Origin of the sequence: Parasphingorhabdus sp., from assembly GCF_039982415.1 — a bacterium.
Taxonomy (GTDB): domain Bacteria; phylum Pseudomonadota; class Alphaproteobacteria; order Sphingomonadales; family Sphingomonadaceae; genus Parasphingorhabdus.
On the sequence record NZ_JBDWYL010000007.1, the window covers coordinates 517578 to 573509 of the forward strand.

Consider the following 55932-nt stretch of genomic DNA (forward strand, 5'->3'; position numbering starts at 1 on the left):
GTAAGCGCTGCGATAATGGGATCGAGATTTGCTTCAATCGCTTCCGCCCACTGGAGCAAAATTGCGCCCCGTTGTTCCGCCGTCTTCACCGCCCAATTGGTCTGAGCAGATCGTAATTTCTCGGCCTCCCGAGCAACAGCATCGCTGGCCAAGGGGGCTATTTCATAGTCAGCTTTACCGCTGCGTGGGTTACGGATTTTCATGCTTGCGTCTTCCAGCTGTCAACAATCGCATCACAGCGCGCAAAACCAATATTCTCTGTTGCCGCAAAATGAGCGATGAGTTTTTCAAAGCGGTCAATCCGATACGGCAGGCCCATAATATAGGGCGTGAGATGCATGGGTAAGAGCCGTCCGCCAAATTGATGAGCCTCGGTCAGAAGCCACTGGGCAGCATCTTGCATCTGTTGAGCATAGCTGTCCGCGGACTGTTGCTGCACATTGATAATCTGTCGGTCGGACAATTCGTGATTAATCGGCAAATTGGTAAGCGCGCCGGCAGCGGTTTGAAAGGCATAAGGCAATTCGTCATTCACCCAGTCGCACATATATTCAACCCCGATATCGGCCAGCAATTTTGCCGTGTTGAAACTTTGTGATCGGGCAATGGACATCCATCCTCGCGGCCGAGTCCCTGTCACAGTTTCCAAAATATGGAGGGACTTTTCGATCAGGGACTTTTCATCGCCTTCGTCCATGCCCGACGCAATCGTGGCGTTCATATCCGTACTGTGGGCGATAATCTCATGGCCGCCAGATTGAATGTCTGAAATCAATTCCGGATACCGTTCCGCCAGAATGCTGTTGGTCGCGATCGACACCGTTGCGCCGACTTTCTCAAACGCTCCGAGCAGACGATATATGCCGATGCGGGTGCCGTATTCGCGAGCGGTATAGTGGCGATAATCCGGATAAGCGGTCTGCATATGACCGGGCGCTCGAAACGGATAGTCACTCGGGATCATGGGAAAATATTCCAAACTAATCACCGGACAGATTAGAAGCTTTTTATCCCCTGGCCATTGAACCGGTTTCCGATCAAACAAGCTGCTATAGGGATAATAATCATGGTCCATACCTCGGCCACGTTTCGGATATTCAAGATAGCTAGCATCAAGACTCATGTGCTCGTTCCTGTCTGCTGACGAAAACGGTCTACAATATCTCCAGCCTTGGTGATCCATGCGCGACCATCTGCTGCGATATGTTCAAGCACCGCTTCAAATGGACCGATCCGGTGAGGCTGGCCGATTAAATAGCTGTGCAAAGGAATGCACATGACTGTCCCGGATTTTGCACCTTCTTCAGCCAGCCGGTCATATTGCCGGATCAAAGTATCGGCATATTCGCGTGGACTCATATTGTAGATGAAAAAGCCGTAATGGTCATTCACTTCTAGGCTATAGGGAACGGCGGTTAACTGCCCGGACTGTACCTTTACAGCCGTGGGCTGGTCATCATGGTAGAGATCACAAGTATAGTCCAGGCCATATTCCGCGAGAAGATCCAAGGTCCGAGGTGTGTGGGTTAAGGCAGGCGCCAGCCAGCCTCTTATCCGTTGGCCGGTAGCGCGTTCCACCGTGGCAATGGAATCTTCGATAATGGCACGTTCTTGCGCTTCATCCATGCCATAGGAGTAACGTGTGTTATAAATACCGTGGCTGAAAAACTCCCAACCTCGCGCATTGGCATCATCGACTACTTCCGGGATATGATCGCAAAGTGCGACGGAGAGACTGACCGAACCGGGAAAGCCATATTTGGTCATCATCTCGGCCATACGCCAATGCGAAACGCGATTGGCATGGTCGCGGTGGCTATAGCCCACAACATCGGGATGCGGCTTGGGCCAGCTTTGCCGGTGCGGGTTGATGGCGGGATCCAGCTCATAATATTCCAAATTGGGAGCGACCCAAACCGCGCAAGTCTTACCATCCGGCCATTGGATTTTTGGCCGGGTTCGATAAGGGGCATAGTCATAGAGGCCAGGATCGGATTTTTGGAGTTCCGACACTAGCGCGCCTCCAGCCAATCGATCACGGTTTGCACCGGTTCAACATCTGCATATTTAATCTGCAAGTCAGTTAAATTAGCGAAATGATAGCTCTCATGCTTGTCCGCACAGGTTTCAATCGGGACAATTGTCCGATAGCCATAGCTCAACGCATCAACCGCGGTAGCGCGCACACAACCCGATGTCGAACCGCCAGTAATCACTACAGTGTCGACTTTGTGCCAAGTCAAATAGCTCGCCAGTTGCGTTTCGAAAAAGGCACTGGGCATGCGCTTGGTATAATCCAAGTCATTGGCATCGACGTCGCAGCGCGGATCCAGCTTATGACGTTCGCTGCCATATTTGATATTTTGAAGCGAGTCTTCCGTATCGGTTCGGGTCCCCCACACTCCTGCATCAGCAGCATCTTCCTTATAGGCAACACGGCTCCAGATAACCGGCATTTCCTTAGATCGCGCCAAGGCGGAAATTTGGTTGATATAGTCAATTTGCTTGGGATCGGTCTCATAAGCCGTCTTGAACATGTCTGTGCGCGTATAGGCTTGTTGCACGTCGACATTCACAATGGCCAATCGTTCGCCAAAGCCAAATTTTTTTCGCGCTGGATTGCTAATCAGGTCTTGAAATATTTCACGAGCTGTGCGGCCATCTTCGACCATCTTGGTACCAATTAATGCCATTAGGTTTTTCTCTCCGGATTCGATAAAAAGACAATAATCTGCAAAAAAGACTTGTCGAGACAAATTTGTCCGGACAAATAAAGGAATATATGATTACGCGACACTTTATCGATGTTTCCAGTGGCGGCAACTCACGCCGTGTCCATTACCGCAGGATGGGCAAAGGCCCTCCTTTGCTTATGGTGCATCAAAGTCCGCGCAGTTCCAAAGAATATGAAGAATTGATGCGCAAATGGTCCAACCATTTTACCTGTATCGCCCCGGACACGCCGGGTTTTGGGCAATCTGACCCGCTTCCCGGTGAACCAGAAATTTCCGATTTTGGGGACGCAGTTATTACCTTTCTGGATGCGCTAGGCATTGCGCAATGTGCCGCTTACGGGTTTCATTCGGGCGGAATAATTTTGGTGACGGCCGTCAAACGGCACCCGAATCGAATCACCAGTCTTGCAGTGGGTGGCTATGCAATCTGGTCAGCGGCCGAGATGCAATTGTTCAGTGATCGTTATTTGCCTGCGTTCCACCCCTCCGATTATGGCGAGCATCTGACTTGGCTATGGAATCGTATTCTCGAGCAAAATTGGTTTTTTCCGTGGTTCGCGGCCGACAATGCCCATCGCTTGTCCTTGTCCAATGACGATCCAGCGCGCGTTGATGCCGTCGTGCGTGATATGCTTGATGCAGGCAATGCCTATCAAGCGGGCTATGGTGCCGTGTTAAGAGCGCCGCGTGACATTCCCGATAGAGATGCGATCGTACCGCCCTGCTTGATCAGCGCCTATGATGGAGATCCACTCCAAGAGCATATTGATCGGTTGCAAGAAATGCCGCCCTCTTGGACCGCCGAAAAAGTCGCTACGCCCGGTGATCATGAACGGGTGAGCCTGACTCATCTGTTGGCGACGCAAACACCGATGACTAACGATTTTCCGAAAGCGCCGGACGAAGGCTTTCTTCCGGTTCAGACCGATCAATTTGACGGCTTGATCCATTGGCGCGGAGAACAGGGTGCCAGTAGGCTTGTCCTTCATCCTCCCGCGAAAGCTGCTTTGGCCACGCCATCGCAAGGGCATATTGCAATAGATTTACCGGGTCACGGCTTGTCAGACAATTGGCTAGATCGCATCCCCGATCAATGGGAAGCTTGGGAAGCTGTCATTGCCAGCGTTGCCGCCACTCTCGGCACCGATGAGACGATTTACCCCACCCTGCCCGCTGGTGATCCGGACCGGCTATATCCTGATCTCAGTCCGGACCGGTTCGGTGTCTATCTCACCACAGCCTGGCAAATTGTGCGCGCGCGACACATGTTTGATCCTTGGTACATGGTGAACCACGATAATGCCGTCGCCTTTGAAGAGCAGAAACTCCTCCCTGATCATCTGGCTGCGGAACATCTTGCCCTTATTAACGGCTATAGTGCCAAAGAATATCACACTGCCCTTCACACTCGATAAAAGGAAAATCACATGGGAATTAAAGAAGATATGCCACTATTGGCGCGTCACGAGGGCGTTTGGGATGGCACCTACACCTATTTCAATGCACAAGATGAAAAAATTGACCAACATAAATCGCGGCTTCTGTGCCGGATACCGGAAAGTGGAGATATTCCCTATCATCAAACCAACCATTATCTTTGGGAGGACGGCAAAACCGATATTCGCGAGTTTCCAGCCGCCTATCATGACAAACGCATATGGTGGGACAATGAACTGATCAAAGGATGGGCGGCGGAAGTTCCGCTAGACGAATATAACCGGACCATGATGTTGTATTGGCAGCGCCAAGGTGATCCTTCGCTCTATTTATATGAACAGATCCAAATTTCTGATGATGGCCAAAGCCGATGCCGCACCTGGCACTGGATACGCAATGGTCAATTGGAAACACGGACAGCCATTCAGGAGAGTTTCGTGACCAAAGACTGGCGCAGTGTTGATGCCGAAATGGAGGCCGTTTCTGCCTGAGCCCATCAGTCTTTTTGATCGGCTTTGGGACAGCCACGTCGTCACCGCCCTGCCGGGTGGTGGCGCATTGGTTGCCATTGACCGTGTTTTTCTGCACGAACGCACCGGGGCATCGGCCTTAAACGCCTTGGCAGAGGCCGAACGGAAAGTGCTTGATCCAGCGCGCGTCTTCGCAGTGACTGACCACATAGTCGATACGCGTCCTGGGCGAACGGATCATAGCTTAATGCCTGGCGGACAGGCGTTTATCACCGAAACCCGTGCCGCCGCGCGCGCTGCCGGCATAAGACTATTTGATGTTAATGACCCCGATCAAGGCATAGTGCATGTCATATCTCCAGAATTGGGCATTATCTTACCCGGCTGCACATTGATCGCACCGGACAGCCATACCTGTACTCAAGGCGCTTTTGGCGCCTTAGCATGGGGTGTTGGTTCGTCAGAGGCCGAACATGCCATGGCAACCGGCACATTGCGGTTGAACAAACCCAAATCCATGCGGGTGACATTTTCCGGAGCATTGGCAAAAGGGGTAACACCCAAAGACATGATCATGAGCTTGATTGCCCGCCACGGTGCCGCAGGCGGCAAAGGCCATGCGATTGAATTTGCCGGAGATGCTGTAACCGCGCTGGACATGGAGGGGCGCATGACCTTGTGCAACATGGCGACGGAATTTTCTGCCATGTCTGGGTTTATCGCTCCCGATGATAAAAGTTTCACCTATCTCAAAGGCCGCAGATTTGCGCCATCAGGCGCGCTCTGGGATCTAGCTATAGCGAATTGGTCACGCTTGCAGAGCGATGCGGACGCTGTTTTTGACACCGATATCATCATAGACGCGGCGGCAATTAGGCCGATGATTAGCTGGGGTACCAGTCCTGAAAATAGCATCGCAATTGATGGTACAATCCCCGAGCATGCCAGCAAAAGGCCGCTCGAATATATGGAATTGCAGTCGGGGCAAAATCTCATCGGAACACCAATTGATGCCGCCTTTATCGGGAGTTGCACCAATAGCCGATTGTCGGATCTCCGCCGCGCCAGCGCGTTGTTAAAGGGGAAGAAAATAGCCGATCATGTCAAAGCTATTTGTGTTCCCGGGTCGTCGCGGATCAAACGCGAAGCCGAGGCTGAGGGTATCGATGCGCTTTTCCGCGACGCTGGCTTTGAATGGCGAGAAAGCGGCTGTTCGATGTGCTTTTACGCTGGTGGCGAGAGCTTTGCAGCCGGGTCCCGTGTGATATCAACCACCAATCGCAACTTTGAAAGCCGCCAAGGTCCCGCGGTCAAAACCCATATTGCCAGTCCAGAAACCGTTGTGGCGAGCGCTTTGGCAGGGCGCATTGCGGACATGAGGGAATTGGTTTAATGGCACAGCCCCTGCAGATACTCACCTCGCTGCCCATGCCGCTGATCATCGACAATGTCGATACCGATCAGATCATCCCCTCTCGGGAAATGAAGAGCACGGGCAAGACCGGCCTTGCCGATGGCTTGTTCGCAGGATGGCGCTACTCAGAAATTGGCGGCCGCACGCCCAATCGTGATTTCATTCTGAACGATCCACATTATGCCAATAGCAAGATAATATTGGGCGGCGCTAATTTTGGCTGTGGCTCAAGCAGAGAACATGCTGTTTGGGCTATTGCTGAATATGGTTTTCGGGCTGTTATTGCGCCCAGTTTCGCTCCTATTTTCGCTGGCAATTGCATTCGAAATGGAGTCTTGCCTGCGGTATTAGACGCCGACAATATTGCAACCATTAGATCTTCTCAAAACCCGGTCACCATTGATCTGCGCGCCCAGACTATCGCCATCGGCCCGGATCAAAATTGGTCTTTTCCATTAGAAGATGAAGCTAAAGCCATGTTGCTTGAGGGCCTTGATGCCATCGATTTAAGCTTGAAAATGGCCGATCAGATCACGCACTGGCAAAAAGCGGATCACGCTGATCGCCCGTGGATTTATTTAGGAGCCAACCCATGACAACTTCCGTAACGATCAGCGAAGTCGGACCGCGTGACGGCCTTCAAAGCGTAGATGAGGTGATGCCAACTGAAGCGAAGAAAGCTTGGATCAAAGCAGAAGCAGAAGCAGGTGTTAGTGAAATTGAAGTGGGCAGTTTTGTGCCCCCTACCCTGCTACCACAAATGGCAGATACGGCGGAAATCGTTGCCTTTGCCAAAGGATTGCCCGACCTTGATGTCGTCGCTCTCATCCCCAATTTAAAGGGCGCAGAACGCGCAATCGCAGCGGGTGTCGATAAAATGTCGATCCCTTTTTCCATGTCCGAAACGCATAGCATCAACAATGTCCGTAAGGATCATGCGGCGATGCTGAAAGAAATCAGAGCCATAGCTGATCTGGTGGCGGCACAGCCAGAAGATCGGCGACCTCATTTTGAAGTGGGCTTGTCTACCGCCTTTGGCTGCACGATTGAAGGGCCCGTCAGCGAGGATCAGGTAGCGCGCTTGGCAGAAGCTGCAATGGCAGCCGGCGTTGCCGAAGTCGGGCTGTCCGATACCACCGGATATGCCAACCCCGCACAGGTCTCGCGGATGGTTCGTCAGATAAAAGATCGTATCGGAGCCGACAAACTGAATACGCTGCACCTGCACAATACGCGCGGTCTAGGGCTTGCTAATGTAATGGCTGGACTGAACGAAGGCATTACGACCTTTGACGCGTCTTTGGGCGGTTTGGGAGGATGCCCTTTTGCACCCGGCGCTTCAGGCAATATTGTGACGGAGGATCTGGTTTTCATGTTGGAGGCCATGGGAATTAGTACCGGCATTAATCTCGACAAGCTTCTCGCCGTACGAGAAATTATCGTACAGGCATTGCCGGGCGAACCGCTTTATGGATTTACGCCGGATGCTGGTCTTCCCCTGGGATTTGAGAAAGCAGCAGCATGATGAGTCAAGATAAGTCCTCAACGCCGCTGGCCGGAATGAAAGTTATCGAGTTTACACACATGGTCATGGGACCGACAGTCGGTGCAATTTTGGCATCACTGGGTGCCGAGGTTACCCGTGTGGAGCCCATTGGCGGTGACCGCACCCGCAATTTGGTTGGCTCGGGATCAGGCTATTTCCCAATGTATAACCGCCATAAGAAAAGCATTTCTCTAAATTTAAAAGATCCGGAGGGCTTGAACATTGCGCAGCAGTTGGTTGCTAGTGCCGATATTTTGATTGAGAATTACCGTCCCGGTGCGATGGACCGGCTTGGACTGGATTACGATCGGCTTTCGAAGACCAATGAACGGCTGATTTATGCATCGGAAAAAGGCTTTCTTCCCGGCCCGTACGAAAATCGCACAGCATTGGATGAAGTCGCGCAAATGATGGGCGGGTTGGCTTATATGACCGGACCTCCCGGACAACCGCTGCGGGCTGGATCAAGCGTGATAGACGTGACCGGAGGGATGTTTGGCGTTATCGCGATTTTGGCCGCGGTCGAAGAACGCCATCGCACCGGCAAAGGCCAAAAAGTGCAAAGCTCCCTTTTCGAAACAACCGTCTATCTAATCGGACAGCATATGGCGCAAATGGCTGTCACAGGCAAAGCCGCCGATCCCATGCCTGCCCGCATATCCGCGTGGGCAATTTATGACGTCTTTCAGACCAAAGACGAACCGGTTTTCATTGGCGTCGTGACGGATGCTTTGTGGGAAAAATTCTGCAAATTATTTGCACTGGATGATCTGTGGGCTGACACGAGCATCCGCGAAAATAACAACCGTGTGGCTGCCCGGGACAGGATCATGCCGGAAATACGAGAGTTGATTGCGGGTTTCAGCCGCAATCAGCTTATCGCCAAGTTGGAAGGCACGGGCTTGCCATTCGCCCCCATTGCTCGCCCACAGGACATGTTTGATGATCCCCATCTTAATACCAGCGGCGGATTGGAAAAGGTGACCTTGCCCGATGGCAGGGAAACCAAATTGCCGGGATTGCCGATTGAGATGGATGGTAGTCGTCCGTCAGCGCCAGCCAAATTGTCCACCATTGGCGAGCATAGTGACAATATACTGGCGGACTTGGGATTTAGCGCCATAGAAATTGAAGCGTTGCGAGCGTCCGGAGCGGTAGACTAAACGGCCCAAAAGTAACAGTGGCCGATTATTGATCCTCTCCCTTATCGTCTTTTCCTGTTGAGGGAGAGCGATTGCAATGGAAACCGATGTATTGATTATTGGCGCCGGTGCCGCGGGCTTAACTGCAGCTTTGGCGGCGCACGAGGCAGGTGGGCGCGTCACAATCATTGAGAAACAAGCAAAGTTGGGCGGGACCGCAGCGATTTCGGGTGGCATTGTCTGGATTCCCGGCAATCGGCAAATGCAAGCGCAAGGTTTGGACGATAGTATCGACGATGCATTGGCTTATTTCCGGTCCCTGGATCATGGTGATATTGACGAGAATACATTGGCGGCATTTGTGAAAGAAAGTCCGAATGCTCTGGCCTTCTTGGAAGATATGGATGCCGCGCGATTGAGCATGTTGGAAGGCTATCCGGACTATTATCTCGACCGTCCGGGTGCAAAACCCGATGGCGGCCGAGCGTTGGACAATGAACTTTTCGACTTTTCCGTGCTTGGAGATTGGGCTGACACGATTTTATCTCATGGGCCTGCGCCCCGAATGATGTTGCGCGAAACGCCATTGGGCGGTGGCTCTGGGCAAATTGATCCTGTCGAAATGGCGCGCCGGGAAAGCGGCGATCTGCGCGGATGGGGGCAAGCGCTTATCGGCCGTTTGCTCAAGGCGTGTCTTGATCGAGACATGGAACCTCTACTCAATGTCAGTGGCTATCGTCTGACAATTGAAGATGGGCGCGTCAGTGGCGCAACCATTGAACAAGATGGGAAGAAATCGACCATCCAAGCCAATCAGGCGGTAATCTTGGCCACTGGCGGCTTTGAATGGAATGAAGAACTGAAGCATACTTTTCTGCGCGGCCCGCTAGAAGCGCCAGCATCACCACCGGGAAACCAAGGGGACGGATTGAAAATGGCGATGGCTGCAGGTGGCAGTCTAGGCAATATGACCAGTGCCTGGTGGGTTCCGACGGTTTCAATACCGGGTGTGGAATGGGAAGGCGGCGAACAACGCGCCATGCCAGTGCTAATCGAACGCACATTACCCCATACGCTGATGGTCAATGGCGCCGGTAAACGGTTCTGCAATGAAGCCAATAATTACTCCGCTTTGGCCGGCGCCTTTCATCAATTTGATCCGGCGACATATGCCTATCCCAATTTGCCGGCTTATCTGCTGTTCGATCAGCAATATATTTCACGCTATCCGCTGGCTTCGGTCATGCCCGGAGATCCTATCCCGGACTGGATTTACAAAGGTGACGATCTATCCAGTCTCGCAACGGCTTTGAAAATAGACGGCGCGCAGCTTGAAGAAACCGTCGCTCGGTTCAACACCCATGCGATAAAAGGCCATGATCCCGATTTCGGACGCGGCGAAAATAGCTATGACCGGTTCTATGGAGACCGCTCGCGTGATGGATCTGCAGCGACATTGGGACCAGTGACCAATGGTCCATTTTATGCAGTGGAAATTAAGATGGGTGCGCTGGGCACAAATGGCGGGGCAAAGACCAACGCCTCAGCGCAAATATTGGATCTCGATGGAGAAGCGATTCCAGGGTTGTTTGCTGCTGGCAATGTCATCAGCTGCCCCACAGGCGGGGTTTACGCGGGTGCTGGCGGCACCCTCGGTCCGGCTCTCACCTTCGGTTACATTGCTGGGCGCGCAGCGGTCCGCCGCCACAACAGCTAAGCAATATCAGCAGTTAGAAGAGGATAAGATCATCAAAATATTGACCATTGGCGCAACCGGCGATCAAGGCCATCCGTTACTCGAGCAGCTCATCGATGCCGACATGCATCCGGTTGCTGCCCTGCGCAATACGTCCGCGCTCGCCAACACGCCTTTTGCCGATGTCGAAACCGTTTTCGCTGATCTTTATGATCCCGAGTCAATGATAGTCGCTGCGCAAGATATGGATGCAATCGCTATGCATCTGCCATTTGTTTTTGATCTGGAGAAAGCTACTCAATTGGGTCGCAATATCGCTGCTGCCGCTAAAGAAAGTTCGGTCCAGCAAATCGTCTTTAACACCAGTTGCTACGTCGCGGATCAGGACAATGGCAATCCTGCTCATGACGGCCGCCGCGCAATCGAACAGGCGATTATCGACAGCGGTGTGCGCTACGCTATTTTTGAAACCAAAGTGTTCATGGACAATATGATCCGCAGCTGGAACAAGCCATCCATCGTCAATAGTGCCATTTTTGCCTATCCCGCCAAACCAGATCTTCAAATATCGTGGATTTGCCTCGATGATGTCGCCGCTTTCATGGTTGAAGCTCTTCAAAATGAGAATCTTCCCAATGGACGATATGCTGTGGGCGGACCGCAAGCCTTAGTGGGTGATGAAGTGGCGGCTATCCTTAGCGAAGTTGCCAAAAAACCGATCCGCTTTAAGAGCATGACACCGGATGAATTTGCGTCAGCAATGAGTTTATTGGTAACCGGATCCGCCACTGTTGAACCCAAGTCCATCTATAGCGGCATGGCCAGTTTCTACAGCTTTTACAACGAACAGCCGGTCTCTCCGCTTATTGCTGATACTGTTGAAATGGCAAAATATTTCAAAACCCAGCCAACACCGCTCGCAACATGGGCAGCGCGGCAGGATTGGACGGACCCTACCGATCCAGCACTTGCCGTGAGAATGGCTGGCATGCAGTCTAATTCATAAGAAGCAGCAATCTCTTAAAGATACTTCACCGCTCCTGGTTCAACCGAGTGCGGTTGATACACAACCCCGCACTCGATTGAGCCCCCTGTTTCGGCTTTAGAATTTATAACCCACTTCTACCCCGAAGCGACGCCGGCCACCGGGTGAGATAAACGAACCACCAAATTCTACTGCTGGAATAACCTCGTTGAGATATTTCCGATTCAGCATGTTATCGGCAAAAGCGGTGATTTTCCAACTATCACCTTCCAAACCGATGCGCATATCGAGCACGCCAAAGGCTTCTCTTTCGGTAGGCGTGAGATCGGCATCACCGACAAAGGCTGGCAAAGCCAAGGCTGAGCCTGGCAGCAACCCGCTGAACAATGTCGGGCCAATATCATCTTGCACCGTATGGAAGAATGTTGGCCCGGTAATCCGATAATCCGCGCGCATCACGAGATCAAAATCATTGGCAATCGGGGCCACAATCTGCGTGCCCAGATTAATCGTATAGTCGGATGTTGATGGCGATTTGTTACCAACAGTTCCCGGCCGCGAACTATTCGCTTTGATCTCGCTTTCGGTCACATTGAAGGAGCCGAAAATATCCCAGCCGTCGATAATTTCGACATTAGCGTTAAATTCCGCTCCGTAAATTTCCACCTCATCGATATTGGAAACGATCCGAAGCAGACCAAAGGCACCGACAAAAAACTCGAAAAACTGCACATCGTCGGCATCGGTATAATAGCCCGCCAAATCAAAAGTCACTCGGCCATCGAGCAAGCTGCCTTTTATCCCAGCTTCAAAAGCACTCGATGTTTCTTTGTCAAAAACATCTTCGATCAAAATGTTCGTTCCTAGGAATTGATTGAAATTTTGATCGATAACCGCCGCGGATCCTTGGTTGTTAAAACCACCAGATTTGAAACCAATACCCCAGTTCGCGTAAAGATTGACTTCGTCCGTTAAACCATAGCGCAGCGAAATTTTGGGTTGCAGTTGCTTAAATGTCTGGGATTGATCGCCAATGGCACCAAAGGCCTGACCGGGATTAATGGGCCCGCCGGTAAACGGATCGGTCGCAGTGGGCACCAGATTGCGAACGCTACGATCTTCAATATCATAGCGCAGCGCCACGCCAACGTTGAAGCGGTCAGACGGTTCCCAATCGACGGAACCAAAAGCGGCATAAACGTCGGTATTGAAATTATCAAAATAGAGCTGCGTTGTAGGATTGGCGCTATTGGCATCATTGAATAGTTCGCGAATAACACCTTGTCCGAGATCAGCGCCAAGGCTGACGCCAACTTCGCGATCAATATTCAGATAATAAGCGCCCAATTGCCAGTTAATAGGGCCATCATTATCTGATGCCAGCCGGACTTCGGCACTGATATCCGTCTGATTCCTGATTTGATATTGTGTTCCGTCACAGGTGGTTGGGCTATAGGGCCCGAAGGTTGATCCGTTGACGGGATCAAAAATAAACGGTGTTGGCTGCGCGCCAATAAAGCCGGGAGAATTTACCGGGAATCCGGTCAGAGCCGCCGTGGTTGCAAAACAACTGTTCGATGCCGCCACGGATGCTGGTGTTGCGCCAGGAAAAGTAAAGCGCGCAAAATCTGCAGAGGTTCCATCCGCCGTCAACTCCTGATCGACATCGCTATACAAAACCCAAGCTGTCAAAATGGTTGAATCAAATTGATGTTCGATTTTCGCAGATGCTTCAAATGTTTGCTGATCATTAGTTGGGCGGATATTGCCATAAAAGTCAAACGGATGGTCATTCACACCTTCAAAAAAGTCGGGATTAACGCCGGCAAAATTGGGCAAGTGGAATGATGCGTTAAAGTTGATCGATGCACCGGAAAGATCCGCATAGCGTGCTTTGATATCGAGCTCCGTATCATCGCCCAATTGGGTAACAAATCGGCCATCGATGGACCATGTCTCCTGATCATCCACGATGGCTGCATTATTCTGGAAAGAATTGCGAAAAAAACCATCGCTGGTCGTGTAGCTGCCAGACAATACGAGACCCGAACTGTCACCAACTGGCACAGAAACATAGGCTGACGCTTTATATGTATTGTCTTCAGCCGCGCTGGCTTCGAAACCACCTTCGAGAAAATCTCCGGGCTTCAAAGTCTGAATCACAATTGCACCAGCGGCAGCATTGCGGCCATAAAGCGCGCCTTGCGGGCCTTTCAAAACTTCAATTTGACGTAATGTGCCTTGCTTTTGATTGAGCTGCGCCGTGTTGGTCTTCAAAATGCCATCGACCACCAAAGCAACAGAGCTTTCTGCATCGCGCGTGCCGTTAATGCCGCGAATATTGATCTGCGTATCACCCGCTTCGGCAGTGCCCGTAATAATCGTTACACCAGCTGTCAGCTGGACAAACTCATCGGCCCGCTCAATGCCTGTTTTTTCGATTGCATCTGCCCCGAAAACGGTAACTGAGGCGGGAACTTCCGTCAGCAATTCATCCTGCCGACGCGCGGTGACAATGATGACATTGCTATCTTCCGCCGCTTCTGCGTCTTGATCAGCGGTGGTTTGCGCGAAAGCAGGGTTAATGCCCACCAATGCGGCCAATCCGGCCGAGAGTGAAAGAGCTGTTTTGATACGACGCATATTAAATACCTTCCCTGAATGGAATATTCTGCAGGTCTTTTGACCCATCATTTTCGCGTTAAACGAGGACATTTTCTCCGCTCATGTAGACATAGACTTCCTGGAATTTGCCATCGCGCATCCGCCAGAAATTGGTGTTGTTCAGTAATGTCACTTCGCCATTGGCATCGGTGAGTTCAGCAACGAAACTGGCAGCGATCCGGCCATTGACTTCATCCACCGTACAATTAAAATCCCGGTGAACAATTGTCTCATAGGCTCCGAAAAAATCTTCGAACATCCGCTGGATCTCGGCTTTTCCACTGTGGCGGGTAAAGCTGGTTTGCACACAAAATAACGCTTCGTCATGAAAGCATGCGAGGGTTGCATCCATATTCTTGGCATCAACATTGCCAAAATAAGTTTTGGTGGCAAATTCGATCAATGCGGCGCGGGAAAGCCCAGGTTCATATTGCATCAGGCTTCTCCTTCTTTAAGCAGATTGTCGCCGCTCATATAGACGAAAACATGCTGAAACAGCCGATCCTTGCAATAGAACCGATTGCAATTTTCATAGCGCAGTTGCTCACCACCATTGGGCGTGATCAATACCGTGAATTGGGAGCAAACCGCATTGGTTTGCGGGTCCGCCACATGGACAAAATTACCGTGCCAGATGGATTCGAAGTCAGCGAAAAGCTTCTCAAACATCGAGCGGATCGCATCACGGCCTTGGTGGATTGTATTGGAGGTGGCCTCATGCAAAATCGCATCAGGCGCGAAACAATTGAGTACCTGCGCCATATTCTTATTGTCGACACCGTCAAAATAACGCTTCGTGACAATATCAATGTAAAAGGGATACGGCAGCGGCGTCTGCCCTGCCATGCCGGGGGTCCAGTCTGCCATTAATACCATCCTTTTCTGATATCGTCATCTTTCGGCACTTCTGGTGCCGGGAAGGCCTTTTTGCTGTGCGTCAGGCCTAGCTCGATCAAAGTTTCGAGAAATTTATATGCCACTTGTCCCGGGTTAAGCACTGGGATGGGAAGATTATCATCTAGAAATTGAGCAGACTGGTGCATTGTGGTTGATCCCAAGACAATTACATCGGCGCCATCTTCTTCCATTGCAGCCGTCGCTTCGGCCTTCAACTTGTCAAATATCACTTCTTCCTTGCCGGCCAGCAGCTCGGTAACATCGGGACGGGTATCAATAGATCGCAACGATGCGACTCGATCCCACCATCCATATTCGGTCAGTGTCTTTTCATAGAGTGGGAACCATTCCGGCCACATGGTCAAAACGGTAAACTTCTTTCCCAGCATCATCGCTGCCGCGAAGGCCGCTTCTCCGGGACCGATCACAGGAATGGTCAATCGCGATCGGAGCGCGCGCATTCCGCTATCGCTCACCGTGTCTATCAAAACCCCAGCATAGCCTTCCTCTTCGGCTTTGATTCCGGCCTGAAACACTGTCCAGTCCATTAACATCGTGTCATGATAGCTGTCGCCGAGCGCCGCCCCCCAGGGAACGGCCACAAATTCCGGTGCAAAGCCATCGCGCACAAATGTGGAGGGCAATTGTTCGGCACGCGCCGCCACACCGGCCTCGTCCATAGGAATAGGAACAATTACTTTGATGCGTTTGACTTGTGTCATATCGGTTGACAAAACTCCCTGAACCATTCTTATTGTATACAAAATCAACCCGTCAAGCAGAAACTGTTCACCCTATGACTAAGACTAGCCTGAACCTGACCAGATTGCAGTCCGCGCCATGATGCCGGCATCCGAAACCGCCTATCAAAAGATTCGCGCCTTCATCTTGCAGGGGGATGCCGTCCCTGGCATGCAATTGACGGAAGAAAAGCTTGCGGAAATATCCGGTGTTTCCCGAACGCCGGTCAGAGACGCGGTCCGCCGACTCGAGAATGAAATGCTTGTGATACGGAGCGCTTCAAAACGCTTATCTGTCGCTGATTGGTCTGCTGGAGAAGTGGATGAAATGTTTACGCTGCGGGCCATGCTCGAAGCCCATGCCGCCGCGCGAGCAGCCCAACGGATTGATAGCAAGGCGTTAGGCGCACTCCGCGCGCAAAATGACAAACTAAAGATCGCGATCGGCAAGTCTCCGCCAGATATTGCTGCTTTCTTACAGGCCAATCGGCAATTTCATGAGTTGATTTTGAAATGCGCCCAATCCCCCCGACTAAGCAAAATCATGCCGGCCTTAGTCGAACAACCCGTCGTGCGGCGAACCGCGCATCAATATTCTCAGACTCAGTTAAATCAGTCCGCCGTCGATCATGATGAGCTGATTGCCGCCTTTGCGGCTAAAGATGTGGCCTGGGCGCGATCAGTTATGACCAGTCATATCCGGCGTGCGTTTCACAGCTTCAGCGAGAGCGCAGTGCCTGAAACGGAAAATTAGATGATGCCGCGTTCAGTGAGATCAGCAATTTGTCCGCTGTCCATACCTAGGATTTCGCCGTAAACCATTTCGTTATGCGCTCCAAGATCCGGCCCGATGGACTCTATTTTTCCGGGCGTCTTCGACAGTTTCGGTGCAACATTTTGCATGACAAAATTATCATGTTGGGGGTGTTCCATCGACACTAACGCATCGCGCGCAGCAAAATGAGGATCTGCGAGCATTTCCGGTGCGCGATATATATTGCCCGCTGGAACTCCGTTTTCTTCGCAAAGATCAAGCACTTGTTGGCTATTTAAAGTGCGCGTCCATATATTGATCAGCGCGTCCAACTCGGATTGATTTTCGCCACGCGCGACATGCGTCGCATAGCGCGGATCATCGCCCAATTCTGGTTGCCCCATCATCGCCGCCATTCGTTTCCAGACACTGTCCTGATTGCCGCCAATCAGCACGCTACCATCCTTGGTTTCATAGACATTGGATGGAGCAATTTTCGGTAATATCGAGCCGGTGCGCTCTCGAATATGTCCGGCGACTGTATATTCTGCGACGGTCGATTCCATATTGGCCAGGACCGCCTCATATATAGCCGAATCGACGACCTGGCCCTTGCCGGTGGCATGCCGATGATGCAACGCCATCATCGCGCCAATACAAGCGTAAGTTGCAGCAAGCGAATCGCCAATGGACAGACCTGCACGGCTAGGCGGACGATCAGGCTCGCCAGCAATATAGCGCATGCCGCCCATTGCTTCTCCAATGGATCCGTAGCCCGCGCGCGAGGCATAGGGACCGGATTGACCATAGCCGGATACACGAATCATAATCAGGGCTTCATTCAGTTCACTGAGCTGTTCGTAGCCCAAACCCCATTTTTCCATCGTTCCCGGCCGAAAATTTTCCAGAAGAAAATCGCTTTTCATTGCGAGCTTCTTGACAATTTCTTGCCCTTCCTTCTCCCGCAGATTGAGCGTAATGGATTTTTTATTGCGCCCCACGACCGAGAACCAAAGCGGAATTCCCTGCCCCCAACTGCGCATCGCATCACCGATTTTGGGTGGTTCGATCTTGATAACTTCTGCACCGTGATCGCCCATGAGCTGGCCGCAAAACGGGCCCGCGATAAGTTGCCCCATTTCAATCAGTCTGAGCCCGTCTAGTGCCCCTTGCGCCATTAAAAAACCTCCTGCATGATGCTTTTGCTATACAAAGCAGATTATGGATTGTATACAATTTCTATGGCGCAAGAAAACCCCTTTTCCATTGATATCGTAGAAGTCGGTCCGCGCGACGGGCTGCAAAACGAACCAGATATTATTTCGACCACCGACAAGTTGGCATTAATCAACCGCATGATCGATGCGGGCATAAATCGGATGGAGGTGGCCAGTTTTGTGCATCCAAAACGTGTTCCGCAAATGGCCGATGCCGAAGCAGTGATTGCTGGACTGCCAGACCGTGATGATGTTTCATATATTGGGCTTTGCTTGAACAAGCGGGGCGTATTGCGCGGATTAGCCACGAAAGAAGGCGGCAAACGCGGCATAGATGAAGCCGGTTGTGTCGTCGTTGCCAGCGATACATTTGGAGAGAAGAACCAAGGCCAGACGATCGAACAGGGTATAAGAGAAAATCGTGAAATGATTCGCTTTGCCAAGGGTGAAGGTCTCAAAGCACAAGTCACTATATCGGCTGCTTTTGGCTGTCCTTTCGAAGGCCATGTCCCACCCGAAACCGTCCTCAAGATTGCCAGCGAAATGGCGGAAGAGGAGCCCCTGGAAATCGCCCTCGCGGACACAATAGGTGTTGGCGTTCCCGGCCAGGTCGAAGATTTATTCGGCCGCCTCAAAGAAATATTGCCCGATCACATTACAATGCGCGCGCATTTTCACGATACGCGCAATACCGGTATCGCCAATGCTTGGGCCGCTGTCCGTTCTGGTGTCTCAACGCTTGATGCCAGCTTGGGCGGATTGGGCGGCTGCCCTTTTGCGCCCAATGCTACGGGCAATATTGCAACGGAGGACCTTATCAACCTGCTTGATCGGTCAGCGGTTAATCACGGGGTTGATCTGGCCAAGGCTATTGCCGCCAATCAATGGTTTGAAACAATTTTGAAACGCCCCCTGCCATCGCTGGTCGCGCGGGCTGAGGCTTAATGGATAACGATAAGAGAGATTGATTTATGGGGTTTCGGCTAGGCGTTGATGTCGGGGGGACTTTTACCGATTTACTGCTGTTCAATGAGGATAGTGGACAATTTTGGCGGACAAAAACGCCATCGACACCCCATGATAGTTCTGAAGGCATTCTCAATGGCGTAAACGCGATTTGCGCAGACGCGCAGGTACAAGCCAGCGAGATTGACTATTTTCTGCATGGCACGACGGTTGCGACCAATGCGGTGCTGGAAGGCAAAGGCGCGAAAGTAGGTCTGATCACCACAGAAGGCTATCGCGACATCATGCAAATTGCGCGCAGCTTTGTCCCGGGCGGCTTGGCGGCATGGATTATTTGGCCCAAGCCGCAGCCTTTGGCCGCTCTAGAAAATACTGTCACCGTAAGCGAGCGGATGGATGCCAATGGAGAAGAGGTACGGCCATTGGATGAAGCGACCGTGACAACCGCCATCGCCCATCTCAAAAAACAGGGTGTGGAAGCCGTCACAGTGTCATTGATGAATGCCTATACTAATGGCGCCCATGAAAGTCGGATTGGCGAGATGATCACCACCGAAATGCCTGATATTCCTTATTCGTTAAGCCACGAAGTGCTCCCCGAAATGCAGGAATATGAACGCACATTGACCACCGTCGCCAATGCAGCTGTGCGTCCAGTGGTCGGTCACTATGTTTCCAATTTACGCGCGAAGCTAGCAGATGCAGGGATGGCTGGCCGCTTTTCATTGCTGCGTTCTGACGGCGGGCTCATGTCATCCCAAAAAGCGGAAGAGCATCCGGTTAATATTCTAATGTCCGGGCCTGCAGGCGGCGTGACCGGAGCAGTATGGGTTGCCAAAAATGCCGGTCTGAAAAACATTCTCACTTTGGATGTCGGCGGAACGTCGACCGATGTCGCATTGATTGAGAATCTCGAACCACGGCGCGTTCGCACCACCGAGGTTGGTCACTTGTCGGTTCGAGCCTCGTCATTGGATGTCAAAACTGTGGGCGCGGGCGGTGGTTCCATCGCTTATGTCCCAGAGTTAACCGGCGCCCTGCGTGTCGGTCCACAATCGGCAGGCGCGGTGCCAGGACCGGTTGCCTATGGCAAAGGCGGGGAAGAGCCGACCGTAACAGACGCTAATGTTGTGTTGGGTTATTTGCCTGAAAATCTGTTGGGCGGGTCGTTCCAGCTCGACCGCGAAGGCGCGAAAAAATCTGTGCAGACCATCGCAGATGCGCTCGGGATTGATCTGATGGCGGCAGCGCGCGGCATCATCGACATTGTAAACGAAAATATGTTTGGTGCATTGCGGATGATCTCGGTTCAGCAAGGCTATGATCCGCGTCATTTCGCACTGATGGGCTTTGGCGGTGCGGGTCCACTGCATGTCAACGCCGTCGCCAAATTGATGGGAAGCTGGCCCGCAGTTTCTCCGGTGTCGCCCGGTGTTTTATGTGCTTTAGGCGATGCAACAACACGTATGCGAACCGAAACAGCCCGTTCCTTTTCCCGACTTGCCGATAATACCGAAGCCACAGAGCTTATCGCGATCTTGAAGGAAATGGCCGATCAGACCCGTGCTGAATTGCTGTCTGATGGTGTCGCCGAAAAAGACATCACTAGCGAATTTGAAGTGGATGTCCGCTATGCGGGACAGGCATTTGAAGTGCCACTGACGATCACCCCCGAAGTGCTCGAAAAAGATGGCATTGAAGGCATATTGGCACGATTTGATGAAGAACATCATCGCTTGTTCACTTTCAATATGGATACGCCGCATGAGATTGTGAACTTACGGGCTGTTGCCCTCGGTCAATCACTCGATTTGCCAGCCGCTGAATTGCCTAAAGGCAATGGCGATCCAATAGACGCGAAAATCCGGGATCATAAATTATGGATGGATGGCGCGGAGCAAGATGGCGCCATTTATGATCGCGCCAAGTTAAAGCAGGGGGATAAAATTTCGGGCCCTGCCATTGTTGTAGAGATGGATTCCACAACTCTGATCGAAACAGGCTGCATTGGCGAAGTCGATGCTGTCGGCAATATCCTGATCAATCTGGCAGAGGGGAACTAAGATGCCCGCAACAATTATTGAAACAAACGCAACGCCATTTGACAAAATCGATATTGATCCGGTCACATTGGATATTATTGAAAACGCCTTGCGTAACGCGCGTATTGAAATGGATGCCACGTTGGTGCGCACCGCCATGTCACCGGGCATACGCGAACAGGGAGATGCCTTTCCATTGATCGCGGATCATACCGGCAAAATGATAGTGGGCCAATTTGGTAGCTTTATCGACGGATTTTTGCGCCAATATGATGGCACTTTGGAAGATGGAGACATGATCTTCCTCTCCGATCCTTATAGCTGTGAAGGGGCGGTTAGTCACAATAATGACTGGTTGATCCTATTGCCCATTTTCAAGGATGGACGTCTGATTGCTTATACCGCTATGTTCGGTCATCAATCTGATATTGGCGGAAAAGTCGTCGGCTCGATGCCGATTGATGCCAAATCTATCTTTGAAGAGGGTGTCCGCATTCCGCCGGTCAAAATCTGGAAAAAAGGCGAATATAACGAAGACCTGATGAAATTGGTCATGCATCAGACCAGAAAGCCCGATTGGTGTCAGGCTGATCTCAACGCGATTATTGCCTCTTGTCGGGTTGCAGCCCGACGCGTGATCGAAATGGCAGAGCGCTTTGGTGACGACGTCTATGTATCGGCAACCCAGGAATTGTTAGCGCGCAATCACCGGGCGATGAAAACATTGATCGGAGAAGCCATAGGCGAAGAACCGGTCAGCTTCGAAGATTATATTTGCGATGACGGTATTGGTGCTGGCCCATATAAAATCAAATGCACCATGCGCAGGGAAGGCGAAAAAGTCATTCTCGATTTCGCAGGCACTGATCCGCAAAGCGGCGCCTCGATCAACTTTTTCTTGAATGAGAATATGTTCAAAATGTTTTTTGGCATTTACATGATCATGGTCTTTGACCCGCAAATTTTATTCAATGACGGCTTTTACGATTTGATTGAGGTCAAGATCCCTGAAGGGTCATTGTTGAAACCCAAATTCCCCGCCGCTTTGTCAGGTCGCACCCATGCCTTAGGGCGGATATTCGATATTCTCGGCGGATTGCTGGGTCAAAAAACGCCAGAATTTCTTAATGCCGCTGGCTTTTCTTCATCACCGCATCTCTTCTATTCAGGCAATGACAAAAACGGCGATTGGTTTCAGCTCTTTCAAATTGGCTTTGGCGGCATTCCTGGCCGGCCAATGGGCGATGGACCGGATGGGCATTCGCTCTGGCCCGGATTTACCAATGTGCCGAACGAGTTTCTCGAACGCTATTTCCCGCTGCGGATTGAACGCTATGAGACAGCCCCGGATAGTGGCGGTGCAGGGCTGCACCGCGGTGGCAATGGGATTTACCTGACTTATCGCTTTATGGCGGCAGGCACGGTCTCGATCCATGATGACCGCTGGTTCGTTCCGCCTTGGGGTGTGAATGGAGGTGAACCGGGCAAACGGGCTCGGAAGATTCTGGAAAAAGCAGATGGCACCAAGACGATTGTCGCCAACAAAGTTGAAGAAGTTGCCGTGGAAGAGGGTGATCAATTACACTTCATCACCTGGGGCGGTGGCGGATGGGGCAACCCGCTGGACCGCGATCCCGAGCTGGTGGCCTTGGAAATCCGCCAAGGGCTGGTCACAATTGACGGCGCTCGCGAATATGGCGTGGTGATCGCAGACAGTGGCGAAGTTGACACAAGCGCCACCGCAAGCTTGCGCGCTGATATGGCCAACCAGATTATCGAGACCGACAGTCCGTTTAACTTCGGACCCGATATCGAAACGCTGCGCGCCAACTGTCTGGAGGAAACCGGCTTGCCTGCGCCGGCACAGCCAGGACATGCTGCAGCCTAGCCACCCCTCCTTCTGTTAGTGGACTTCCCCCTTGCCGGCGATCATTACGGCGGCAAAAGAGGGCTTCGCTGATGAGTATTTTGGACAGTTTCAAATTGGACGGTGACGTTGCTGTTGTTACCGGCGCGGGCAAAGGCATTGGCCGGGCCATCGCCCTAGGCCTAGCAGAAGCCGGCGCGGATGTGGCGCTGGCCGCCCGTACGGCAGGTGACCTGGAAGCCGTCGCGGAAGAGATTCGCGCTTTGGGCCGCCGCGCCATTACCGTCGCCACTGATGTTACCAATATGGCGGCGCTTGAACAGCTCGCAGAGCGCACCGTCGCAGAATTGGGCAAGCTGACCATCTGGGTAAGCAATGCAGGCGGCTTGCCAGATGGCACGCCACGCTATTTGACCAAAACGCCGGAAGCCAACTGGGATGCGCAAATTGACCTCAATCTCAAAAGTGTCTGGATGGGCGCCGTGGTTGCGGCCAAACATATGAAGGATGATGGCGGTGTGATCATCAATACTTCATCGCGCGCCTCCTTTGGCGGCCAGATTAAAAACGGCCCCTATGGGGCTTCCAAAGCGGCGGTGAACAGCTTGACCAGCACCTTATCTCTAGAACTGGCGCCGAACATCCGTGTCAACGCGGTAGCACCCGGTCCGATACCGACCGAGAATTTCGACGAATCCATGGGCATAGAATCGGAAGAAGATCGGGAGAAGCTGCTCAAGCATATCGGCATCCCGTTGCAACGCTATGGCACGGAAGACGATATCGCCGCAGCCGTCATCTATATGGCCTCACCGGCCGCCAGCTGGGTGACCGGTCAATGCCTGTTTGTGACCGGAGGGCGCTAAACGAAAGATTGCAGGCATCATCCAAACTGGGCTAGCATCGATCAAACAACAGATTGCGGCGCGCTTGAACAATATATTTCCGATATTCCAGTTTCTGAAAGACAAAACCGCAGCCGGTTTGGGCTGCGCGCTGGTGACATTGACGGCAGTCACTGGAGCCTCCACCCGCAATCCCGGCGCACATATGGCGGTGGCGACGGATGGCAGTGCAGCCGGTTCCTTTTCTGGAGGCTGCATCGAAACAGCGGTCATCGCGGAAGCGATGGATTGCATCAAGGCTGCTGCCCCCCGCGTGGTCCGCTTTGGTGCTGGATCGCCTTATCTCGACATTCGCTTGCCTTGCGGCGGCGGCATTGACTTGCTGTTCACCCCTTTGGCTGATGCGTGCATCGCTGAAAATCTGTACCAGGCGGTTACCGAAAGACAGGCTTTCACGATCAGTATGAACCGCGAAACGGGCGCGATAAGCAGCACGCCAGCCGTACAAGATCAGGCGGTTATCAGCGCTGGATCATGGGTATATGCCAATCATGTGCCCCCTGCGAAAATCGTGATCCTCGGCCATGGCGCCGTGGTGGAGAATCTCGCTCATCTTACTGCATCCTATGGGCTCAGCTGCGAAATATTGACGCCGGACCCCGATATAGTCGCGCGCGTTACCCAACGGGGCGCAACAGCAAATTTGCTGAAAACGCCGGCCGCAACCCCTCTTTACCAAGCCGACCCATGGACCGCCTGTGTCTTCTATTTTCATGACCATGACTGGGAAGCAGAATTGATGAAACAGGCCGTGGCATCACCGGCCTTTTACATTGGCGCAATGGGCAGTTTCAAAACCCACGACACCCGCAAGGCCTTGCTCCGTAATCTTGGCGTCCGTGAGGAAAACATCAAGCGCATGAAGGCACCTATTGGTATCATTCCGTCGACGCGCGATCCGGCGACACTGGCATTGTCCACGCTAACGGAAATTATCGAATCCTATCACAGCCAGTTTAGCCGCACCCACGGCGCCATCGCGCTATAGCGACTGGCCGTCATCCACGACCATATCGGATCCGGTCACCGCTTTCGATGCATCGGATGAAAAATAGAGCATCATCGCATCCAACGAATCCATTTCTTGAAGCCGTCGACGATGAAAGCCAGCAATTTGCCTTTGGCCTCCTTCGGTCTGATACCAATCACCTTGAATTTCTGTTGCAATATAACCGGGATGGATCGTGTTGACATTCACGCCTTGGCGCACCCATTCACGAGCCAAATTTCGGCCCAAATGGGTGACCGCTGCCTTGCTGGCCGAATAAGCGCTGTCGCCCTCTCCGGTCAGCCGCGAGGTGATCGACCCAATTATGGTGATCCGTCCATTTTCTTTCGTGCGACTATCGCTTGCAATAAGGCGCTTTGCCCCTTCCCGAGCGACCAGATATACGCCGGTGAAATTTGTACCGATCAGCGTTTCCACCCGTTTCAGATCCACATCAGTCGACCGACCCGCCGCGCTGACTCCCGCATTGGCGACAATGGAATCCACAACGCCAAATTGGGCTTCTGCGGCATCATAAGCGGCGACAACTGATGCTTCATCCGTAACGTCGAGAGCCACCGCCAGCGCCTTGCCGCCAGCGGCCTCTATCTCGTCAGCCACCGCAGCCGTGCGATCCATCCGCCGAGCACCAAGCACCACATTCGCACCCGCAGCGCCAAAAAGCAGCGCAAAATGTGCTCCCAATCCCGATGATGCTCCGGCGATCATTGCCGTCCGGCCTGCCAATGAGAAAGGATTATTCATATCAGTCCTCTGGATTAAATATTATCACAATAAGCTCTAGACCATAGCCATTGGTTCGACCAATATCGCTTTGCATAGGGGTAAGAGAAGAGGATAGACATGCAAGGAGAATTTCCATTTCAGGCCTTTTCGCCGGCCCGTGCTGTTGCGAAAGAAACGCTGCTTGCGGACGGTTGTGTGTCACCATGACCCTGGCCTCCAAAAGCATGTGGACCGGATTGATCCTTACAGCGCTAGTTTTCACGTGCCCAGCACAGGCCGCGAACAATGAGGGTTATAGATACGACAAATATAGCGCTTCTACCGATTGTGGAGACCGCAAACCGCTGACCGAAAAGGAACAATTGGGTCTTTCGCAATCTGGCGATATATTCCGTATACTTACCTTGACCGGGTCACAGGCCGAGAAGAACGAAACGGCCCATTGGATGATATTGCTTATCGATAACACCCCGCTCAATCGAGCGATGGATTTCCCACCTGAGCGTTGTGCCAGCGCCGCCAAGCTACAAATGTCTGATGGTAAAGAATATCACGGTCTGGTGGAGTATAAAGACACGTCAGGTGCGATCGAGCATCGCGGACGTGCTTATCGCGTTCTCTTTGAACCAGACAGTCCCATTCCCGAATTGCGCTACGACTATGGCGGTTACCGGATTGACGGACATCTCAGCTATCCGGAGCATGGCGATAAACCGCGCCCTTTCGCCGGATGGTGGATCATCGTCGAACGTTGATCACGCAGTTTTTGGCGACGTCTGTGGAACAGCTTTAGCGGCGTAGAAATAGGCCAATATCGCTAGGACCAGACTTAATATCGTAATGCCAATCACCGCATAATTGAGTGACATTGTCCCATAGTCTGGCGCTAGACTATCGCTAATCGCACCGGCTACCGCGGGACCAATAAAATAGCCGAGAAACGTTGCAGATAGGCTAGCGATTGAAGAGGCGGTGCCGCGTTCAGTCGGTGAAACCGAAGATTGCATCATCGCAATGGCGGGACCTTGCGTGGATGAATGTACACCATAACCCACGGCATAGAGGGCGAGCGCCAGGACAAGATTGTCAGTCAGCAAACACAGGCATAATAGTGGCAGCGCGACCAGCACAACAATGGCACAATACCATGCGCGCCATTTCGGATTTCTGAGCGCCAATCTATCGGTCACATAGCCACCGATGATCATACCGGGCACACCGCCGGCAATCCAGACAATCCCCAGATAGATACCCACTTGCGAAACCGGTATCTCGAAATTGCGGATCAATATCGGCGCCAACCAGATGGCAAAGGCATAGGAAGCGGTAACCGCCAGTGCGTTGGCCAAAGCAACCCGTTTGAAGATGGCATTGCGCCAAAGCGACGCCATGGTTTGAGCAAAAGGCTCTTGCGTCGTTGCCTTGACAGCTTCTTCTCCGGCGGCTGCAAATTGATTGCGCTGCGGCTCCCGGACGGTCAGATAGATGAGCAATCCCAATAAGATTCCCGGGAGGCCGAGAATGATAAACGTCCAACGCCAGCCATAAGCCTCCGCGAGCAGTCCGCCCGCCACAAATCCCACAACTGGACCCAATACGGCGCCGATCGAGAAAAAGCCCATGGCCCTGGACAGTTCATGCGATTGAAAATAATTGGTGAGAATGGAAATGGCGGGAGGATTACCGCCCGCTTCGCCGACACCCACGCCAAGGCGCGCGAGAAACAAAGTCCAAAAGCCGGTTGCCAGACCGCATAGCGCCGTCATGAGACTCCATAGACTCACCGCAATGGAAACCATTTTCCTCCGATTGGTCCGATCCGCCAACCGGCCAGCCGGTATCCCGAGCAACACATAGAAAAGCGTAAATGCGGTCCCGGCCAGCAAACCAATTTGGGTGTCTGTGAGGACAAAATCGGCTTTGATATCCTCGATCAAAATGGACATGACCATGCGATCGGTAATGTTGAACATATAAGTCAACATCATAACCATCAGTACATAATAGCGATACATATTGCCCGATGCCCCGGCCGCTTTGTCTACCATGATCTTCTACTCCCCAACGGATATAGGGGATAACGCGAAAAAGGGAGCGCAGCCAGTCTGACTACACCCCCTTTTGTGATAGGATGGAAAAGCAGCTTTAGCTGGCCGCGGTCAACGCCACATGCCGCCGCATATGATGATCGACACTGCCAAACTCACCTTCGATTATCGAAAGTCTTTTAAAATAGCTCCCCACTGCGGTTTCATCGGTTACGCCCATACCGCCATGCGTCTGCACTGCCGACTGGCCGACAAAGCGAGCCGATTGACCGATCCGCACCTTGGCAGAAGAAACGGCATGTTTGCGCGTTGCTTCGTCTTCCGCCAGTTTGATTGTTGCTAGGTAAGACATGGAAATCGATTGCTCATATTCCATGAACATATCGACCATCCGGTGTTGCAAGACCTGAAAGCTGCTAATCGGCACGCCAAATTGCTTGCGCTGTTTCGCATATTCCAAGGTCATCGCATGGGTGACTTGCATAGCGCCTGTGGCTTCGGCACAGACCGCCGCTGTTGCTTCATCAACCACGGTTTCGATCAACGGCAAGCCATTGTCCAATTCTCCAATCAGCGCATCGGCACCCAGCGCAACATTCTCGAAATAGACTTCCGACGCGCGGCGTCCATCTACCGTAGCATAGTCACGCAGGCTTACACCCGCGGCCTCTTTTGCCACGATGAAGACTGACAAGCCGCCAGCATCGCTTTGTCCGCCTGACGTCCGCGCGGTGACGACGAAATGGCTCGCCCAAGGTGCGCCGATCACGACCGCTTTTTGGCCATTGAGCGAATAGCCATCGCCGTCTTTCTTGGCGGTTGTCGTCAGATTGGCCAAGTCATAGCGGCCTTGCGGCTCAGCATAGGCAAAGGCAAAAATTTTCTCGCCAGTGATAATCGCACTCAGATATTCTTCTTTTTGCGCTGCCGTACCAGCATGCTTTAAAAAGCCGCCCGCACAGACCACGCTGGGAATAAACGGCTCAACCACAAGGCCTTTGCCAAATTCTTCCATGATCAACATCGTTTCAACCGCGCCGCCGCCAAAACCGCCATCTTCTTCGGAAAAAGGCGCGGCCAGCATACCGAGCTCGGCCAGTTGAGCCCAGAATTCGGGGCTCCAACCAGCATCGCTATCGATGATCCCGCGGCGCGTGTCCCAGTCATATTGCTCGCGCACGAGCCGGGAAATACCGTCACGAACCATATTTTGTTCGTCAGAAAAATTGAAATCCATAGTTTCGCTTTCTTATTTTGTGCGGTTGGATCTAAAGTCCGAGAACCATTTTTGTGATGATATTGCGCTGAATCTCATTGGATCCGCCATAGATAGACGTCTTGCGCATATTGAAATAGGTCGGCGCCGCGCTATGCGCATAATCGGGTCCAATGGGGAAATCATTGGAGCCATCAGCAGGGAAACTTCTAAAGTCCGGCGTTCCATATTGGCCGACAGCTTCCAGCGTCAATTCGGTTAAGCGTTGCTGGATTTCAGTCCCCTTCACTTTCAGCAAAGAGCTTTCCGGTCCTGGACCTTTCCCTGCCTGTTCGCCAGCCAAGGTCCGCAATTCGGTAATTTCCAATGCGGCCAGATCAATTTCCAATTGGCTGATCTTGGTCGCGAAGCCCATATCTTCAAGCAGCGGCTTCCCATCCAAAATTTCATGGCCAGCAATTTCCTTGAGCTGTTCAACGCCTCTTTTCGACCGGGCTACACCAGCAATGCCCGAGCGTTCATGCGCGAGCAGGAATTTGGCATAGGTCCACCCCTTATTTTCTTCACCAATAAGATTTTCGGCCGGCACCCGAACGTCGGTCAGCCACACTTCATTGACCTCATATCCGCCATCAATCAATTTGATCGGACGCACTTCGATCCCGGGTGTTTTCATATCAACCAATATGAAGCTAATGCCTTGTTGCGGTTTGGGCGCATCAGGATCGGTGCGGCACAGGAAAAAGCCCCAATCAGCATGTTGCGCCAATGTCGTCCAGGTCTTTTGCCCATTGATAATATAGTCGTCGCCATCGCGCACGGCGGTTGTTTTCAAGGACGCCAGATCCGAACCGGCCCCGGGCTCCGAATAGCCTTGGCACCACCACACATTGCCGCTTTTGATGCCGGGCAGATGTTTGGCCTTTTGTTCTTCATTGCCAAATGTATAGATAACCGGTCCAACCATCGCGACACCAAATGGCAAAGGCATGACCGCATTGACCCGGGCATTTTCTTCGGACCAGATATAGCGCTGGGTGGGAGTCCAGCCGGTACCGCCATATTGTTCCGGCCAAGCGGGAACCGACCATCCCTTTTCCCCAAGTATTTTGTGCCAGGCGGTCATATCGTCCGGGCTCAGTTCATCCTGAACGGCGGCGCGCTCGACATTCTGTGGGTAATTATTCTCGATGAAGCTGCGCACTTCATCGCGAAACGCATTTTCCTCTGCAGTGAATTCCAGGTTCATGACCGACTCTCCAATGGTAATTTGGGGGTGAACATACGCCAAAAACTGCAGAAAACAAGCTGATCTAAAGGTCGTAGCAGGTGACGCTACGGCAAGCAGGATTCCTATCCGATCAGATTTTGGAAAATACCGATTACTGTTTAATCGACTCCTTAAATATCCGCAGAATATTTGTCTTTTCGCCGTTTTCCAAAACGCATTCCGCTTTCCAATTTGGCGCGCAAGGCCGTATAATAGGATTCCAGAAAAATGCGTTCATCCCCGGATCCCGGCTCCCAACCAATTTTCCCGCAGATTGAATTGGTTACTGTCACCAACGCTTCATCACTGCCGCTCCTGAGGACATTTTCCAATGTCTGCAGTTCAAATTCTCCGTAGACGGACAAGTCAGCCTCGGAAAATTTATAACGGCTGCCGCTTTGCGCTGCCGAAACGGCTTGGTTCTCTGCAGAAGGCGCGACCACGCCATCCAGATTTCGTTTCACATTTTGGATCACCCATGTCCCGGCAATTAAATCACCACAGCGCAATCTGTCCTTGTTGAACACCGGGAATAGCAAGAACATCAGGACCCACAGAAATCCGGCCCAAGCGGTAAAATCGCTCATCGAGCCTTCAGCTTCTCCCGATGTGAGAAAAACCAGCGGCAAGAAAAGTTCAATGTCGCGGATGATATTGCGCGCAATCACCGCTTCAGCGGATAGCCGACCGCCATCTCTGGCGGCGACCCGAATACCCACTGCGCGCTTGCCCCAAGTCGCAGCCCGTTCTCCTAGCTCGAAATAGAGAAAATAGGCATTGCGAAACAGGAAAACCGATATGATCCACAGAACCGCAACCGCGCTGAGCGGGCCGCTTTCTTCTAATACCGTGTCGGTACCGAAAGCGGAGTCAAAAGCCCAAATGACAAGTATGCCGAACAAGGTCACGCCCAGGATTAGACCCAAGATGATCAATATATCGAGCGTCAGCGCTCCGGCACGCGCGCCGGCTGTCGCAACCGTGACATTGAGCGGCACGCCTTCGGGAGATATCATCACCCGGTCGAGCTTAGGACTGGTGGATCGCCGGATCCCCGGATCGGTGGCGGTGTCGCTCATGACGGTAGCTCCGCTTTACGGCGCCCGAAGACAAAGAAATAGACCAGCCAGAATAGCAGCATCGCGCCGCCGACCAGATAACGCATTCCCGTGTCATTGATCAATTGACGCGCAAATCCCTCCAACAACCCGGCACAGATTAGCATGATGATCACACCAACCATGACCAAGGCCGCACGCTTCCCAGCATTGCTGGCCGCTGTGAGATGAGATTGTGCACCCGGAAAACCAATTGACCGTCCGACATGAATCCCAGCCGCACCGGCTAATAATATCGCGAATAATTCGGTCGTTCCGTGAATCGACAACCAGCCAATAAACTCAACTGACAATCCGCGTTGCGCAAAGACCCAAAGCATAGCGCCCAAAAGCGCCATATTATGGATGAGCAACAAAATACTAGGAATGCCAAAAGCAAAACCGAGCGCGAAGGCCAAAATCGCGACTTGCGCATTATTGCTGAACAGATAGGCAGCGAACACACCCAGTCCATCTTGATTTTCAGCTCCAAACAAGGTGCCGCGCAGCGCCTGTTCTGTCGCACCGGGCACCCGAACATCCGCCATATTAGCGGGCACTAGAGCGTAGAACCAGTCGCTATTACCGGCGACCAACGCGTACCCAATTAGCGTCCCCGCGATCATCACAATAAAGGCAATCCAAATGTCAAATTTTATCTCTCGAACCGCTTGGCTCCACCCGCCGCTGAAAAAGCCTTTGAGCCAACGCCCAAAACTGGTTTGCGTGCCATAGACCATGAAATAGGAGCGCAAGGCCAAACCTTCGAGATAATCGATCAATCCCGCATCAAGCGAACTTTCCCGAGCGATGGAAAGACTGGACAATAATGTCCGGTAAAGGGTGGGCAATGCCAAGACATCATCATCGCTTAACTGGCGGGTCTTGCCCTTTTCCATTTTGGTGACGATATCTTCCAAACGGACCCAGTCTGCTTCTCGCTCCAGGCGGAAGCGATCGCTTTTGAGCGCCGCCGTTTCTAAGGCCTGCTGCGCATCGGGGGCACTGACAATAGTCGCCACTAGATTTTCCCCCGCCGTTTAATCTTTAAATAGCTGTTGATCAGGCGCGTACCGATATTGTCATGAGATCCTTCGACGACATCTATGCCCATATGTTGCAACCGTTTGACGACCAGTTTCTTTTGATCCAGCAAGCTTTGCGCGGTCACGCTGCGAGCGACGTCTTCTGCAGTTTCGGGCGGTTTTTCGATAAACTCAGCCAGCTCTTGATCTTCCAGTACAACAAACAAGACGAGATGTTTGTCGATCAAACGTCCGGCCGCTTCCAGCATCAGATCAGCGCTTGTTGGATCGGTAAAATCGGTGAAGATGATGATCAAAGAGCGCCGTTGCAAACGGCTCGATAGCGATGAAAGCGCGAGCGTGTAGTTGCTTTCTTGATGACGATAGTCAATCGACGCTGCATCTTGCTGCAATCGAAAGAAATTGCGGCTTCCCGAGAGAAACGGAGTCGACAATTCCGGCTTCGCAGCAAAACTGAACAAGCTGGTTTTATCGCCAGATTTCAACGTTACATAGGCGGTCAACAAAGCAGCAGAAACCGCGCGGTCGATCCGCGGCAAACCATCAATGGGTTCACACATGGCGGATCCGCAATCCAGCGCGAAGACAATCTGATTATTCCGTTCGGTATCAAATTCTTTCGCCAGTAATTTGCTGTGTCTCGCTGAGCCTTTCCAATCAATACTGCGCCGGTCCATGCCCGGTTGATATTCGGTAAGCGCTTCAAATTCGCTGCCCTCTCCGCGGAATTTGCGCGCCAGCAAACCAAAAATGGAATCCCTTAAGAACATTTGTACGGTCGGGCTGCGCACCGCCGAAATATTGGGCAATATCGCGATCGATTGATCGCTGGTTTTCTGTGTTTGCCGCCAAGCGAGGCCTAAGGGGCCTTTCCAGCGCAGCCATAATTTTCCAATCTCTCCGGTACCGCGGCGCAGCGGGGTTGCGGTTGCCGCGCCCAAATAATTTCGGCCTTGGTCGACCGATCGAGTCAATTGAAATTCCAGACTGCCATTTTCGGACAAGCGGCCATCCACACCGAGATTTGCTTTTGCCGCACGCGGAGCCATCAAACCGCTAAACTCGGTCTGCATAACGAGCTCCATTGGCGCTCCAATTTCACTGCTTTCTGGCACGGATAATTGAATGGCTCCGGCTTTGGCCGCAATGAGGCCATCAACGACCAACAACACGAATAGCGCTGCAGCCCATGCAATTCCAACGGCCCATAGGTTCGGCATCAGCGCCGCAAGCAAGGCGGCAACGGGCGCGCCAATGGCAATCAGAAAAACAGCACGGGCGGTTGGATAGATCAACGCGGAGCTTCCGTCCGTTCCACCAAGGATTCAATAATCATATCAACCCGGCGACCTTCAATTTCCGCAGCGGGAGACAATAAGGTCCGATGCCGCAAAACCGATGGCGCCAGGGCTTTCACATCGTCCGGAACAACATAGTCCCTTCCAGAAATAGCAGCGCGCGCCCGCGCAGCGGTTGCCAGCATGATTGCGGCACGCGGACTGGCACCATTTTCCAGTTCCGTGGTCTCTCGTGTCGCTCGGACCAAACGCACAATATAGTCGGTAACATCTTCGACCAGAGTCACTGATTTCACCGCTTCGGTCGCTGCCGCCAGTGTTTTTTCATCCGCTTGTGCCGAAATTCCGAAATCTTTTGGACCGGGTGCGCCAATCCGTTCTCCATATTGCATCACAATTTTCTTTTCTTCTTCCGCATCAGGATAGGCGATCAGCAGTTTGAACAAGAACCTGTCCAATTGCGCTTCGGGCAGAGGATATACCCCTTGTTGCTCAATCGGATTTTGCGTCGCCACAACCATGAATTGCGAGGATAGTTCATGGGTTTCGCCATCAATAGTTACCGCCCGCTCCTGCATCGCTTCAAGCATCGCCGCCTGGGTTTTGGGCGGGGTCCGGTTAATTTCATCCGCCAGCAACAAGTCACAGAAAATCGGGCCCCGCGTCAGCGTAAAAGTACTGGTTTGGAAATTGAACAAATTGGAACCAACAATATCACCAGGCATCAGGTCCGGCGTGAACTGTATTCGACCAAAATCTAGGCTCAGCGTCGCGGAGAAACATTGCGCCAAGAAGGTCTTCGCCGTTCCAGGAGGGCCTTCCAGCAAGACATGCCCCGAAGAAAATAATGCAATGAGCAAATGATCCACAATATCTTCTTGCCCGATTATGGCCTTGGCGACCTCTCCGCGGATATTATCCGCCAGAGTTTTCAATTCCCCTATATTCATCCGATCAGTTCCTTTTTCCAATCATAAAGCGCGGCGGCATGTTCCGCTGTTTCACGCGAGTTTTGTGCCTGATGCAAATTGTTCAACAAGGCGGTAAAGCGCAATCCATTGACTTTTCCCAACTGGTCGAGCGCTTGATTTTGCTCGCCGCGATCACCCGCGGCCGACAAGCCCAAGGCGTGCAATGCTTCGTTTCGGATCAATTCGCCATAAGGATCAGCGACCAAATGGCCGCGCTGCATCCGATGGATAAAACCGGCGCTGTTGTTGACCAACGCGGTCTTCCCAAAATCAATGCTGCGGCCCTCTCTTAACGGCGGGCCAAAACGATTAAACGCCATCCATGCCGCCGCCATTGCTGCGACAATCAGACAGATTGTGGCCGAAAGAAATGGCGGCTTAAATGCCAATGACAATAAATTGTCGGCTGATCCCAAGCCATTAAACGTCAAATCGAATATTATCGGACCATCGGTCCAGCCTTCAAGTGCCGCGATTAGATTAAAAGCATGACGCGCAACCCGTTCATTGCCCATGCCGGTATTGTTCATCAAATCCGCGTCCGCGACAACGACCACTGGATAATAGGATGTATCAATTTCGTCATCGGCCGTCAGTTGCGACGGGTCCAGGCTATCAAGATTATCATAGACACCGCCATCATCCACATAGCCGATCAAAGATTCGCCATTTTCTGGGTCTTCAACAATATTGCGCAAATAATCTCCGCGCATCGTAATATGAATGTCCGGGACCGGAATGGGATCGCCAAGCGCCGAACGGGCGATTTCGGATCCACTAAATTTGGAATTCGTAGACTGGCGGATATTGGCGATAACGGCTTCGCGATCCTCTGCTTTGCGTGTATTTTCTTCTCCTGTGTCCTGTCCTTCCGGTCGAATGGTTTGCAATTTCACGTCCACAATCTCGCTGAGCATTGTGACGCCGGAATCGCTTTCGACAATGCCCAGACGTTGGGCCCAGCCTTTTCGGGATTCCATCCCAACAAGATTAGTGGTTGCCACTTGCCATTTCGGCAAGATGATCAACGTTGGCCCAACATAGGCGCGACCTTGAATGACTTCTGCCAATTTTTCAGGTTCGGCATAGGCATTGGGGGTTATGATCAATACGCCCGCCTCATCGCTGGCAGCGGCGGAACGCGATAGCGTGACCTCACGCCCGGTTTTTTCCAGAATATTCGCGAGCGCTTTATAACCAACCAGACTGTTAGATGCAGCATGCGCGCGGCCATTATTGCCGGAATTCAAGCGGTCTCCGGCTCCCAAGCCATAGAGCAAGGCGACAAAGGCGGCAAAACCGACCACGAACATGATGATGATGGTGGTTCGTCTGAATGGGTTGGCCTGCGCACTCATCGGCTTGACACCTTTGCTTTGCGCCAGGTTTCAGTCAGTGCAAACTCGCCATAGGCATTGCGTGAAGCTGTCCAACCGGCCTCTCCAATCGGGGTCGCGGCAAATATGCCGCGTTCGACATGATCGGCAATGACCGCAAACATGACCCGCGCGGTTTCGGGTAAACTGTCAAAAGTTTCGATTTCACGAGATGTGTCCGAAGGCCGCAACAAATCGGGTCGGCGTTTCTCAATATCTTCAATGCTGCGGAAAAGCAGCAGATGGGCCGCTTCGTCAAATTGACCTTTTTCGGCCAAAGCGTCGGCTTCTTCCAGTAAACGGCGCGCTGCGGCTTCATCAGGCCGCCACTCTTCCTCCTGCTCGGGAAGCTTGCTTCGCCAATCCTGCCAATAGGGGGATATAATGACCCACAACAAAGCCAAGATTCCAGCGGCAAGCAATATCAGCAAAATAATTTTCAGAACCGGCCATCCCGCAACCAACAGCTCGGCTATCGGCGCAAGCACGTCTCCCAGCCAATCGAGAAAATCTGTCCACCATTCTGGCGGCGGCTTTGGCGGTTCTGGGGAAATATTGGCAAATTGGATATCTTCATCAGCGCGCACGTCTTTCCACGCGGCATCAAAGGAAGCGTTATCGGGATCACTTAGTACTTCTGTGTCTTTTGCCACATAGCTGATCTTGCAGAATCTTGTCACCGGAGCAAGGGCGAAGATAGCTTATGACGCGCAAAGAGACCTTTGATGGATGGATTGACAGCCTCGCGAATAGCCCGGATAGTCAGCAGCCAATCAACAGGGGCGATGCGTTCATGACATTTGATATCGGCCGTGTGATGACCGCCACTTTCGCGGTGATGATGCGGCATCCGGTTGTTTTTTTCGGTTTGTCGCTGTTGGTAGCCGGCATGCCTCAAGGGATGCTGCAACTTTTTGCATGGAGCGAAGACCAGTTCGGATCCGCTTTTCTGGCTGAGCTGGTCGCGATATTAGGCGAACATTGGATGAGTTGGACACTCTCTGCCATGAGTATGTTCTTCGTCATGTTTCTTTTCGGAATCCTGCTTCAGGCTATGATGATTGTCGCCACGATCCGGGACATACGCAACCAGCATGTCGATATTGGGCTGTGCTTTGGCGAAGCTGTGAAACGGTTTTTGCCGCTTGTCGGATTGACCATTTTGTCGTTCGTGGCGATGATCTTCGGGTTGTTTTTGTTCATCATTCCCGGCGTGATCTTATTCCTGATGTGGTGTATTGCGGCGCCCATATTGGTGGTGGAAAATTTAGGCATCATGGATTCCCTGAAACGCAGCGCAGAATTGACCAGCGGTTCCAAAGGCATGATATTTTTACTGTTCATCCTTTTCATGATCGCGTCTGGAATGATATCCGGCATGGGCGAAGCGATAGGATTGTTCAGCCCAATTACTTCGATCTTCGTGACCGTCCTGGTAGAAACCGTCGTCGGTGCCGCGCAGGCAGCGGGAATCGCCGCTCTTTATGTTGAATTGCGCACTGTGAAAGAAGGACCGTTTACCGACAGGCTATCCGATATTTTCGCGTAACCGCCGATCTCGCCCGACAATGGCTTGGCTTGACCAACTTCCTTCGATATAGGTTTCAAAACACTATGCACTTTATCCCGATGAGGCTCCCATGATAAAATTGAACGTCAACGGCCAGATCAAGGAGGTCGATGTTGATCCGGCGACGCCTATTTTATGGGTGGTTCGTGAAAATCTAAAAATGACAGGCACAAAATTTGGTTGTGGCGTGGCCTTATGCGGAGCGTGCACAGTCCATGTTGATGGCCAACCTGTTCGATCCTGCTCCACACCGGTGTCCGAAGCCGATGGCAAAGCGATTACCACCATTGAGGGCCTCGCCGATCAGGATGGGACATTTACTAAAGTCCAACAGGCCTGGGTTGATGAACAAGTGGCACAATGCGGCTATTGCCAATCCGGCCAGATCATGTCGGCCACTGCCTTGTTGAAGAAAAACCCCAATCCCAGCGATGACCAAATTGACGCGGCCATGGCGGGCAATATATGCCGATGCGGCACCTATGTCCGGATCCGCAAGGCGATTAAAGCCGCAGCTGGCTTGTCCTCAGAAACGCAGGAGGCTTGATCATGGGCAAATGGACAAGACGCGCGTTTATTGGGGCCGGTGTTGCCGCGGGCGGCGCCCTTGTGGTGGGCATTGCTGTCCGTCCGGGCAATCCTGTCGATCAATTGTCGCCGCTGGTTGCCAAAGGCGAAGGGGAAAAACTCATCAACGCATGGGTTAAAATTGACGCGGAAAATATTGTCACCGCAATCGTCCCGCATGTCGAAATGGGGCAAGGTATCTTTACCTCGCTGGCGCAAATGCTCGCCGATGAACTGGACGCGGATTGGAGCAAGGTGCGGATATTGGAAGCGCCAGCTGATGCCAAATATTCCTCGTCGCATATTGGCCGCGAATTTCTCGCGCCCAATCTCGAAGTTCCCGAAATACTCGAACCCACCGTAAGCGGCAGTTTTCTCTCCCTCGCCACGGCGATGACCTTACAAATTACCGGCGGCAGCTTTTCCATTCGCGGAACCGGCCAACGCGCGATGCGCACCGCTGGCGCCGCCGCTCGCGAAATGCTGGTGGCTGCCGCTGCTGAAAAATGGAAGGTCCCGGCCGCTGAACTGCGGACTGAAAACAGCATGGTAATCCATGACAAGTCCTCAAAATCTGAACCTTTTGCCAATTTTGCAGAAGCAGCAGCCGAACAAAACCTACCGGCCAAACCGACGTTAAAATCTCCCAAAGATTATAAACTGATGGGCAAAACCATCGCGCGCACCGACATACCGGCAAAATCAGATGGCAGCGCAATATTCGGGATTGATGCGGATTTGCCTGACATGAAATATGCTGCGGTCAAAGCAGCCCCCGTGGTGGGCGCAACGGTTGAATCCATGGATGCCTCCGTCGCCAAGAACATGCCTGGTGTGCTGCAGATTTTAAATATGGGGGATTTTGTCGCTGTAGTGGCCGATGGCTACTGGCAAGCCGAACAGGCTTTGGCAACAATCGAAACCCGCTATTCCAAAACCGAAGGCGACACTCTCGACCAAGATGCGCTGTTTGCCCGCTATGCGACAATGCTCGATGAAGCCGGCGATAGCGAAGGTGATGTGGAAACTGAAAACGGCGATGTCACGAACGCGTTTGCCAATGCCGCGACCAAGATCGAGGCGGAATATAAAGTACCCTTCCTCGCTCATGCGACGATGGAACCGATGAACTGCACCGCCTGGGTTCGCGACGGCAAATGCGATGTCTGGTCTGGCACACAATCACCGCTCATGGCGCGCAAGACGGCAGCGGAGGTGAGCGGCATTGATTATGACAATGTCACCTATCACAATGCCTTTCTCGGCGGAGGTTTTGGACGCCGCTCTGAAATGGATGTGATCATCATGGCCACGCGCATCGCCAAAGCCACGCAATATCCCGTAAAAATGATCTGGTCGCGTGAAGAAGATACCACGCAAGATCATTATCGCCCATCGGCAACCAGCCGTTTCCAAGGCGGTCTGGATGAAAATGGCAAAGCGGTCAGTTGGAGCAACATTCACACCCATTTATTTGATCCGCAAGAAGCACCAACCGTTCCTTATTATAAAATTGCCAATCACAAGATCCGCAAGATTGATGTGCCAACCCATTTGCGTTTTGGTCCCTGGCGTTCGGTCGATCATAGCCAGCATGGTTATTTTATCGAGAGCTTCGTTGATGAAATGGCGCATGCGGCCGGAAAAGATGGCTATGCCTTTCGCCGCGAACTGCTGGCCGGTTCTCCGCGCCATTTAAAAGTTCTCGACAAGGTCGCGGAAATGTCAGGTTGGGACCAACCCCTCCCCGCTGGCCATGGCCGCGGAATCGCCTTTGTCCCTTCATTTGGTACGATTGTCGCCGAAGTCGCGGAAGTGGATATGACCGGTGCAAAACTGAAAGTGAAAACAGTTTATGTTGCAGCGGATCCTGGTTTTGCGGTCAATCCCGACGGCTTTGCGGCGCAAATGGAAAGCAGCATTGCTTTTGGTTTAACCGCGGCGCTTTATGGCGAAATTTCCATCAAAAACGGAGCCGTTCAACAAAGCAATTTTCACGACTATCCCATTTTGCGGATCAATGAGATGCCCGATGTTAAAGTCGAGATTATCAACGGTGATCACAAGAAATTGGGCGGTGCTGGCGAACCTGGATTGCCCCCACTAGCACCAGCAGTGACCAATGCCATTTTCGCGGCGACGGGCAAACGCGTTCGCGAACTGCCATTGAGCAAGGCTCAATTCACCTAACGCCAAGATCAAGAGATTGAAGGAAGATATCATGAAAGCGAAATTGCGTGCCTTATCACCATGTTTGCTTATGGCATTGGCGGCTTGTGGCTCAGACCCTGCTCCCGAGCCCACGGAACAAATCATTGTCCGCGAACCCGGTGCCCAACCATCCGCACCCGATGCTTCCCAAACGCCCGCTGCGGATGAAGCGGGCAGCGCCTTGGCAGAAGCAGGTAAGCAAGCTTTCAATAGCTGCATTGCCTGTCACACGATAAAAAAGGGCGATGGCAATCGGATCGGCCCCAATCTCAATGGGATTATTGGCCAAGCAGCAGGCGCGGTTAGCGATTTCCGCTATTCGGCGGCCATGACCAGTTCCGGGATCACATGGTCGAAAGAGGAACTTGACAGCTTTCTCGCCAATCCAGCGGCAAAAATTCCTGGCACCACCATGATGGCTGGCGCGGTTTCTGATGCTGATCAACGCGCCGCTATTATCGCTTATATTGAAGATAGTTCCGCCAATTGATTGCAGCCGCGAAGGACCGGATTATATTGGCCCTTCTCGCGGCCGGCGAGTCTCGGCGCTTTGGCCAGGAAGACAAGCTTTCCGCGAAACTGCACGGCAAGATGCTCGGCGTCCATGCAGCTGGCCGGCTAGCCGACCTCCCTTTTGGCCAGTGCATTGTCATAGCCGGACAATCTGATCATCCCTGCGCGAGACAATGGCAAGATCTGGGCTATGAAATAATTGTCAATGACGCCGCAGAGCATGGCCAATCATCATCGGTTCGCCGCGCGGCGCATTATGCACAAACACATCACGCGACAGGGCTCTGCATTTGCTTGGCGGATATGCCCTATATCGACGCCAGGCATGTTCAACGCTTATACGACGATTTTAATCGACTAGGACAACAAGATATTATTGCATCCGCCGCCCAAAATGGCCCGATACCGCCAGCCATTTTCCCAGCGGACAGGTTGGAGGCGCTGCAAAATTTAAGCGGTGATCACGGGGCCCGAAAATTGCTCGATCAAGCCCATAAGGTTGCCGGAAATTCTGATCAGTTCATCGACATTGATACACCAGCACAGCTGGCGCGGGAAAACCAGAAAACCACCCTCAACTAATCGTCAAAAAATCGAGCGGCGTTCACGATTTGAATATCGCGGCGCTTTTCCAATTGTTCCAAAATCCAATATTTATGCCAAGCCCCGTAGAGAATTAATATCCTCTTCCCTTGGCCCTGGACGCTATCCAATGCTGCGGCGATTTTTTTAAAATGGGCAGCGTTGATCGTTTCCCAGCCGCCAGCACCCAAATCATCGCCGAACAGATTTTCATAATTTTCCTGACGCGCTTTCACCGCAGCATCATAGCCGGAACTGTGGATGAATGCGGGATCATCAGAACGTCCCCGCACCGCTTTGTTATAAGCTGCAACGGCAGCTTGATGCTGCTTCCATTGCGCTGCTCGCAAGGGATCTTGTTGAAGTTTCGCTAATGCCGCACGCCGGTCATCCGCTATTTTTTGCGTCCAAGCAGCAACCGGAACCATCTTGAACGTCCGTTCCTTCGACAACGGAAAGACGACATCAATTAATTCCGGAAAATCATCCGTACGACTTTCTCTCACTTCCCCAAATTGATTGAAATTGGCTTGGGCGATAGCAAAGCGCTCGGGCGGTAATTCCACCATGATAATATCGGGGTTAAACCTTACTATCGCGTCGTTTAATTTCGTCAGGGAATATTGTTGACTGCGACGGTGTTGACCGTGAATGGCGCCGACAATGGTGACGATGTTGAGCCCGCTTGCTGTTGCCGGTTTCTCGGCTGGTGCGGAGCAAGCCCCAACCAGTGCCGCTAACCCGAACAGGCAAAGGCGAACCAATCGCACTAGCTGTCCATACGCTTGGCCATCCGGACAATAGCGTAAACCAAAGGCGGAACGAAAATTGCCGAAAGGATGATTTTGGCCAATAATTGTCCGGGCATGATTTTCATCAATGGAGCGACGCCGTAAAAAGCGATGGTAATGAAAATCACTGTGTCGACGGCTTGGCTGACAACCCCGGCAATCATACTGCGCAGCCATAGAAACTTTCCGCTTTCCCCTTTTAATCGCGTGATCAGAAAGACATTGAGAAGTTGAGAGGTACCATAGGCAATTATCCCCGCGAACATCAGCCGAGTCGATTGGTTCAAGATAATGTCAAAGGCGATGCGCTTTTCCTCTTCCCAGAAGGAGGCCGGAGGCAAGGCCAGAACCAGTTGGATCAAAATCATCGATACAATGATCGGAACAAAGCCATAGACAACAATTTTATTGCCGGTTGCACGGCCATAGACCTCCGCAACGGCGCTCGACAAAACGACCAGCAAGATAAACGCGAAAATCCCAGCCTCAACGGCTAAAGGCCCGAGCGCGACCAGTTTATTGCCCAAAATGCCAGCCAAACTCGCCATGCCGCCATAGAGAATGCTGATTACAAAAAGGCCGCGCGGGATGTTTTGAGTTTCTGAATTGGCTGTCATCGCGATTGTCTAGCGTGGTGCGCGCGGAAAAAAAAGTACCAAAACCAAAGGTGAAAAAAGGAATCGTGACTCTGCGCCATTTTCCTCTAGGGAAGAAACAAGAGAGGGTCTGGTATCACCGGACCGTTTCGGTTCAAGGATAGAAAGTCGATCCAAAGGGGAATTTGTGCAAAGATTAGCGGTTTATTGCGGCGCAAGCGCCGGAGGTGACCCTGCATTTGCAGATACGGCAAAGCGCCTCGGTCAAACCATGGCCGAGCGCAATATTGATCTGGTATTTGGCGGCGGTCGTCTGGGCTTGATGGGCATTGTCGCTGATGCTGTGCTGGCTGGCGGCGGCAAAGTTTTTGGCGTCATTCCTGAAATGTTGAAAGATCATGAAGTCGCCCATACCGGGTTGACGGAATTGCATGTTGTCCAATCGATGCACGAACGCAAAGCCAAGATGACCGAGCTTACCGACGGCTTTGTCGCGATACCGGGCGGAATCGGAACCTTGGATGAATTGTTCGAAGCTTGGACGTGGAAAGCGCTTGGCTATCATGGCAAACCCATCGGATTGCTCAACGTCAACGGCTATTGGGATTCACTCACGGCTTTCCTCGACAATGTTGCTGGTCATGGATTCATGTCCACCGCGCGCCGGGAGCAATTGGTCATGAGCGATGATATTGACGATATATTGGATCAGCTAGCATCAAGCTTTACAGGTGGAAAAGGGGAAGTAACATGGTAATGTACACCAGCGAGAAACGCGCATGACTTCTGTTCTAACCAGCTTGGCCGGTATGGCCGTGATCCTCTTTCTTGCCTTCCTGCTTTCCAATTCACGAAAGAATATCCGTTTGCGGGTTGTGGCAGCCGCGTTCGCGCTCCAGGCTAGCATCGCTATTCTTGTTTTATATATCCCGGCGGGCAAAAATATCATTGAAGCCATGTCCACCGGCGTATCCAATCTTCTCAGCTATGCAGCGGATGGCACAAATTTCATCTTTGGCCCGCTGGCGACACCGGAAATGGGCGGCAATAGTTTCGCGATCGCGGCATTGCCGGTGATCATATTCTTCTCGGCCCTCATTTCGATCCTCTATTATCTGGGCATCATGCAATTCATCATCAAATGGGTTGGCGGAGGAATCCAGAAAGTTACTGGCATTTCAAAAGTTGAATCGCTGTGCGCGGCAGCGAATATTTTCGTTGGCCAATCGGAGTCACCGTTGGTGATCCGGCCCTATTTGGCAAAGCTCACGGAATCGCAGCTATTCACAGTGATGAGCGTCGGTATGGCGGGCGTTGCTGGGACAATATTGGCAGCTTATGCTTCGATGGGTATCCGCATAGACTATCTGCTCGCCGCGGCCTTCATGTCAGCACCTGGGGGGATTTTAATGGCGAAAATCATCATGCCCGACGATCCGGATGCCGAAGCCCCGGAAGAGCTGGTCGTTGCGGTCGACTATGAAGAAGAAAAACCCGCCAATATTATCATGGCCGCTTCAATGGGCGCGCAGACCGGTGTCAAAATTGCCGTGGCGGTAGGCGCCATGGTGCTTGCATTTGTGGCTTTGGTGGCGCTGGCTAATGGGATTTTAGGCGGAGTAGGCGGATGGTTCGGCCAGCCCGAATTGAGCTTTCAACAAATTATCGGCTACATATTTGCCCCCATCATGTTCCTTTTGGGTGTGCCTTGGGAAGAAGCCTTTGCCGCTGGCGGCCTCTTTGGCACCAAAGTTGTTTTGAACGAATTTGTCGCATTTAGTGATTTGGGTAATATGGGTGATAGCCTGTCTCCAACCACGGTTGCCATTGTGACATTTGCCCTGTGCGGTTTTGCCAATTTTCTTTCTATCGCTATCCAGCTGGCCGTGACCGGTGGCTTGGCTCCAAACCAACGACCCGTCATCGCCCGTCTGGGCTTGCGCGCGTTGGCGGCAGGGTCGCTAGCCAATCTGATGAGCGCGGCTTTAGCCGGACTCTTTTTGTCGCTGGGTTAATCACCTGGATTGACAAACCGGTTTCACGGAGCATCATAGCCTTATGTCTCAAACCCCTGATATTTTATCATCCATTTCATTGGCCGTTGCCGACAACGACCAAGATGCCTTTGCCCAACGCATTGGCCAATCATTTTCCGATTGGGGCTTTGCTATTATCTCGGATCATGGCATTTCCAGCGACCTCATCGCCAAGGCCGAGCAAATGTCTCGCGCCTATTTCGACTTGCCCGAAGACACCAAGCGCAAATATCATATCGCCGGCGGTGGCGGCGCCCGGGGTTATACGCCGTTTGGGACCGAGGCCGCGAAAGATTCCAACATTCATGATTTGAAGGAATTTTGGCATATTGGACGACAATTGCCAGCCGGTCACGAATTTGAACCATTTATGAGTCCCAATATCTGGCCAGAAGAGCTTGAGGGATTTCGAGAATGTTATCTCGATCTTTTTTCAGCATTTGACCAAGCCGGTCAGCGCATCCTCGAGGGCATTGCCCGTTTTTTAAATCTCACACCGGATTTTTTCCATGATACGGTTCGGGATGGGAACAGCATCTTGCGCCTGATCCATTATCCGCCGGTTCCTGCAGAATCCCCAGCCGTGCGTGCGGCAGCGCACGAGGATATTAACACGATCACCTTGTTAATCGGCGCGGAAGAAGCCGGCCTGGAATTGCTCGACAAACAAGGAAATTGGCGCTCTGTGACGCCCAAGGCAGGAGAATTGGCCGTCAATATCGGCGATATGTTGCAGCGCTTGACCAACAACCGCCTGCCATCAACAACCCATCGAGTCGTCAATCCGCCGCCGGAACGACGGGGACATTCCCGCTATTCTATGCCGTTTTTCCTGCATTTTCGTCCCGATTATCTGATCGAGACGCTACCGGAATGCATGGATGAAAATCATCCCAATCATTATCCGCAACCGATTACCGCCCATGACTATCTCATGGAACGGTTGCGCGAAATTGGATTGGCATGACGCCCAAAATTGTCGGAATTAGCGGGGGCAGCTGTTCGGGCAAATCGACCCTCGCCAAATTTTTGTTGAACAAATTGGGCCCTGATCACTGCGTCATCCTTCCGCAAGATGACTATTTTTTTGGCTATGGCGACGCTCCGGAAGGCAAAGGCGGCCCGAATTTCGATCATCCTGACGCGGTTGATTTTGACAAAATGTGCGAGCAATTGGCGCAGTTAAAGCAAGGCCAGGCAATTGACCGGCCGCTTTATGACTTTCCCACCCACTTGCCCAAGGCGGAAACCGAACGAACCGAACCGCGTCCGATCATATTGGTCGATGGTATATTGATATTGCATCATACGCCTCTCCGACGCTTGCTGGACCTCGCGATATTTGTGCGTTGCGAGGCCGCCGTGCGGTTCGAACGGCGCTTGGACCGTGATGTCAGAGAGCGCGGCCGGACCGCCGACTCGGTGCGCGATGTATTCGCCAAACAGGTCGATCCGATGCATGAAAAATTTGTTGAGCCATCACAAAAGCATGCAGATATCGTGATAAATTCGCAACAGTCAAAAACGGTCCTCACCGATGATTTCCAGACCGTTTTATCAGCAATAATTTTGCTAGATCAATAGGTTACGATAATTTACTGGAAAATTTTTGGCCGTAAGACGCCTATTTTGCAAGCCCTTGATAAACTGTGGATAAAAACTAATTGCTGCAGCGCAAAACAAAGTCGTTGCGATTGAGACAAAACTGTCATTTTACCAACCTAGGGAGCAGGTCGATTATTCAGATCAAGAGGCGCAAACCACGCCCTTGATTCTTTATCAACTGTCGAAGACCGCAAATTGGGGAACTTAAGCATGAAAATGAAATATCTCTTAGCAGCGAGCGTTGTCAGCCTTTCCACTGCAGGCCTGATGGCTGCACCGGCTGCGGCTCAACAAATTACATCTGGAATTCAAGGTCAGGTCAAAGATGATGCCGGCAACGCCATTGGCGGTGCATCAGTTGTCATTACGGATACCCGGACCGGCCAAAGCCGGACGGTAACCACTTCAAGCGACGGACAATTCCGATCCGCTTCCTTGGTTCCTGGTGGTCCGTTCACCATCACCGCGACGGCGGCCAATTTTGAAGGTCAAACGGTTGAAGATATATTCATCAACCTTCAAGGTAATACCCAATTCACCTTCGAACTCGCTTCTGGCGCAGATGAAAATATCATCGTCGTGACCGGTACGCGTGCGAATGTAACGCAATTGGCGGTCGGCCCTGGCCAGTCTTTTGGCGTCGACACGCTGGAATCTTTCCCTAGTCTTTCTCGCGATGTGCGCGACATTATCCGGATTGACCCCCGCGTCAGCCTGGACCGCGCCAACGAAGTGGACCGGATCAGCTGTTTGGGCGGCAATGACCGTTCCAACACCTTCACGGTTGATGGCATTGTCCAAGCCGACACTTTTGGTTTGAACGGTACCCCCTTTGCAGCGCGTAACTCTCTGCCCTTGCCGTTTGATGCTATTCGCGAAACATCGGTTGAATTCGCGCCATTTGACGTAGAATATTCTGATTTTACCGGTTGTGCCGTTAACGTCATCACCAAGTCTGGTGGCAATAAGTTCCACGGTTCTGCCTTCTTCACCTATCGCGACTCCGGTCTGCGCGGCGATACGGTCGATGGTCGGACATCCAATGTCGATCCCTTTAACGAAAAGCGTTGGGGCGCGACCTTGTCGGGTCCAATCATCCCAGACCGGTTGTTCTTTTTCGCTGGCTATGAAGAAACCGACCTTGGTGATGCCAATGAATTTGGTCCCAATGGTGGCGGTTTTCCGAACGAAGCAAATTTCGTAACACAAGCGCAATTTGATCAGTTCGCCAATATTGCCAACACTGTCTATGGTCAGGACGTTGGCGGTTATCCAAGAACTTTGAATGAAACCAGTGTACGTTATTTCGGCCGCTTGGATGCCTATATTACTGAAGACCATCGGCTGGAAGCGACCTATCAACGTCTCGAAGAAACCAATATCGAAGCGGATTCCGGTGGTCAGGAATTGACCGGACTGAACAGTTTTGAAGATGAAGGCACAATCTCTGATTATTATTCGGTCCGCCTCTATTCTGACTGGACCGATAAGATTTCCACCGAATTGCGTTTGTCTCGTTCTGAAGTGGGCGACGTTCAAGGCCCAGTCGGCGGTGGCGAAGCGCAATCTGACAATCCTATTGTCCGCCTGTCTGTCGGTGTTGAACCTGTAGCAGGCCAGACCACGCAAAATGGCCGGCTCTCTACGGGACCTGGTATTTTCCGGTCTGCCAACCAATTGGATCAGACGGTTGATCAAGCCAAATTCCAAATGAACATCGATGCTGGTGATCATCAATTGAAACTTGGCGCAGAATTGAACGATTTGGAAGTGTTCAACCTGTTTGCGATCAATGCAACGGGTACGATTTTCTTCCGCAATCTGAATGATTTCCAAAATGGTGTCGTAGCCAGCGGCTTTTTCTCGAGCGTCTTTGGCGGATCCGATGATCTAGTCGGCGGCGCCCTTGGTGGAGCGACAATCGCTTCCACACCATCGGGTGATATTAATGAAGCAGCGGCAACATTTGGCCGTCAAATCTATTCTTTCTACGCTCAGGACGAATGGCAGGCGACCGACCAGTTGAATGTTACTGCTGGTCTGCGTGTGCAGCTTTATGATGGTGATGCGCCGCGCGCCAATCCAAGCTTCTTGCAACGCTTTGGCTTCACCAATGCGAACGCCTTTAGTCGCCTTGATCCCGTGATCTTGCCGCGTTTGGCCGCAACCTACGATCTCGACAATGAAGGATTTTTCCGTAACACCTCGATTACCGGTGGTGTTGGAATGTTCTCAGGCGGTGATCCAGTTGTGTTTTTCTCCAACGCGTTTTCCAACAATGGCTTCTCGTCAGCCAATGGCGATACGCTCGATGGTGAATGTGCGGGACTGCTGGATGCCAATGGGAATTTCAGTGTTCTTGATGCCAATGGCCAATTTACCGGTATCCCGGCTTGCGCCATTCAGGCAGGGTCCAATTCCGCCGCGGTAGGTGGAGCAGATACTCAGTCCACGGATCCTGATCTCGATGTACCAACCGTATTCCGCCTAAACCTTGGTGTGGATACATTGTTCGGCACCGATAGCGGGTTCTTCTCCGACTGGAACCTCAAAGTGGATTATATCTACTCTCGGTTCATCGATCCGTTAAACTTTGTTGATCTGGTTCAAGTGCCCAATATTACGCAGGGCTTGAATGGTTTCACCGTAGATGGCCGGCCGATTTTGGCTGCAATTGACCCGCTAAACGCTGGTTGTAACGCACAGCTCCAAGGCACGGGTGGAACACCGCCAACTTATACCGGCGTAACCGCTGATTGTTTTGGCACCCGTCTGGATGACTTTATCCAGCTGACTAATGGTCGCTCTTATGACAGCCATGTTGCATCTTTTGCTCTGTCAAAATATTTCAACAAAGGCATCATTACCGATGGCGGCAGCGTCAGCGTGAACTTTGGTTATGCGTTCACCGACTCGAACAACTTCCGGAACGTGGGAAGTTCGACAGCAACATCAAACTTTGATGTGACCGCGGCCTTTGATCGCCAAAACCCAGCCACTTCAACGTCCAACTTTGAAACACGGCACAACATTACATTTGCTGTGAATATGAAAGAGCAGTTTATCGACGAGTTTGATACCTCGCTCGGCTTCTTCTTCTCAGCGCGTTCTGGTCGTCCGTTCAGTTTGACCTTTGATGGCGGCGGCGTCTTTGCTGATGGCTCATCCGGTAATGACAATGCGTTGCTCTACATTCCAACCGGATTGAACGATCCAAACCTGTCACCATCTTCCGATGCTGGTGCGGTCGATCAATTGCTGCGCTTCGTCAATAATGGCGAGCTGCTCAGCACGGACTCAGACGGCAATCCACAGAATAACGTCTTTGGAAAATGTAACTTCACCGCAGGTCAAACCATAAGACGCAACAGCTGTCGTAATGACTGGGTCTTTGATCTCGACATGCGCTTCAGTCAGGAACTTCCTGGACCAGGGCATTTGTTCGGTCTCGAAGATAAGATCGAATTCTTCGCTGATTTCGACAACGTCCTGAACATGCTGGACAGCGGATGGAATACCTTCAATCCGGTTGGCAATTTTGTTGATTTGGTCGACGGTGGTGTTGATGCGCAAGGCCGTTACATCATCTCTGGTTTCAACCCAGATGATGATAATAACGTTAGCTTCTCATCATCAATCTGGCGGATCCAATTGGGTGTTCGTTACGAATTCTAAAGTTTAAATATCCGCATCAGTGGATAAAAAAACGGCGGTGCTGAAAAGCGCCGCCGTTTTTTATTGTCGCTTGGGTTGCCAGCCTAGCTGTCCGATACGGCAATCACATTGTCATCGCCGTTGCGGTCGACATATTTATTATAAGGATCAATACCGACAAATTCGGGTTTTTTGTCAGTAACAATACGGATGACTTGATCACCGGAACTAATCCGCTTGCGCTCCATATTTATGACGTCCTGTTTGCCAAACGCTCCGATGCCCGGTTTTGCAGTAAACAGGCCGATATCGATATCATCCGCCAACGTGGATGCTGTCTCTTTTCCCTTACCGTCAGCATAATATTTGGAGGCCTTGACTTTCAGCGTCGTTTCAAAACGCCCGTCAGAACGCTTTTTCACGGTCGCTTCTTCGGCTTTCAAGTCATAGATGGTAATCCGTTCCAGTAGATCGCTCACCAGTTGAAGTTCTGCATCGTTGCGCGCCAGGGACTTAAAACCATCGACCAGATCGGTTGAACTGGCATAAGGCTGGCTTTTGAAACGATAGCGATCCAACAAAGCGGCCAACATGACATTAACCCGTTCTTCGCCTAACCGGTCCTGCAGCAAATACATCACCACCGCGCCTTTTCGGTAATGAATATAGCCTTGATCTTCAACGCGGTTAAGCGGCAATTCTTCGATCGCTTCGCTGCCACGTGCGCCGAGATAGCGGTCGAGTTCATATTTCAAAAAGCGGCGAATTTTATCTTCGCCATATAGCTCTTTCATTACCATCAGAGCAGAATATTGCGCCATGGTTTCTACTAGCAACGTGCCGCCTTGTTGATTGGCGCTGATCAATTGATGAGCCCAATATTGATGCCCAAATTCATGAGCCGTCACATAGGTCACATAGTCAATTTCTTCCGGGTCGCTGTTATCAGCAATAAAACCAATCCGTTCGGAGAACGGAATTGTGCCGGCAAAGGCCTGTGCAAAGGTGGCATAGCCAGGAAACTCTATAATTCGGGCATAATCAAACTGATAAGGCCCGAAATTCTCTTTGAAATAAGCCAGCGATTTCTCTGTCGCATCGAGCATCGTGTCGACATTGAAATCATGAGTCGGGTGATAATAGACCGCCATATCAACGCCATCTGCGGACCGTTCCTTCACCGCGTATCTGGCCGACTGTACTGAGAAGAAAGCCAATATCGGTTGCTCTGAAACAAAACGCGCGATGCGCCGTTCGCCTTTGATCTCATCGGAGACCTTGCTGCCTGGCGCAATCGGTGTTTGATCCTTGCTGGTGCTGACTGTGATATCCGATATCACCCAGTCAGCATTACCGACATAGTTTTGCTCCCGCGCAGACTCATCTTCCAATTTGGGTAGGCGCAGTTCGGGTGGCAAATCATATTCGCGCCGGGTTTGCCGGTCTGTGAGCAAACCATTGCGATTCATACCTAGTTGCGGTGCAAATTCCGAATTGTTCAGGAATGTTCCGTTCTGGACCAGTCGGGTATCATTGCCGCTGGCACGAAAGCCCTTTTGCTGCCGTGACGAACGGAAGCTGATAGTCCTTTTCTCGTCGACCTGCATTGGACTGTCAAACCGGTAGATGCGATATTTCATCTGCTCGTCATCCATTTCCAGCTCGGCACCGGGAATATCGACAGCATCAATCTTCACATTAGGGTCCTGGAAACGAACGTGGAGCACTTCGACCGGTGCACCGGTGTCATTGATGATCTGCATCGCGCCACTCGCCACCATCCTCTGTTCGTCGGGATAGATAGCAATGTCTAGCTTGATATCGGTAAATGACGGCTGTTTCAGGCCTTCATATTTGAGAAATTTCTTCTCATAGTCGGCAAGCTGCTTTTCTTGATCATCCTGAGTTACATAGTTGTTCAGGACATTCATATTATAGAAAATATACGCGCCGCTACCCATCGCGATCACCGCAGCGAAAGCTAGCAAAGCACCGGCCGAACTCCACATCCGGCGCGGCAGCTGGCGCAAGCGGGGCATGAGGCTCACTTCCGTTCCCCGCCGCCACAGGAAATGCGCTAGGATCGCCAATATCGCCGCAACTGAACCCCAATAAAACCGCAGCCACCAGCCCCCAGCGCCATTGACCTCATTGCCGTTCAGATCGGAAAATTGCGGAAAGGGCGTATCGCCATATTGATAAAGCGGATGCTCGAAACCGATATTGTTGAGCGTCAGGGTTCCGACAAAATAGATAACCATGATACCCCAACCGATATATTTGTTCGGACTCAGGGCCTGTACAAATACCGCCAATATGGCCAGAATCACCATGTCGACTGCCAGAGGTAGCAAATACCAAAGGAAATACTGGTCAATCGCAATATCTGTAAAACCGCGCGACAGCTGGATCAAAATAGAAGCGACAACCGAGATCAACAGGGTTGCAAACAATACACCCGTAACCGCAATTGTTTTCGGCACCATATAAGCCCAATTCGGCAACGGCGTCGCATCTATAATTTCATGCATTTTGCGGTCACGATCCCGCCAGACCAGTTCTCCAGCATAATAGATCGCGATGATAATCGGGATGATCCCGAATGATCCCATAAGCGTCAACAGCAGTGTAGAGGTCAACGGTAGCGCCGGCGTACCATAAATCTCATTGCCAAAAGCAAGCGCCCCGCTGGCATTGAACAGGCCGATAAGCAGCAGGACAAAAAAGGCCGGGCTTTTGAACACCTGTACCATTTCAAAACGGGTTCGTGATACCAAGCGACTCCACGCCGCTCCCTGTTCACTGGTCTCGGGTAGTATATCGATAATTTGCGGATTGACGGTCGCCAACTTCGCTGCCTTTTTGGCTTGACTCTGTGCTTTGCGAGCCGAGATACCGCGTTCCGCAAAACTGAACCAGCGATAGGCCAAGGCCAAGGCACTGAATGATACACCAATCCAAATCAACCGATTCCAGACAAGCGTGCCTTCAATGGCCGGTAATAAACTATTGGATTCCGATGCGGTCCAATAGCGAATGACATTGTTGAAAGTCGCGAAACCAAAGGGATCCGCATAACCGGTAAACTCGCGTAGTTCCGGCATATTGTCGGTACTGATATTGAAGACAATGTAGAGCACCAATAAGACAACAACACCCAGATAACTATACATCATCGACCGGGTCAGCGTCGCCACCGCAAAGAATATGCAGGAGGTCAGGAATATCCCCGGAAGCGCCATCAAGACATAGGCATAAGCATAATGTTGCAGCTGGTTTGGCCCCAGAGTTTCCTGGTCCAGCCAGGGCATCAGAGATCCTAGCCAGATCGCAAATGGCACCGACAGAAACGCAATCGCGGCCGCCAGAAAAGCGCCGGTAAAGCGGCCTAAAAGATAGTCGAATTTTTTCACACGCGTTGAACGTACCATCGGTCCGAAGCCGCTTTCGTCGTCACGTACAATGACATTTGCGACAAAAGCAGTGGTCACAAACATGAAGAATAATGTCAGAATCAGATGGATCTGCACAATCGCAACCGGACTATTGGCATTTACATTACCGCCGCTGCCGATTGAGATTCCATCAACCGTCATCGCACCAAAAGTAAGCAGGAAGAATAAAATCGAAACCACCCAAAACACAGGGTTTTTGAATTGGTAACGCAGCTCGAATGCAGCAATTTTAGCGAACATGACTATCTCCCCGCTCAGGCTGCTTGTGATGGATTGACAGACTCGCGGCGGGTCGCAGCAAGGGTCGAGAAGTAGACGTCCTCTAACCCCCCATCTACGGCTTCAAACCCGTTTCCAGGGTTATCCGGCGCCAATATGTGAATGATGGTAGACCCGGCGAAAAGACGGGTGGTGATGACTTCATATTTATCGCGATATTGCTCCAGCTCTTCCCGCTTGATCGTTTTTGACCAGATGGTGCCTTCCGTCTTGGCGATCAGATCAAGCGGCGCGCCTTCTAATTGTATCTTACCATTGGCAATGACCGCCATATTGGGACACAGATCCGCTACATCTTCAACAATGTGAGTCGACAAAATGATAACTACATTTTCGCCGATTTCCGCCAATAAATTGAGAAACCGGTTCCGTTCTTCCGGATCCAGGCCCGCAGTGGGCTCGTCAACAATGATCAATTCTGGATTGCCAATCAACGCCTGGGCAATACCAAAGCGCTGCCGCATTCCACCGGAAAATCCAGCAATTGCCTTTTTCCGTACATCCCATAAATTGGTTTGGTTCAACAATGTTTCAACCGTGGCTTTGCGATCGGCAGCCGATGCAATCCCCTTGAGAACCGCCATATGATCCAGCATGTCATATGCAGATACGCGCGGATAAACGCCAAAATCTTGCGGCAGGTAACCAAGCCGCTCACGCAGCGTTTCAGGATCGGTCAATATATCAATATCACCGAATTTTATCTCGCCTTGTGACGGTGTCTGCAAGGTCGCAACCGTTCGCATCAATGTCGATTTTCCCGCCCCATTTGGACCTAGCAAACCAAACATGCCTTTGGGTATGGAGAGTGTCACATCATCCAGCGCCTTGGTGCCATTGGGATAGACATGGGTGACATTTTTCAGGTGCAGCATCTATATTCTCCATAAATTCTATTACTTATGTGTAGTATATATATAATACACCAAAAGCAATGAAAATATGGGAGGGGTCGAAACGGAAAGCGAGACAAGCCCTATTAGGGTCGTACCGTGCGCGCAATCTGCACGGCTTCACGCGCCAATTTTGTCACGGCATCAAAATTGCCTGCAGCAATTTGATCCGGTGGTGTAAGCCAACTTCCACCGCAAGCAACAACCGACGGCAGCGCTAGAAACATATCCAGATTTTTAGCTGACACACCGCCTGTCGGCATAAATTGCATCTCGCGGAAAACCGACGATAAAGCCTTCAGCATCGGCACGCCGCCGGCCAAGGCCGCCGGGAAAAATTTTACGGTTCGCAAACCAAGCGCATAGGCGCGTTGGACTTCTCCAGCGGTCATGGTTCCGGCATAGAGAAGAACATCCTGTTCCATGCAAAATTCTGCAACCGCATCGACCAATCCGGGACAAACAATAAATTGCGCGCCGCGCGATATTGCTTGTTCGGCTTGCTCCACGGTTAAAACGGTACCAGCGCCAACAATCATATCTGTCGTTTCCTTGGCAATGGCTTCCATACAAGCCATTGCGCCATCCGAACGCAATATCACTTCGATCACCCGCAATCCTCCTGCACTCAGTGCTTGCGCAGTATCCACCGCTATATCCGGATCATCTCCACCAACAAGCGGAACAATCGGTGCCTGTTTCAGACGGTCTTCAAACTGTGACGCGTTATTCATTTTGGCTATCCTTTTGGCTTGCTCCACAGAAGCGAAGCGCTGCGCAGCTATCAATAGAAGATCGGTTGATAAAGGAAAGCATCTTGGCCACCCGCGCGCATCGCAACAGTCTATCAATATACGCTGTCATCGGCCTATTATATGGGCTACCTCCAAACCCAAACGTAAAAAAGCCCCGCTGGTAACAGCGAGGCTTGTAATGCTTTGATCTCATTAGTCTTTTTGGTTGCGGGAGTAGGATTTGAACCTACGACCTTCAGGTTATGAGCCTGACGAGCTACCGGACTGCTCCATCCCGCGCCACCAATGAAAGCCGTATCGTAACGGTTTCCAAAACTAAAAAAGCGGCCGGCCCAATCAATGGACAGGCCGCTTTTTGAAAAAGTGAATGGGTTATTTCCGCGTGACTAAACTATATGCGCCTGCTGCAATGCCTGGCGACGACCTACTCTTCCATGCCTTAAGACAAAGTACCATCGGCGCTACCTGGTTTCACGGCCGAGTTCGAGATGGGATCGGGTGGGTCACAGGCGCTATGGCCACCAAGCAATGAAGCAAGCGCATAAGCTGTAATCACGGGTCTTTTAATCGATGATTGTTGGTAAGATATGCATGTTAAATCCATGCACATATTACCGTGGGCTGAGCTTATAATGTCCAGCATCAACGACAAAGTATCTCCAGTATCTGGATCCAACATTGTTGTTGATGGCGGGATTCTACAAGCGCGAATTGAGTAATTAGGACTGGTTAGCTTCATGCATTACTGCACTTCCACACCCAGCCTATCAACGTGGTGGTCTTCCACGACTCTATGATAACTTATCTCGAGGGAGGCTTCCCGCTTAGATGCTTTCAGCGGTTATCCCGTCCATACATAGCTACCCAGCAGCACGCCTGGCGGCATGACTG

Annotated in this window: 49 protein-coding genes, 1 tRNA gene and 2 rRNA genes (1 of these 52 cut by a window edge); 25 read left to right on the plus strand and 27 right to left on the minus strand. The window is 51.8% G+C overall.

The genetic code is table 11. The features are described from left to right. The 4 genes in view from ABJU74_RS12270 to ABJU74_RS12285 are tightly spaced (each overlapping or abutting the next) and all read right to left on the minus strand, a layout consistent with a single transcriptional unit that may run on beyond the window. Window positions 1-203, minus strand: the 5' portion of a protein-coding gene (locus ABJU74_RS12270) for an aldehyde dehydrogenase family protein (RefSeq protein ID WP_348384505.1). It extends 1219 nt beyond the left edge of the window; the window shows 203 of its 1422 coding nt (coding positions 1-203); it begins with the start codon at window positions 201-203; its stop codon lies off the left edge, out of view. Further along, window positions 200-1123, minus strand: coding sequence for a polysaccharide deacetylase family protein (locus ABJU74_RS12275; protein WP_348384506.1), 924 nt, complete (start codon window positions 1121-1123; stop codon window positions 200-202). The genes ABJU74_RS12270 and ABJU74_RS12275 overlap by 4 nt, the downstream gene beginning before the upstream one ends. Next, complete coding sequence (locus ABJU74_RS12280; protein ID WP_348384507.1) at window positions 1120-2013, minus strand: polysaccharide deacetylase family protein; 894 nt, start codon at window positions 2011-2013, stop codon at window positions 1120-1122. The genes ABJU74_RS12275 and ABJU74_RS12280 overlap by 4 nt, the downstream gene beginning before the upstream one ends. Continuing rightward, window positions 2013-2693 (minus strand): isochorismatase family protein, encoded by a 681-nt coding sequence (locus ABJU74_RS12285; RefSeq protein ID WP_348384508.1) that lies wholly within the window; start codon window positions 2691-2693, stop codon window positions 2013-2015. Before ABJU74_RS12285 ends, ABJU74_RS12280 begins: the two co-directional genes overlap by 1 nt. An 89-nt stretch (window positions 2694-2782) precedes the next feature. On the opposite strand from ABJU74_RS12285, the gene ABJU74_RS12290 reads away from it, so the two are divergent. The 8 genes from ABJU74_RS12290 to ABJU74_RS12325 all read left to right on the plus strand — a co-directional run bounded on the left by ABJU74_RS12290 (window position 2783) and on the right by ABJU74_RS12325 (window position 11446). Then, window positions 2783-4150, plus strand: coding sequence for an alpha/beta fold hydrolase (locus tag ABJU74_RS12290; RefSeq protein WP_348384509.1), 1368 nt, complete (start codon window positions 2783-2785; stop codon window positions 4148-4150). Between the two features lie 12 nt (window positions 4151-4162). Continuing rightward, on the plus strand, window positions 4163-4663 hold the full coding sequence (locus ABJU74_RS12295; RefSeq protein ID WP_348384510.1) for a DUF3598 domain-containing protein: 501 nt from the start codon (window positions 4163-4165) through the stop codon (window positions 4661-4663). Next, window positions 4635-6035, plus strand: coding sequence for a 3-isopropylmalate dehydratase large subunit (locus tag ABJU74_RS12300; RefSeq protein ID WP_348384511.1), 1401 nt, complete (start codon window positions 4635-4637; stop codon window positions 6033-6035). The genes ABJU74_RS12295 and ABJU74_RS12300 overlap by 29 nt, the downstream gene beginning before the upstream one ends. Next, on the plus strand, window positions 6035-6652 hold the full coding sequence (gene leuD / locus ABJU74_RS12305; RefSeq protein WP_348384512.1) for a 3-isopropylmalate dehydratase small subunit: 618 nt from the start codon (window positions 6035-6037) through the stop codon (window positions 6650-6652). The genes ABJU74_RS12300 and leuD overlap by 1 nt, the downstream gene beginning before the upstream one ends. Continuing rightward, window positions 6649-7581, plus strand: a complete 933-nt coding sequence (locus ABJU74_RS12310) for a hydroxymethylglutaryl-CoA lyase (protein WP_348384513.1) — start codon at window positions 6649-6651, stop codon at window positions 7579-7581. Before leuD ends, ABJU74_RS12310 begins: the two co-directional genes overlap by 4 nt. Continuing rightward, window positions 7578-8765, plus strand: a complete 1188-nt coding sequence (locus tag ABJU74_RS12315) for a CaiB/BaiF CoA-transferase family protein (RefSeq protein WP_348384514.1) — start codon at window positions 7578-7580, stop codon at window positions 8763-8765. The genes ABJU74_RS12310 and ABJU74_RS12315 overlap by 4 nt, the downstream gene beginning before the upstream one ends. Window positions 8766-8841: 76 nt before the next feature. Next, window positions 8842-10461 (plus strand): FAD-dependent oxidoreductase, encoded by a 1620-nt coding sequence (locus ABJU74_RS12320; protein ID WP_348384515.1) that lies wholly within the window; start codon window positions 8842-8844, stop codon window positions 10459-10461. After that, on the plus strand, window positions 10382-11446 hold the full coding sequence (locus ABJU74_RS12325; RefSeq protein ID WP_348384516.1) for an NmrA family NAD(P)-binding protein: 1065 nt from the start codon (window positions 10382-10384) through the stop codon (window positions 11444-11446). Before ABJU74_RS12320 ends, ABJU74_RS12325 begins: the two co-directional genes overlap by 80 nt. Window positions 11447-11542: 96 nt before the next feature. Here ABJU74_RS12325 and ABJU74_RS12330 read toward each other — a convergent pair whose 3' ends face one another. From ABJU74_RS12330 to ABJU74_RS12345, 4 genes are read right to left on the minus strand one after another with little or no spacing between them, the layout of a single operon-like run. Then, window positions 11543-14068 carry a TonB-dependent receptor gene (locus ABJU74_RS12330; protein WP_348384517.1) on the minus strand — a complete coding sequence of 842 codons (2526 nt, stop codon included), beginning with the start codon at window positions 14066-14068 and terminating at the stop codon, window positions 11543-11545. Between the two features lie 58 nt (window positions 14069-14126). After that, the gene (locus ABJU74_RS12335) at window positions 14127-14525 is read right to left on the minus strand and encodes a nuclear transport factor 2 family protein (RefSeq protein WP_348384518.1); all 399 of its coding nucleotides are present in this window, start codon (window positions 14523-14525) and stop codon (window positions 14127-14129) included. Next, a complete protein-coding gene (locus ABJU74_RS12340; RefSeq protein WP_348384519.1) occupies window positions 14525-14956 on the minus strand; it encodes a nuclear transport factor 2 family protein in 432 nt (143 codons plus the stop codon). The genes ABJU74_RS12335 and ABJU74_RS12340 overlap by 1 nt, the downstream gene beginning before the upstream one ends. Beyond that, window positions 14956-15708 carry an aspartate/glutamate racemase family protein gene (locus ABJU74_RS12345; RefSeq protein WP_348384520.1) on the minus strand — a complete coding sequence of 251 codons (753 nt, stop codon included), beginning with the start codon at window positions 15706-15708 and terminating at the stop codon, window positions 14956-14958. The genes ABJU74_RS12340 and ABJU74_RS12345 overlap by 1 nt, the downstream gene beginning before the upstream one ends. A 118-nt stretch (window positions 15709-15826) precedes the next feature. Here ABJU74_RS12345 and ABJU74_RS12350 point away from each other — a divergent pair, with 118 nt between their 5' ends. Further along, window positions 15827-16480, plus strand: coding sequence for a GntR family transcriptional regulator (locus tag ABJU74_RS12350; protein WP_348384521.1), 654 nt, complete (start codon window positions 15827-15829; stop codon window positions 16478-16480). On the opposite strand, the gene ABJU74_RS12355 is transcribed toward ABJU74_RS12350, so the two are convergent. Continuing rightward, the gene (locus ABJU74_RS12355; protein ID WP_348384522.1) at window positions 16477-17658 is read right to left on the minus strand and encodes a CoA transferase; all 1182 of its coding nucleotides are present in this window, start codon (window positions 17656-17658) and stop codon (window positions 16477-16479) included. The genes ABJU74_RS12350 and ABJU74_RS12355 overlap by 4 nt on opposite strands. 63 nt (window positions 17659-17721) lie before the next feature. Here ABJU74_RS12355 and ABJU74_RS12360 point away from each other — a divergent pair, with 63 nt between their 5' ends. The 5 genes from ABJU74_RS12360 to ABJU74_RS12380 all read left to right on the plus strand — a co-directional run bounded on the left by ABJU74_RS12360 (window position 17722) and on the right by ABJU74_RS12380 (window position 24465). Beyond that, window positions 17722-18642, plus strand: a complete 921-nt coding sequence (locus tag ABJU74_RS12360; protein WP_348384566.1) for a hydroxymethylglutaryl-CoA lyase — start codon at window positions 17722-17724, stop codon at window positions 18640-18642. A gap of 26 nt (window positions 18643-18668) precedes the next feature. Then, window positions 18669-20726, plus strand: coding sequence for a hydantoinase/oxoprolinase family protein (locus ABJU74_RS12365; RefSeq protein ID WP_348384523.1), 2058 nt, complete (start codon window positions 18669-18671; stop codon window positions 20724-20726). A 1-nt stretch (window position 20727) separates the two neighbouring features. Beyond that, complete coding sequence (locus ABJU74_RS12370; protein WP_348384524.1) at window positions 20728-22593, plus strand: hydantoinase B/oxoprolinase family protein; 1866 nt, start codon at window positions 20728-20730, stop codon at window positions 22591-22593. Between the two features lie 71 nt (window positions 22594-22664). Beyond that, entirely contained in the window at window positions 22665-23438 is a 774-nt protein-coding gene (locus tag ABJU74_RS12375) for an SDR family oxidoreductase (RefSeq protein WP_348384525.1), read from the plus strand. A gap of 64 nt (window positions 23439-23502) precedes the next feature. Beyond that, window positions 23503-24465, plus strand: a complete 963-nt coding sequence (locus ABJU74_RS12380) for an XdhC family protein (protein WP_348384526.1) — start codon at window positions 23503-23505, stop codon at window positions 24463-24465. Here the strand turns inward: ABJU74_RS12380 and ABJU74_RS12385 are convergent. Continuing rightward, entirely contained in the window at window positions 24460-25230 is a 771-nt protein-coding gene (locus tag ABJU74_RS12385) for an SDR family NAD(P)-dependent oxidoreductase (protein ID WP_348384527.1), read from the minus strand. The two genes, ABJU74_RS12380 and ABJU74_RS12385, sit on opposite strands and share 6 nt — an antisense overlap. A gap of 185 nt (window positions 25231-25415) precedes the next feature. On the opposite strand from ABJU74_RS12385, the gene ABJU74_RS12390 reads away from it, so the two are divergent. Continuing rightward, window positions 25416-25967 carry a hypothetical protein gene (locus ABJU74_RS12390; protein WP_348384528.1) on the plus strand — a complete coding sequence of 184 codons (552 nt, stop codon included), beginning with the start codon at window positions 25416-25418 and terminating at the stop codon, window positions 25965-25967. Here the strand turns inward: ABJU74_RS12390 and ABJU74_RS12395 are convergent, their stop codons facing one another. The 9 genes from ABJU74_RS12395 to ABJU74_RS12435 all read right to left on the minus strand — a co-directional run bounded on the left by ABJU74_RS12395 (window position 25968) and on the right by ABJU74_RS12435 (window position 36187). Next, a complete protein-coding gene (locus tag ABJU74_RS12395; RefSeq protein WP_348384529.1) occupies window positions 25968-27260 on the minus strand; it encodes an MFS transporter in 1293 nt (430 codons plus the stop codon). A gap of 97 nt (window positions 27261-27357) precedes the next feature. Continuing rightward, window positions 27358-28497 (minus strand): acyl-CoA dehydrogenase family protein, encoded by a 1140-nt coding sequence (locus tag ABJU74_RS12400; protein ID WP_348384530.1) that lies wholly within the window; start codon window positions 28495-28497, stop codon window positions 27358-27360. 31 nt (window positions 28498-28528) lie between these two features. Continuing rightward, entirely contained in the window at window positions 28529-29725 is a 1197-nt protein-coding gene (locus ABJU74_RS12405; protein WP_348384531.1) for an acyl-CoA dehydrogenase family protein, read from the minus strand. Window positions 29726-29877: 152 nt separating this feature from the next. Continuing rightward, window positions 29878-30825, minus strand: a complete 948-nt coding sequence (locus ABJU74_RS12410) for an RDD family protein (RefSeq protein ID WP_348384532.1) — start codon at window positions 30823-30825, stop codon at window positions 29878-29880. Then, window positions 30822-31865, minus strand: a complete 1044-nt coding sequence (locus ABJU74_RS12415; RefSeq protein ID WP_348384533.1) for a stage II sporulation protein M — start codon at window positions 31863-31865, stop codon at window positions 30822-30824. The genes ABJU74_RS12410 and ABJU74_RS12415 overlap by 4 nt, the downstream gene beginning before the upstream one ends. Further along, window positions 31865-33184 (minus strand): DUF58 domain-containing protein, encoded by a 1320-nt coding sequence (locus tag ABJU74_RS12420; RefSeq protein WP_348384534.1) that lies wholly within the window; start codon window positions 33182-33184, stop codon window positions 31865-31867. Before ABJU74_RS12420 ends, ABJU74_RS12415 begins: the two co-directional genes overlap by 1 nt. After that, window positions 33181-34137, minus strand: coding sequence for a MoxR family ATPase (locus tag ABJU74_RS12425; protein WP_348384535.1), 957 nt, complete (start codon window positions 34135-34137; stop codon window positions 33181-33183). The genes ABJU74_RS12420 and ABJU74_RS12425 overlap by 4 nt, the downstream gene beginning before the upstream one ends. Continuing rightward, window positions 34134-35516 carry a DUF4350 domain-containing protein gene (locus ABJU74_RS12430; RefSeq protein ID WP_348384536.1) on the minus strand — a complete coding sequence of 461 codons (1383 nt, stop codon included), beginning with the start codon at window positions 35514-35516 and terminating at the stop codon, window positions 34134-34136. The genes ABJU74_RS12425 and ABJU74_RS12430 overlap by 4 nt, the downstream gene beginning before the upstream one ends. Beyond that, entirely contained in the window at window positions 35513-36187 is a 675-nt protein-coding gene (locus tag ABJU74_RS12435) for a hypothetical protein (RefSeq protein ID WP_348384537.1), read from the minus strand. Before ABJU74_RS12435 ends, ABJU74_RS12430 begins: the two co-directional genes overlap by 4 nt. A 50-nt stretch (window positions 36188-36237) precedes the next feature. On the opposite strand from ABJU74_RS12435, the gene ABJU74_RS12440 reads away from it, so the two are divergent. The 5 genes from ABJU74_RS12440 (at window position 36238) to ABJU74_RS12460 (ending at window position 40977) form a co-directional block, all read left to right on the plus strand. Then, window positions 36238-37083 (plus strand): hypothetical protein, encoded by an 846-nt coding sequence (locus tag ABJU74_RS12440; RefSeq protein WP_348384538.1) that lies wholly within the window; start codon window positions 36238-36240, stop codon window positions 37081-37083. Between the two features lie 91 nt (window positions 37084-37174). Beyond that, window positions 37175-37651 (plus strand): (2Fe-2S)-binding protein, encoded by a 477-nt coding sequence (locus ABJU74_RS12445; RefSeq protein ID WP_348384539.1) that lies wholly within the window; start codon window positions 37175-37177, stop codon window positions 37649-37651. Window positions 37652-37653: 2 nt separating this feature from the next. After that, window positions 37654-39861: a molybdopterin cofactor-binding domain-containing protein gene (locus ABJU74_RS12450; RefSeq protein WP_348384540.1), complete on the plus strand. Its 2208-nt coding sequence runs from the start codon at window positions 37654-37656 to the stop codon at window positions 39859-39861. Window positions 39862-39892: 31 nt separating this feature from the next. Continuing rightward, entirely contained in the window at window positions 39893-40372 is a 480-nt protein-coding gene (locus ABJU74_RS12455; protein WP_348384541.1) for a c-type cytochrome, read from the plus strand. 26 nt (window positions 40373-40398) lie between these two features. Beyond that, on the plus strand, window positions 40399-40977 hold the full coding sequence (locus ABJU74_RS12460; RefSeq protein WP_348422575.1) for a nucleotidyltransferase family protein: 579 nt from the start codon (window positions 40399-40401) through the stop codon (window positions 40975-40977). Here ABJU74_RS12460 and ABJU74_RS12465 read toward each other — a convergent pair. Together ABJU74_RS12465 and ABJU74_RS12470 are read right to left on the minus strand one after the other, a co-directional pair. Continuing rightward, on the minus strand, window positions 40974-41747 hold the full coding sequence (locus tag ABJU74_RS12465; RefSeq protein ID WP_348384543.1) for a hypothetical protein: 774 nt from the start codon (window positions 41745-41747) through the stop codon (window positions 40974-40976). The two genes, ABJU74_RS12460 and ABJU74_RS12465, sit on opposite strands and share 4 nt — an antisense overlap. Then, window positions 41747-42385, minus strand: coding sequence for a queuosine precursor transporter (locus tag ABJU74_RS12470; protein WP_348384544.1), 639 nt, complete (start codon window positions 42383-42385; stop codon window positions 41747-41749). The genes ABJU74_RS12465 and ABJU74_RS12470 overlap by 1 nt, the downstream gene beginning before the upstream one ends. A gap of 166 nt (window positions 42386-42551) precedes the next feature. On the opposite strand from ABJU74_RS12470, the gene ABJU74_RS12475 reads away from it, so the two are divergent. From ABJU74_RS12475 to ABJU74_RS12495, 5 genes are all read left to right on the plus strand, one after another. After that, a complete protein-coding gene (locus ABJU74_RS12475; protein ID WP_348384545.1) occupies window positions 42552-43121 on the plus strand; it encodes a TIGR00730 family Rossman fold protein in 570 nt (189 codons plus the stop codon). A 22-nt stretch (window positions 43122-43143) separates the two neighbouring features. Beyond that, window positions 43144-44379: a NupC/NupG family nucleoside CNT transporter gene (locus ABJU74_RS12480; protein WP_348384546.1), complete on the plus strand. Its 1236-nt coding sequence runs from the start codon at window positions 43144-43146 to the stop codon at window positions 44377-44379. Between the two features lie 43 nt (window positions 44380-44422). Next, a complete protein-coding gene (locus ABJU74_RS12485; RefSeq protein ID WP_348384547.1) occupies window positions 44423-45367 on the plus strand; it encodes a 2-oxoglutarate and iron-dependent oxygenase domain-containing protein in 945 nt (314 codons plus the stop codon). Next, window positions 45364-45984, plus strand: a complete 621-nt coding sequence (gene udk, locus ABJU74_RS12490; protein ID WP_348384548.1) for a uridine kinase — start codon at window positions 45364-45366, stop codon at window positions 45982-45984. The genes ABJU74_RS12485 and udk overlap by 4 nt, the downstream gene beginning before the upstream one ends. Before the next feature lie 231 nt (window positions 45985-46215). Then, entirely contained in the window at window positions 46216-49680 is a 3465-nt protein-coding gene (locus ABJU74_RS12495; protein WP_348384549.1) for a carboxypeptidase regulatory-like domain-containing protein, read from the plus strand. Window positions 49681-49763: 83 nt separating this feature from the next. On the opposite strand, the gene ABJU74_RS12500 is transcribed toward ABJU74_RS12495, so the two are convergent. The 6 genes from ABJU74_RS12500 to ABJU74_RS12525 all read right to left on the minus strand — a co-directional run. Further along, on the minus strand, window positions 49764-53354 hold the full coding sequence (locus tag ABJU74_RS12500; RefSeq protein ID WP_348384550.1) for a M1 family aminopeptidase: 3591 nt from the start codon (window positions 53352-53354) through the stop codon (window positions 49764-49766). Window positions 53355-53368: 14 nt separating this feature from the next. Beyond that, window positions 53369-54268 carry an ABC transporter ATP-binding protein gene (locus tag ABJU74_RS12505; RefSeq protein ID WP_348384551.1) on the minus strand — a complete coding sequence of 300 codons (900 nt, stop codon included), beginning with the start codon at window positions 54266-54268 and terminating at the stop codon, window positions 53369-53371. 104 nt (window positions 54269-54372) lie between these two features. Beyond that, the gene (gene eda, locus ABJU74_RS12510; protein WP_348384552.1) at window positions 54373-55020 is read right to left on the minus strand and encodes a bifunctional 4-hydroxy-2-oxoglutarate aldolase/2-dehydro-3-deoxy-phosphogluconate aldolase; all 648 of its coding nucleotides are present in this window, start codon (window positions 55018-55020) and stop codon (window positions 54373-54375) included. A 223-nt stretch (window positions 55021-55243) separates the two neighbouring features. Next, window positions 55244-55320 (minus strand) — tRNA-Met (locus ABJU74_RS12515). A 132-nt stretch (window positions 55321-55452) separates the two neighbouring features. Next, window positions 55453-55567: ribosomal RNA gene (rrf, locus tag ABJU74_RS12520) — 5S ribosomal RNA — on the minus strand. 174 nt (window positions 55568-55741) lie between these two features. Further along, a 23S ribosomal RNA gene (locus ABJU74_RS12525) occupies window positions 55742-55932 on the minus strand; the annotation flags it as partial.

What these genes read in the sequence shown, in the direction of transcription:
- ABJU74_RS12485 (WP_348384547.1), top strand. Translation starts at nt 44,423, where the DNA reads ATGTCTCAAACCCCTGATATTTTATCATCCATTTCATTGGCCGTTGCC.
- ABJU74_RS12390 (WP_348384528.1), top strand. Translation starts at nt 25,416, where the DNA reads ATGACCCTGGCCTCCAAAAGCATGTGGACCGGATTGATCCTTACAGCG.
- ABJU74_RS12360 (WP_348384566.1), top strand. Translation starts at nt 17,722, where the DNA reads ATGGCGCAAGAAAACCCCTTTTCCATTGATATCGTAGAAGTCGGTCCG.
- ABJU74_RS12450 (WP_348384540.1), top strand. Translation starts at nt 37,654, where the DNA reads ATGGGCAAATGGACAAGACGCGCGTTTATTGGGGCCGGTGTTGCCGCG.
- ABJU74_RS12320 (WP_348384515.1), top strand. Translation starts at nt 8,842, where the DNA reads ATGGAAACCGATGTATTGATTATTGGCGCCGGTGCCGCGGGCTTAACT.
- ABJU74_RS12425 (WP_348384535.1), bottom strand. Translation starts at nt 34,137, where the DNA reads ATGAATATAGGGGAATTGAAAACTCTGGCGGATAATATCCGCGGAGAG.
- ABJU74_RS12295 (WP_348384510.1), top strand. Translation starts at nt 4,163, where the DNA reads ATGGGAATTAAAGAAGATATGCCACTATTGGCGCGTCACGAGGGCGTT.
- ABJU74_RS12385 (WP_348384527.1), bottom strand. Translation starts at nt 25,230, where the DNA reads ATGAATAATCCTTTCTCATTGGCAGGCCGGACGGCAATGATCGCCGGA.
- ABJU74_RS12410 (WP_348384532.1), bottom strand. Translation starts at nt 30,825, where the DNA reads ATGAGCGACACCGCCACCGATCCGGGGATCCGGCGATCCACCAGTCCT.
- ABJU74_RS12480 (WP_348384546.1), top strand. Translation starts at nt 43,144, where the DNA reads ATGACTTCTGTTCTAACCAGCTTGGCCGGTATGGCCGTGATCCTCTTT.
- ABJU74_RS12330 (WP_348384517.1), bottom strand. Translation starts at nt 14,068, where the DNA reads ATGCGTCGTATCAAAACAGCTCTTTCACTCTCGGCCGGATTGGCCGCA.
- ABJU74_RS12290 (WP_348384509.1), top strand. Translation starts at nt 2,783, where the DNA reads ATGATTACGCGACACTTTATCGATGTTTCCAGTGGCGGCAACTCACGC.
- ABJU74_RS12505 (WP_348384551.1), bottom strand. Translation starts at nt 54,268, where the DNA reads ATGCTGCACCTGAAAAATGTCACCCATGTCTATCCCAATGGCACCAAG.
- ABJU74_RS12370 (WP_348384524.1), top strand. Translation starts at nt 20,728, where the DNA reads ATGCCCGCAACAATTATTGAAACAAACGCAACGCCATTTGACAAAATC.
- leuD (WP_348384512.1), top strand. Translation starts at nt 6,035, where the DNA reads ATGGCACAGCCCCTGCAGATACTCACCTCGCTGCCCATGCCGCTGATC.
- ABJU74_RS12345 (WP_348384520.1), bottom strand. Translation starts at nt 15,708, where the DNA reads ATGACACAAGTCAAACGCATCAAAGTAATTGTTCCTATTCCTATGGAC.
- udk (WP_348384548.1), top strand. Translation starts at nt 45,364, where the DNA reads ATGACGCCCAAAATTGTCGGAATTAGCGGGGGCAGCTGTTCGGGCAAA.
- ABJU74_RS12405 (WP_348384531.1), bottom strand. Translation starts at nt 29,725, where the DNA reads ATGAACCTGGAATTCACTGCAGAGGAAAATGCGTTTCGCGATGAAGTG.
- ABJU74_RS12395 (WP_348384529.1), bottom strand. Translation starts at nt 27,260, where the DNA reads ATGGTAGACAAAGCGGCCGGGGCATCGGGCAATATGTATCGCTATTAT.
- ABJU74_RS12315 (WP_348384514.1), top strand. Translation starts at nt 7,578, where the DNA reads ATGATGAGTCAAGATAAGTCCTCAACGCCGCTGGCCGGAATGAAAGTT.
- ABJU74_RS12365 (WP_348384523.1), top strand. Translation starts at nt 18,669, where the DNA reads ATGGGGTTTCGGCTAGGCGTTGATGTCGGGGGGACTTTTACCGATTTA.
- ABJU74_RS12355 (WP_348384522.1), bottom strand. Translation starts at nt 17,658, where the DNA reads ATGGCGCAAGGGGCACTAGACGGGCTCAGACTGATTGAAATGGGGCAA.
- ABJU74_RS12430 (WP_348384536.1), bottom strand. Translation starts at nt 35,516, where the DNA reads ATGAGTGCGCAGGCCAACCCATTCAGACGAACCACCATCATCATCATG.
- ABJU74_RS12495 (WP_348384549.1), top strand. Translation starts at nt 46,216, where the DNA reads ATGAAAATGAAATATCTCTTAGCAGCGAGCGTTGTCAGCCTTTCCACT.
- ABJU74_RS12350 (WP_348384521.1), top strand. Translation starts at nt 15,827, where the DNA reads ATGATGCCGGCATCCGAAACCGCCTATCAAAAGATTCGCGCCTTCATC.
- ABJU74_RS12275 (WP_348384506.1), bottom strand. Translation starts at nt 1,123, where the DNA reads ATGAGTCTTGATGCTAGCTATCTTGAATATCCGAAACGTGGCCGAGGT.
- ABJU74_RS12300 (WP_348384511.1), top strand. Translation starts at nt 4,635, where the DNA reads ATGCCGAAATGGAGGCCGTTTCTGCCTGAGCCCATCAGTCTTTTTGAT.
- ABJU74_RS12440 (WP_348384538.1), top strand. Translation starts at nt 36,238, where the DNA reads ATGACGCGCAAAGAGACCTTTGATGGATGGATTGACAGCCTCGCGAAT.
- ABJU74_RS12285 (WP_348384508.1), bottom strand. Translation starts at nt 2,693, where the DNA reads ATGGCATTAATTGGTACCAAGATGGTCGAAGATGGCCGCACAGCTCGT.
- ABJU74_RS12335 (WP_348384518.1), bottom strand. Translation starts at nt 14,525, where the DNA reads ATGCAATATGAACCTGGGCTTTCCCGCGCCGCATTGATCGAATTTGCC.
- ABJU74_RS12455 (WP_348384541.1), top strand. Translation starts at nt 39,893, where the DNA reads ATGAAAGCGAAATTGCGTGCCTTATCACCATGTTTGCTTATGGCATTG.
- ABJU74_RS12340 (WP_348384519.1), bottom strand. Translation starts at nt 14,956, where the DNA reads ATGGCAGACTGGACCCCCGGCATGGCAGGGCAGACGCCGCTGCCGTAT.
- ABJU74_RS12445 (WP_348384539.1), top strand. Translation starts at nt 37,175, where the DNA reads ATGATAAAATTGAACGTCAACGGCCAGATCAAGGAGGTCGATGTTGAT.
- ABJU74_RS12310 (WP_348384513.1), top strand. Translation starts at nt 6,649, where the DNA reads ATGACAACTTCCGTAACGATCAGCGAAGTCGGACCGCGTGACGGCCTT.
- ABJU74_RS12470 (WP_348384544.1), bottom strand. Translation starts at nt 42,385, where the DNA reads ATGACAGCCAATTCAGAAACTCAAAACATCCCGCGCGGCCTTTTTGTA.
- eda (WP_348384552.1), bottom strand. Translation starts at nt 55,020, where the DNA reads ATGAATAACGCGTCACAGTTTGAAGACCGTCTGAAACAGGCACCGATT.
- ABJU74_RS12400 (WP_348384530.1), bottom strand. Translation starts at nt 28,497, where the DNA reads ATGGATTTCAATTTTTCTGACGAACAAAATATGGTTCGTGACGGTATT.
- ABJU74_RS12500 (WP_348384550.1), bottom strand. Translation starts at nt 53,354, where the DNA reads ATGTTCGCTAAAATTGCTGCATTCGAGCTGCGTTACCAATTCAAAAAC.
- ABJU74_RS12375 (WP_348384525.1), top strand. Translation starts at nt 22,665, where the DNA reads ATGAGTATTTTGGACAGTTTCAAATTGGACGGTGACGTTGCTGTTGTT.